The 57,671-nt window shown below is 38.1% G+C and carries 47 protein-coding genes and 1 tRNA gene (1 of these 48 running past the window's edge); 28 read left to right on the forward strand and 20 right to left on the reverse strand.

Annotated features, from left to right (window positions below):
- The 5 genes from G9H60_RS00005 to G9H60_RS00025 form a co-directional block, all read left to right on the forward strand.
- The coding region (locus G9H60_RS00005) for an integrase core domain-containing protein (protein ID WP_223142085.1) at nt 1-184 on the forward strand (184 nt) is incomplete at its 5' end.
- 136 nt (nt 185-320) lie between these two features.
- Nucleotides 321-1,208, forward strand: a complete 888-nt coding sequence (locus G9H60_RS00010) for a hypothetical protein (RefSeq protein ID WP_223142086.1) — start codon at nt 321-323, stop codon at nt 1,206-1,208.
- Nucleotides 1,209-1,229: 21 nt separating this feature from the next.
- Nucleotides 1,230-2,657 (forward strand): amidohydrolase, encoded by a 1,428-nt coding sequence (locus G9H60_RS00015; protein ID WP_223142087.1) that lies wholly within the window; start codon nt 1,230-1,232, stop codon nt 2,655-2,657.
- A gap of 13 nt (nt 2,658-2,670) precedes the next feature.
- Entirely contained in the window at nt 2,671-3,192 is a 522-nt protein-coding gene (locus G9H60_RS00020; protein ID WP_223142088.1) for a hypothetical protein, read from the forward strand.
- Nucleotides 3,193-3,394: 202 nt separating this feature from the next.
- Complete coding sequence (locus G9H60_RS00025; protein WP_223142089.1) at nt 3,395-4,066, forward strand: TetR/AcrR family transcriptional regulator; 672 nt, start codon at nt 3,395-3,397, stop codon at nt 4,064-4,066.
- A gap of 359 nt (nt 4,067-4,425) precedes the next feature.
- On the opposite strand, the gene G9H60_RS00030 is transcribed toward G9H60_RS00025, so the two are convergent.
- Complete coding sequence (locus tag G9H60_RS00030) at nt 4,426-6,810, reverse strand: zinc-dependent metalloprotease (RefSeq protein ID WP_223142090.1); 2,385 nt, start codon at nt 6,808-6,810, stop codon at nt 4,426-4,428.
- Between the two features lie 449 nt (nt 6,811-7,259).
- Complete coding sequence (locus G9H60_RS00035) at nt 7,260-7,583, reverse strand: hypothetical protein (protein WP_223142091.1); 324 nt, start codon at nt 7,581-7,583, stop codon at nt 7,260-7,262.
- 139 nt (nt 7,584-7,722) lie between these two features.
- On the opposite strand from G9H60_RS00035, the gene G9H60_RS00040 reads away from it, so the two are divergent.
- Nucleotides 7,723-8,808, forward strand: a complete 1,086-nt coding sequence (locus tag G9H60_RS00040) for a helix-turn-helix transcriptional regulator (protein ID WP_223142092.1) — start codon at nt 7,723-7,725, stop codon at nt 8,806-8,808.
- A gap of 78 nt (nt 8,809-8,886) precedes the next feature.
- The gene (arsA, locus tag G9H60_RS00045) at nt 8,887-10,656 is read left to right on the forward strand and encodes an arsenical pump-driving ATPase (protein ID WP_223142093.1); all 1,770 of its coding nucleotides are present in this window, start codon (nt 8,887-8,889) and stop codon (nt 10,654-10,656) included.
- 316 nt (nt 10,657-10,972) lie between these two features.
- Here arsA and G9H60_RS00050 read toward each other — a convergent pair.
- From G9H60_RS00050 to G9H60_RS00060, 3 genes are all read right to left on the reverse strand, one after another.
- Nucleotides 10,973-11,045 (reverse strand) — tRNA-Thr (locus G9H60_RS00050).
- Nucleotides 11,046-11,118: 73 nt separating this feature from the next.
- Nucleotides 11,119-13,035, reverse strand: coding sequence for a DUF349 domain-containing protein (locus G9H60_RS00055; RefSeq protein WP_223142094.1), 1,917 nt, complete (start codon nt 13,033-13,035; stop codon nt 11,119-11,121).
- 20 nt (nt 13,036-13,055) lie between these two features.
- Nucleotides 13,056-14,537: a glycine--tRNA ligase gene (locus G9H60_RS00060; RefSeq protein ID WP_223142095.1), complete on the reverse strand. Its 1,482-nt coding sequence runs from the start codon at nt 14,535-14,537 to the stop codon at nt 13,056-13,058.
- A 96-nt stretch (nt 14,538-14,633) separates the two neighbouring features.
- Here G9H60_RS00060 and G9H60_RS00065 point away from each other — a divergent pair, with 96 nt between their 5' ends.
- The 3 genes from G9H60_RS00065 (at nt 14,634) to G9H60_RS00075 (ending at nt 16,925) form a co-directional block, all read left to right on the forward strand.
- Nucleotides 14,634-15,599 (forward strand): glycosyltransferase family 9 protein, encoded by a 966-nt coding sequence (locus G9H60_RS00065; RefSeq protein WP_223142096.1) that lies wholly within the window; start codon nt 14,634-14,636, stop codon nt 15,597-15,599.
- Nucleotides 15,593-16,462, forward strand: a complete 870-nt coding sequence (locus tag G9H60_RS00070; protein ID WP_276343804.1) for a carbon-nitrogen hydrolase — start codon at nt 15,593-15,595, stop codon at nt 16,460-16,462. Before G9H60_RS00065 ends, G9H60_RS00070 begins: the two co-directional genes overlap by 7 nt.
- 112 nt (nt 16,463-16,574) lie before the next feature.
- Nucleotides 16,575-16,925, forward strand: a complete 351-nt coding sequence (locus G9H60_RS00075; protein ID WP_223142098.1) for a four helix bundle protein — start codon at nt 16,575-16,577, stop codon at nt 16,923-16,925.
- A 63-nt stretch (nt 16,926-16,988) separates the two neighbouring features.
- Here G9H60_RS00075 and G9H60_RS00080 read toward each other — a convergent pair whose 3' ends face one another.
- Nucleotides 16,989-17,981 (reverse strand): glycosyltransferase family 2 protein, encoded by a 993-nt coding sequence (locus G9H60_RS00080; protein ID WP_223142099.1) that lies wholly within the window; start codon nt 17,979-17,981, stop codon nt 16,989-16,991.
- 10 nt (nt 17,982-17,991) lie between these two features.
- Nucleotides 17,992-20,841 carry a DNA polymerase I gene (gene polA / locus G9H60_RS00085; RefSeq protein ID WP_223142100.1) on the reverse strand — a complete coding sequence of 950 codons (2,850 nt, stop codon included), beginning with the start codon at nt 20,839-20,841 and terminating at the stop codon, nt 17,992-17,994.
- A gap of 65 nt (nt 20,842-20,906) precedes the next feature.
- Between polA and pdxH the strand changes: the two genes are divergently transcribed.
- A complete protein-coding gene (gene pdxH / locus G9H60_RS00090; protein WP_223142101.1) occupies nt 20,907-21,539 on the forward strand; it encodes a pyridoxamine 5'-phosphate oxidase in 633 nt (210 codons plus the stop codon).
- A gap of 85 nt (nt 21,540-21,624) precedes the next feature.
- Here the strand turns inward: pdxH and bshB1 are convergent, their stop codons facing one another.
- Genes bshB1 through trxB form a run of 3 tightly spaced genes read right to left on the reverse strand, consistent with a single transcriptional unit; the run spans nt 21,625 to nt 24,392 of the window.
- Nucleotides 21,625-22,344: a bacillithiol biosynthesis deacetylase BshB1 gene (gene bshB1, locus G9H60_RS00095; RefSeq protein ID WP_223142429.1), complete on the reverse strand. Its 720-nt coding sequence runs from the start codon at nt 22,342-22,344 to the stop codon at nt 21,625-21,627.
- Nucleotides 22,345-22,346: 2 nt separating this feature from the next.
- Nucleotides 22,347-23,444 (reverse strand): peptidoglycan DD-metalloendopeptidase family protein, encoded by a 1,098-nt coding sequence (locus tag G9H60_RS00100; RefSeq protein WP_223142102.1) that lies wholly within the window; start codon nt 23,442-23,444, stop codon nt 22,347-22,349.
- Between the two features lie 9 nt (nt 23,445-23,453).
- On the reverse strand, nt 23,454-24,392 hold the full coding sequence (gene trxB / locus G9H60_RS00105; protein ID WP_223142103.1) for a thioredoxin-disulfide reductase: 939 nt from the start codon (nt 24,390-24,392) through the stop codon (nt 23,454-23,456).
- A gap of 130 nt (nt 24,393-24,522) precedes the next feature.
- Here trxB and G9H60_RS00110 point away from each other — a divergent pair, with 130 nt between their 5' ends.
- On the forward strand, nt 24,523-25,782 hold the full coding sequence (locus tag G9H60_RS00110; protein WP_223142104.1) for a cation:dicarboxylate symporter family transporter: 1,260 nt from the start codon (nt 24,523-24,525) through the stop codon (nt 25,780-25,782).
- A 22-nt stretch (nt 25,783-25,804) separates the two neighbouring features.
- Nucleotides 25,805-28,081, forward strand: coding sequence for an NADP-dependent malic enzyme (locus G9H60_RS00115; RefSeq protein ID WP_223142105.1), 2,277 nt, complete (start codon nt 25,805-25,807; stop codon nt 28,079-28,081).
- On the opposite strand, the gene G9H60_RS00120 is transcribed toward G9H60_RS00115, so the two are convergent.
- Both G9H60_RS00120 and G9H60_RS00125 read right to left on the reverse strand, forming a co-directional pair.
- Nucleotides 28,071-29,921, reverse strand: a complete 1,851-nt coding sequence (locus G9H60_RS00120) for a M61 family metallopeptidase (RefSeq protein ID WP_223142106.1) — start codon at nt 29,919-29,921, stop codon at nt 28,071-28,073. The genes G9H60_RS00115 and G9H60_RS00120 overlap by 11 nt on opposite strands.
- Nucleotides 29,922-29,923: 2 nt before the next feature.
- Nucleotides 29,924-31,132: an ABC transporter permease gene (locus tag G9H60_RS00125; protein ID WP_223142107.1), complete on the reverse strand. Its 1,209-nt coding sequence runs from the start codon at nt 31,130-31,132 to the stop codon at nt 29,924-29,926.
- Nucleotides 31,133-31,209: 77 nt separating this feature from the next.
- On the opposite strand from G9H60_RS00125, the gene G9H60_RS00130 reads away from it, so the two are divergent.
- Together G9H60_RS00130 and guaA are read left to right on the forward strand one after the other, a co-directional pair.
- Nucleotides 31,210-32,385 carry an exo-beta-N-acetylmuramidase NamZ family protein gene (locus G9H60_RS00130; protein ID WP_223142108.1) on the forward strand — a complete coding sequence of 392 codons (1,176 nt, stop codon included), beginning with the start codon at nt 31,210-31,212 and terminating at the stop codon, nt 32,383-32,385.
- A gap of 72 nt (nt 32,386-32,457) precedes the next feature.
- Entirely contained in the window at nt 32,458-33,981 is a 1,524-nt protein-coding gene (gene guaA / locus G9H60_RS00135; RefSeq protein WP_223142109.1) for a glutamine-hydrolyzing GMP synthase, read from the forward strand.
- Nucleotides 33,982-34,108: 127 nt separating this feature from the next.
- Here the strand turns inward: guaA and pepT are convergent, their stop codons facing one another.
- Entirely contained in the window at nt 34,109-35,377 is a 1,269-nt protein-coding gene (gene pepT / locus G9H60_RS00140; protein WP_223142110.1) for a peptidase T, read from the reverse strand.
- A 182-nt stretch (nt 35,378-35,559) separates the two neighbouring features.
- On the opposite strand from pepT, the gene G9H60_RS00145 reads away from it, so the two are divergent.
- Together G9H60_RS00145 and G9H60_RS00150 are read left to right on the forward strand one after the other, a co-directional pair.
- Nucleotides 35,560-36,831, forward strand: a complete 1,272-nt coding sequence (locus G9H60_RS00145; RefSeq protein WP_223142111.1) for a citrate synthase — start codon at nt 35,560-35,562, stop codon at nt 36,829-36,831.
- A gap of 104 nt (nt 36,832-36,935) precedes the next feature.
- Entirely contained in the window at nt 36,936-37,439 is a 504-nt protein-coding gene (locus tag G9H60_RS00150) for a septal ring lytic transglycosylase RlpA family protein (RefSeq protein WP_223142112.1), read from the forward strand.
- A gap of 829 nt (nt 37,440-38,268) precedes the next feature.
- Here the strand turns inward: G9H60_RS00150 and G9H60_RS00155 are convergent.
- Entirely contained in the window at nt 38,269-39,516 is a 1,248-nt protein-coding gene (locus G9H60_RS00155; protein ID WP_223142113.1) for an OmpA family protein, read from the reverse strand.
- Between the two features lie 3 nt (nt 39,517-39,519).
- Nucleotides 39,520-40,167, reverse strand: a complete 648-nt coding sequence (locus G9H60_RS00160; protein ID WP_262899900.1) for a 7-carboxy-7-deazaguanine synthase QueE — start codon at nt 40,165-40,167, stop codon at nt 39,520-39,522.
- Nucleotides 40,168-40,267: 100 nt separating this feature from the next.
- On the opposite strand from G9H60_RS00160, the gene G9H60_RS00165 reads away from it, so the two are divergent.
- From G9H60_RS00165 to G9H60_RS00200, 8 genes are all read left to right on the forward strand, one after another.
- Complete coding sequence (locus G9H60_RS00165) at nt 40,268-40,573, forward strand: hypothetical protein (protein WP_223142114.1); 306 nt, start codon at nt 40,268-40,270, stop codon at nt 40,571-40,573.
- Nucleotides 40,574-40,578: 5 nt separating this feature from the next.
- On the forward strand, nt 40,579-42,510 hold the full coding sequence (gene nadE, locus G9H60_RS00170; RefSeq protein WP_223142115.1) for an NAD(+) synthase: 1,932 nt from the start codon (nt 40,579-40,581) through the stop codon (nt 42,508-42,510).
- Between the two features lie 3 nt (nt 42,511-42,513).
- Nucleotides 42,514-43,281 carry a type III pantothenate kinase gene (locus tag G9H60_RS00175; protein ID WP_223142116.1) on the forward strand — a complete coding sequence of 256 codons (768 nt, stop codon included), beginning with the start codon at nt 42,514-42,516 and terminating at the stop codon, nt 43,279-43,281.
- 1 nt (nt 43,282) lies between these two features.
- Complete coding sequence (locus G9H60_RS00180; protein WP_223142117.1) at nt 43,283-44,332, forward strand: agmatine deiminase family protein; 1,050 nt, start codon at nt 43,283-43,285, stop codon at nt 44,330-44,332.
- 20 nt (nt 44,333-44,352) lie between these two features.
- Nucleotides 44,353-45,009, forward strand: coding sequence for a hypothetical protein (locus tag G9H60_RS00185; RefSeq protein ID WP_223142118.1), 657 nt, complete (start codon nt 44,353-44,355; stop codon nt 45,007-45,009).
- Between the two features lie 88 nt (nt 45,010-45,097).
- On the forward strand, nt 45,098-47,353 hold the full coding sequence (locus G9H60_RS00190; protein WP_223142119.1) for a peptidylprolyl isomerase: 2,256 nt from the start codon (nt 45,098-45,100) through the stop codon (nt 47,351-47,353).
- A gap of 7 nt (nt 47,354-47,360) precedes the next feature.
- Nucleotides 47,361-48,716 carry a peptidylprolyl isomerase gene (locus G9H60_RS00195; protein WP_223142120.1) on the forward strand — a complete coding sequence of 452 codons (1,356 nt, stop codon included), beginning with the start codon at nt 47,361-47,363 and terminating at the stop codon, nt 48,714-48,716.
- Nucleotides 48,717-48,718: 2 nt separating this feature from the next.
- Nucleotides 48,719-49,684, forward strand: coding sequence for an AAA family ATPase (locus G9H60_RS00200; RefSeq protein ID WP_223142121.1), 966 nt, complete (start codon nt 48,719-48,721; stop codon nt 49,682-49,684).
- A gap of 75 nt (nt 49,685-49,759) precedes the next feature.
- Here the strand turns inward: G9H60_RS00200 and G9H60_RS00205 are convergent, their stop codons facing one another.
- The 3 genes from G9H60_RS00205 to G9H60_RS00215 are packed head-to-tail and all read right to left on the reverse strand — an operon-like array spanning nt 49,760 to nt 52,337.
- A complete protein-coding gene (locus G9H60_RS00205) occupies nt 49,760-50,554 on the reverse strand; it encodes a thymidylate synthase (protein WP_109322699.1) in 795 nt (264 codons plus the stop codon).
- 3 nt (nt 50,555-50,557) lie between these two features.
- Nucleotides 50,558-50,995 (reverse strand): OsmC family protein, encoded by a 438-nt coding sequence (locus tag G9H60_RS00210; RefSeq protein ID WP_223142122.1) that lies wholly within the window; start codon nt 50,993-50,995, stop codon nt 50,558-50,560.
- A 1-nt stretch (nt 50,996) separates the two neighbouring features.
- Nucleotides 50,997-52,337: an alkaline phosphatase D family protein gene (locus G9H60_RS00215; RefSeq protein ID WP_223142123.1), complete on the reverse strand. Its 1,341-nt coding sequence runs from the start codon at nt 52,335-52,337 to the stop codon at nt 50,997-50,999.
- Nucleotides 52,338-52,381: 44 nt separating this feature from the next.
- Between G9H60_RS00215 and lysA the strand changes: the two genes are divergently transcribed.
- A complete protein-coding gene (lysA, locus tag G9H60_RS00220) occupies nt 52,382-53,617 on the forward strand; it encodes a diaminopimelate decarboxylase (protein WP_223142124.1) in 1,236 nt (411 codons plus the stop codon).
- Nucleotides 53,618-53,692: 75 nt separating this feature from the next.
- Here the strand turns inward: lysA and G9H60_RS00225 are convergent, their stop codons facing one another.
- Both G9H60_RS00225 and G9H60_RS00230 read right to left on the reverse strand, forming a co-directional pair.
- Complete coding sequence (locus G9H60_RS00225; RefSeq protein WP_223142125.1) at nt 53,693-54,379, reverse strand: DUF4386 domain-containing protein; 687 nt, start codon at nt 54,377-54,379, stop codon at nt 53,693-53,695.
- Between the two features lie 411 nt (nt 54,380-54,790).
- Entirely contained in the window at nt 54,791-56,221 is a 1,431-nt protein-coding gene (locus G9H60_RS00230; protein ID WP_223142126.1) for a circularly permuted type 2 ATP-grasp protein, read from the reverse strand.
- Between the two features lie 274 nt (nt 56,222-56,495).
- Between G9H60_RS00230 and G9H60_RS00235 the strand changes: the two genes are divergently transcribed.
- Nucleotides 56,496-56,981 (forward strand): methylated-DNA--[protein]-cysteine S-methyltransferase, encoded by a 486-nt coding sequence (locus G9H60_RS00235; protein ID WP_223142127.1) that lies wholly within the window; start codon nt 56,496-56,498, stop codon nt 56,979-56,981.
- Between the two features lie 14 nt (nt 56,982-56,995).
- On the forward strand, nt 56,996-57,671 hold the 5' end (the start) of the coding sequence (locus G9H60_RS00240) for a helix-hairpin-helix domain-containing protein (RefSeq protein ID WP_223142128.1). Its footprint extends 992 nt past the window's final position; 676 of the gene's 1,668 nt are visible here — the first part of the coding sequence; the start codon lies at nt 56,996-56,998; the stop codon falls past the right edge of the window.

Genomic DNA, 57,671 nt, shown 5'->3' on the forward strand with positions numbered 1-57,671 from the left:
TTATGATAATGCCTTAGCCGAAAGAGTGAATGGAATCTTGAAAAATGAATTCAATTTAGATGCTACGTATAAAAACCTGAAAACCGCTCAAAAAGCGGTTTCACAAGCCATTAAAACCTACAATGAAGTAAGACCGCATTTAGCTTTAAAAATGAAAATGCCAGTTGATTTATATGCAGCTTAAACTATATTTACAATGAGTTATTAATAAACCCAACTGTCAACCTATATCAGGACAAGACACTATGTACCATTCACCATTTACAATTTACCATTCACAATTCCCCATTTAACATTAAATTTACGGTAATTAAAAGCTTATGACAGTTCAAAAAGTAGACGTTGCCGTTAATGTGTATGGAAAGCCTTATCAAACGGCTGTGAGTATTTGGTCATTGATGAAAAATTCAGGGAAGCATATCCAACAAATATATGTGACGCTGGAAAAAAGCCAACCAGAGGGTTTTGATGAAGCTTTATTGCGTTCACTTTTGGAAGGTTTACCCATCATTTATTTCAAACCCAAATTTTTCTTTGGCTGGTGGGAAGGTAGGAGAAAAGGTCTTATTAATAAAATATTATTGTATTTTAAAGATTATCGCTATTCCATTAGAAGTCAGTATCCTTGGGAAAATAGCCGTGCTTCGTGGTTGTTTATGATGCATAACGACATGCTTTATACGGGTGATTTAATTGGCCATTATTTAGCTAACATTGGGGATGCTATGGGTATAGGCCAAGTGGGTCAATGCTGGAATTGTCCAGCCTTTGGCGAGCTATGTGATGGAAACCGTTATTGGGATTTTCGACCCTCTATGGATGAATTAAAAGCCTTATACCAATCAAGACCTGAGGGTAGAGCTGTTGCTCATGGATTAGTACAAGAAGGTCAATTGAGTTGGCCTTTACCCGAATGTCGTCTGAATGAACATGCAGCTTTAATTAATTTAGTCAAAGCTAGACCCCTTACAAGTCCTTTGGGCCCAGTGGCGCCTATCGGACTAAAAAATAGTCTAGATAATGGTATTCCCTGGTTTCAAGGTATGACCTTGCGGGGGCATAAAATGGTGAATGAATCCTACATGCCATTTGCAAAACACGCATGGACGAATGATACGGATTGCGGACATGCTTCCTTATTTGATAAAAATATGTACGATAGGGAAGAGGAAATGGCTAAATATGAATTGGCCAAATGGAGAAATTAACAACATCAACAAATGAAATCTATGAAAGCTATTTTAAACCTTGCCCTATATATAATTAGTTTTTCCTTACTTGCCCAAGAAGCGGATAAGAAAAAAGTGATTCAACGCCTACAGCAAAAAGAAAGTCAATATGGTCAAATGGCAAATCAAATTTGGCGATTTGCTGAGGTGGGATATAAGGAAAAACAAAGCTCATTGCTCTTACAAGAAACCTTGAGAAAAGCAGGATTTACGATTGAATCCGGTGTTGCTGAAATCCCTACAGCCTTTGTGGCTACCTTTGGACAAGGAAAACCTGTCATTGGTATCATGGGAGAATACGATGCACTACCGGGCATGTCACAGGATTCTATTCCAACCAAAAGAAGTTTAGGTCATTCAGCTGGACATGCTTGTGGGCACCATTTATTTGGAACAGGCTCCGCTGCTGCGGCCATTGCCGTGAAAGAATGGATGCAAGAAACAGGTCAAAAAGGTACGATTAAGTTTTATGGTTGTCCGGCTGAGGAAGGTGGTTCTGGTAAAGTGTATATGGTACGAGCAGGTTTATTTTCTCAAGTAGATGTGATGTTACATTGGCATCCCAACAACCAACATGTTATTTCTATGAGTAATTCATTGGCCAATAAGGCGGGGAAATTTCGTTTTTATGGATTATCCTCTCATGCGGCAGCTTCTCCAGAAAGAGGTAGATCAGCCTTGGATGCTGTAGAAGCGATGAATTATATGGCTAATATGATGCGGGAACATATTCCTTCTACTACCCGAATGCATTATGTGATTACTAATGGAGGCAAAGCCCCCAATATAGTACCTGACTTTGCTGAGGTTTATTATTATGTTCGTTCTCCTAAAAGAGATATTGTGATGGATGTTTGGGATCGATTGGAAAATGCCGCCAAAGGCGTAGCTTTGGGAACAGGTACTAAGTATGAAGCCGAGGTCATTGGTGGTGTTTATGAAATGCTTCCTAATGATCGATTAGCGAGAGTTATGCATGCCAATTTACAACAGGTGGGAGGATATATTTTAAGTCCATCCGAATTGGCATTTGCCAAACAAATTCAGCAATCTGAAGGTATGGAAATGGTGGATTTGACGAGTACCAATCAAATTAAAGGGTTGAATGACGGAGATAATTTAGCTACTGGCTCTACGGATGTGGCAGATGTAAGCTGGACAGTTCCAACCATAGGATTGGGAACAGCTGCTTGGGTTCCAGGAACTAGTGCACATAGCTGGCAAGCGGTTGCCGCGGGCGGTATGTCTATCGGTAGAAAAGGAATGATGGTAGCGGCCAAAACATTGGCCTCAACAGCCATTGATTTATTCAAACATCCAGAGTTGGTCAAAGAAGCCAAAGCAGAATTTGATCAAAGGAGAGGACCTAATTTTGTTTATAAATCTTTATTAGGGAATCGACAACCCGCATTGAATTACCGAGATTAATGCTTGTTAAACCATGAAATATGGCTTGATTCTCCTCCTATCTGTGTTTTTATGCCCATTTGTTTGGGCACAAAATGCGCCTGCTCTAGCTTGCGAATCGGATGAATATTCAACCTATGTACTTCCCAATTTAGCGAATGCACTGGTTTTATTGGATGCCAATCAAGAGCAATTTAAAGGCTTGATGAAAGAATATCAATATCAAGAATTTCATCGAGGAAACGGATTGGAATATTTAGCACCGAGTAGTCGAGTTAACCAAATGCGCTTAATTCGAAAAGAAAGGAAACAAGTTCAATTCTTACTTTCTCCTACCAAGCTAAGTATTATACAACAATTAGAAAAAGCTATTAAGGCATATAATCCTGTTATTTCAAAAGATTTTTCTGGGATGACATGGTATCAAATAGACTTTCCTACTTCCAATTCTACTCCTTTGAGCATGAAGATTGGGATTAAAATGGAGGAAGATTCGGAAGATCGAGTAGGAAGAACCTGGGCTATTTGGTCATCTACCATTATATTTTCAAGATAATGAAAGAAAACAAAAAAGCTCCTATTCAAAAAATAAGAGCTAATTGCATTCCTGTGTTCTATAATTATCTTTAATAACTGTGGTTGCAGGTATTTTGTTTGCTGTGGTAGGTATTATTTTTTCTAATAATGTATCAAAATTATACATTGATTTGGAATAAAAAAAACTATTTTTTATTTTTAAGGAAATCTATAATATAATCATGAAAATATACCAAAGAAAAGGGGAGAGGAGTCGTGAAAATATTATTTTATTAGCATCAGAAGTCTTAAATACCTACGGTTCATCTATTACCATAGACGAGATTGCTCGATATACAGAAATCAGTAAGAGCAAAATTACCAATCACTTTTCTACCAAAGAGAATCTGCATATAGCTATTACTGAATTGTATATACGAGATATGTATGACTATTTTGGTTCCATTGTTTATTCGGATCAGTTTAGTTGGAAGGATTATATTGGTATCTTATCGGATATCATGGAAATTCAATTTAAATACCGAAGTGCTATTATGTTTATTTGGACAGCTTCTTTTAAAGATGAAGCTTTCATGGAGGTAATCAACCATTCTTTCTTACTTAGAAAGAAAAGTATGATAGGTTTATTTGAAAAACTGGTCAAAGAAAATTATTTGATGGATAAAGTTTTTGAAGAGAAAAATTTTAAGATTTTTTACCATCAACATGCTATTTTAGGAGTGCACTGGTTGAATACGTATCTTTTGTTTGATTACAAAAAAAGCTTTCAAGAAGTTAAATCAACCTATTTAGCTGGAACCATAGAAATTTATAAACCCTATCTAACAGCAAAAGGACTAGCCGAATTTGAATCGCTGGATTTGGTTGAATTTTTAAAATCTAGACAGTCGTAAATTAGTCAAGATATAAAAAAAGGGGAATGAAAATCATTCCCCTTTTTTTATAATTAGAACAAAAAAAAGCTCTTATTCAAAGAATAAGAGCTAATTGCATCCCTGTGTTCTATAATTAATATTGCTATTTCGCGGCTAAGTATTCTAATTTTAATCTTTTTGGTTTTACCCTCATTGATTAATGAATCAAAATTATACAATGAAATTGAAATAAAAAAATGTTTTTTTTATTTTCACCAAAAAGTGATTAAAGTCATTAAAATAATGATATAATAGGTGCAATTTTTATAATTAAAGACTATTTACATGATTATTATCGCCTTTCTTCTCTTGTAAGATTCGATAAATTGTTGATTAATTTAATAGCAATCCATTCCAATGGGAGCTCCGTCAGGTATGCTAGGGCTAGCTAAAGCTTTCCATTCAGCAGGGTGATCCAGTGATTCTTGAATGAATTGTTGCATGTATCTAGCAAATGCACTAGTAGTTGCTTTTTTTGTATAATTCTGTTGCCATTTTTTGATGCCTTCATATAGCTCTACTTTTGCTAATGGAGCTAAATTGGGAGCATGTAAGGTATTTAAAACGGCTTCACAAACTTTGTAGTTGATGGTTTCTTGTGCGGCATTTAAATAAGTATCAGTCCAGCTTTTTTCGAGGGTTTGCTGGCTTATTATTTGTAACAATCCAGAAAGGCCTAAATTCTTATCATCAATGGCATGGTTTTGTTGAATACGCGAAACTCTGTCGGGATGAAGTAAAAAGTCCAGGGTAAATTCAGCCGCAGTTTCCACAGCTCCTAATGCATCAAATGTAAGTCCAGTTTTACTTTTAAATGATTCTCGAGTTCTTGGAAAGCCAAAGGCTCTAGGAGGAAATAGACTTAATTTTTCTTTAGGTATGGCTATTTCATCAGCTTGTAGTGTTCTCATTAATTGTTGTAATGCTTCAATCTGAAGGCTTTTAGATGCAGGTTTGAGTATAACTTCATTTCCTCCTTTGATGGCATAATTGTATTCAAAACCACCTACCATTTTGCTAACTGCTTCGGTTTGGTATCGATGCATGAAATATAAGGGCACAAACATATCTTCTAATTTAGAATAGCTCTCGCCTTTCCGCATATTGTCGACTGAAAACTGTTTGATGGCTTTTTTTCTTAAATCCAACATGCGCTGTAATTCATCTACAACCGTCTGTCCATTATCCCATAAATGAGCATATATATGTGCTCCACCTGGATTTCTTGCATCAAAATCAGTAATGAATCTAAGGCCTTTTTCATAGGCTTTATTCAAAATAAGCGGTAGTTCTTCTGTGCTATGTTGTCCATATGCATAATCTACTGATACTTTGTCCCATTCTCCAATATTGCGGTCATAGGCTTTTGAAAGATCGATTTCATTCCCAACAAAAGCTACTTGAAGATGTGGATAATCCATGACACTTGAATTCCCTCGGGCGCTAGCGGCATAATTATGGGCGAATCCTAGGGTATGTCCAATTTCATGAGCGGCTAATTGACGAATTCGGGCCAAAGCCATTTCCAGCATAGGCTGATTATTTTCATTGTTTTTGGCATAAGGTGCATTCATAAGCGACTGAGCAATCATGAAATCTTGTCGAATCCGTAAACTACCTAAGCTCACATGCCCTTTAATGATTTCGCCAGTTCTGGGGTCAGAAATACTTGCGCCATAGCTCCAACCTCTAGTAGAACGATGAACCCATTGGATCACGTGATAACGTACGTCCATTGGATCGGCATCGTCAGGTAATATTTTCACTTGAAAGGCATCTTTGTAGCCAATTGCCTCAAAAGCCTGATTCCACCACCTTCCACCTTCTAACAGCGCTGATCGGATAGGTTCCGGTGTTCCATTATCTAAATAATAAATGATGGGCTTAATGGCTTCACTGGTAGTTGCGTTAGGATTTTTCTTTTCTAATCGATGTCTGGTTATCCATTTCTTTTCTATGGATTCCGTTACTGGAGTGGCATAATCCATGAAGGAAATAGCATTAGATCCTGACCTAGGGTCATATTCTCTTGGTTGATATTGATTGTCTGGCAATTCAATAAACGAATGGTGTTCAACCACCGTCACATAATCTGGATTAGGAGTAACCGATCGAATTTCTGAACCTGTACCATTCCCAGAAAAGGTAAGTCGGGCTTCAAATTCTGTATTTTTAGGGAAAGACTTAGTTCTTTCCATGAACAAAGAACTTCTTGATTTGTCCAATTGGTAAGAACCTTGCTTGGCTCTAGTTAATGTTTTTAATACTCCATGTGCATCTTGTAATAAAAAATCTGTGGCATCTATGATGTATTTTCCATTTTCTTGTCCTTCAATTTTAAAGCCAAAAAGAATGGATTTAGCAAAAGCTTGCTGAACAGAGATCTTTTCCAAAGGATTGCTCGTATTAGCTCGATATTGGTAATTCGGTTGAATTAAGAAAAGCTTATTCCCTTGTTTTTCAAAATAGACTACTTGCTCATTTCCTAATTGGCCTCGATCCAATCCTAAATCATTATTTCCTACTCCCTGACTTAGTGAATAGACATATAGAAATTCTTGATTTAGTTTATCTACTGACAAATAGATTTTATCAGCACCTTCATCATAATAGAAAGTAAAATATCCCGAATATGCCTTCATGGATTTTAATTTATCCATAATCTGAGCAGGTGCTTGGAAACTTAGTAAGCTAATAAGAATGAGTAGTTTAAATGCTTTCATGGTATTAATGTAGAATGATGAATGTAGAATGAAGAATGTAGAATGAAGAATGCAGAAAGTAAAATGAATAATGTAGAATAAGTTATTAGGGTTTAGGTTGTTGTGTATTTTACTAATATAAGTTGACTTTGAGTTTATTAATAACTCCTTGTAAATATAAATTAAGCTGTCTATAAATCAACTGACATTTCCTTTTTAAAGCTGTATGCCGCCAAAATAATTAGTGGATTAGCAAATCGCTTTCTGCACGATTTGTATAGCTTCTAGAATAAATTCAATTGTCAAAATGAGTAGGTTCATAAACGACGTCTAATTTTGACTCTAATCAATACTAGGAATGATTATTGAAAAATTAGAATTTGATTTTGAGGACTTTATCAAAATAAGCGTTGGGCAATTGAGATACAAAAAGCCTTGTATAAGGATAAATGGAGTTTTCTCTAGTGGCACTAATAATCCTGAACAGGTATTTTTTTATCGTCCACTTGGGAGAAAAAATGCAGTCCACATCCAACTATTAAATAGCTGATATGTGCCGTTACCAGTAAGGAGTAAATTCCATCACTTGGGTTTTGACCGAATAACTGGTAAGGAGCAAACATGAGGTAGCTAGAAAAGAAGATGTTCAATACCACAATGGAAAAGATTCCCATGCGGTATTTCTTGTATTGTACTGGATGCCAAATTGCCTTGGCAATTCCTTCCGTGGCATACAACATAATCCATAATAGGACCAAACTCAACATCAGCACTTTTAAAATTTTGTTATTCATGGTATCTATTTTTTATATTTTTTCTTTTTCGATACCCAAATCTCAGTTTATAATCCGCCAAAACTTGGCGATTTACTAAATTTTATTAATTTGCGTCCCCAATAATTCTCTATTCTACATTCTCCATTCCATTTTGACCATGCTAAACCCACAAGACCGCCTCAAGGAAATCAATAATCTATTTTTGCGAAAAGCATTTCTGGTAAACTATCGAAGTGTTGAACAATATTTATTGGAGCATTTTGATATTCCTAGCTATTCAGAACGAAGTTTTAGCCGGGATGTAAATACCTTGAAAGAACTTTTAAAAGAAAGATATCCTAGTTTAGAGGAAGAACAGGGCGAGTTAATTCGCTATTCAAGGTCAAATTTGGGTTTTTACTACATTCGTCAAGACATCTCTGCTTTTCCCAGTTTTTCTGAAAAGGAATTGAATCAGATTGCATCCATCATTGATCTGAACCAACACTTATTCACGGATGGGGCAGGGCAGGGAATCGTCAATAAATTGAGGGCCATTACCTTGGAAAATAACTTATCTAAATACAATCAATTGAATTCTTGGCCCAGTATTCAGTTGATCAAAGATGGAGAGCGGGCGGGTTCAGATAATATTAAACCCATTTTAGAAGCCATAGCAGCCAAAGATTGTTTATTATTTACCTATCAAGCTTTGTCGAAAGAAGCAATTCAAAAAAAGTATAGCGGAATTCCATTGATGATTAAAGAATACAACAATGGCTGGTATACGGGTTGGTATGTCCTGATTCAAGAAGTGAAGGAACAAGATCGTATCGTTAAAACAGAAATCAATTCACTACGATTATTCGCATTAGATCGAATGCTTCAATTAAGGGTGCATAAATCAACCTGTCAACTACGTTTTGCTCCTGGTTTTTATCCTCCTGATTATTTTACCAATATGCTGGGAATACTTCGAAATAACCTAGCCAATCCTGGAATTAAGTCGGAAAAAGTGACAGTTCATTTAAGTACAGAATCTTGGATGCTAGATTATTTGACTAAATATCCCTTACATCCCTCTCAACAAATAGATAAATCAGGTCAGGGTATACAAATAACTTGGAACTTGGAGATTAATGTGGAATTGGAAAGTTTTTTCATGAGGTATGCACATGATTTAACGGTTATTTCGCCTAAATCTTTGAAGGAAAAGCTAAAACATAATTTAATAGTAGCATTGAAAAATTTAGATGAGAAATAGCTTGACCAAAATCATATCTTTCTTGGTAAATGCTCTGTAAATTGACAGGAATATAGATTTATCTAGCAACACAACATCATGGAACAGTCATATACTCAATATTTATTTTTTACAGGAAAAGGGGGAGTAGGTAAGACATCTTTAGCTTGTGCTACAGCTGTTAGACTGGCAGATCAAGGTAAAAAAGTATTGTTAATTAGTACTGATCCTGCATCTAATTTAGAAGATGTCCTTCAAACACCCGTTGGAGAACAAATTCAGGTACATCAGAAACTACCAACTTTATTTACCATCAATATCAGTCCTGATGTATCGGCTAACGAATATCGGGAAAGGGTGATTCAGCCCATGATGGGGATGGCCACTGAAAGTGAAATTAAAAAAGTCAAAGAGGGCTTGTCGGGTGCTTGTACTACTGAAATAGCTTCATTTGATGAGTTTTCAAGGTTTGTAACTGGTGAAGGGACAGAAGGTTCATATGATATGGTCATATTTGATACGGCACCAACCGGTCATACCATACGCTTATTAGAATTACCCTCTGCTTGGGATGATTTTTTAGAGAATAATCCAGGAGGTGCTTCTTGCATTGGGCCCTCCTCAGCCTTAAAAAGTAGTAAAGAGCGGTATAAAAAAGTGATTCAAAGTTTAAGAGATCCACAATTAACCACATTTTATTTGGTTAGTAGGCCTGAAAAATCTTCTTTAAAAGAAGCCGCAAAGACTAGCGTGGAATTAAGAGATTTAGGATTTGAAAATCAGAAATTATTCATCAATGGTGTTTTTAAGGCTTTAGATCAAACAGATTCTGTGGCTCATAGAATTGAATTTTTGGCAGATAAACAGTTGCATGAAATACCTTTAGCATTACAACATTTACCCTTACAAACTTATCCTTTATTGCCCTATAATGTATTGGGATTAAGGAAATTAAGGTCTATGTTGGATCAGGTTTTGCAATCTCAAATTGTCGCGGAAGAAATGGCTTCTTCGCCTCATAATCTTTACCATTTGGATAGCATTCGGGATTTGGTCGATTCATTGGAAGAACATGGTAGGACTTCGGGACTTATTATGACGATGGGGAAGGGGGGAGTTGGTAAAACCATAGCGGCTGCAACAATTGCTTGTTTATTGGCCAATAGAGGTCATCGGGTATTATTGACTACCACAGACCCTGCTGCTCATATCAATGATTTCTTGAGTCAATTAGATCGAATTCCAGATAATCTACAGGTGGAACGCATAGATCCCAAGGTGGAAACGCAATCCTATATTCAAAAGATTATGCTCCAGAAAGGGGTGAATTTAGATGAAAATGCCAAGAATTTATTGTTGGAAGATTTGCAATCCCCATGTACAGAGGAAGTGGCTGTTTTTCATGCATTTTCTAAAGCAATTCATTCCGCTTCTCGGCAATTTGTGGTAATGGATACAGCACCTACGGGTCATACTTTGCTTTTGTTAGACACCACAGGTAGTTATCATAAAGAAGTGTTAAAGCATAGTTCTTTATCGGCTACTAAAATAAGAACTCCTTATATGGCCCTTCAAGATAAAGAATTTGCTAAGATCGTTTTGGTGGCATTACCGGAGACTACGCCTATGCGTGAGGCTGCCGACTTGCAAGAGGATTTAAGAAGAGCAGGAATAGAACCTTATGCATGGTTGATTAATCAATGTTTGTCGGCCTTACCCCAATTGAAGGACCCTATATTAAAAAAGAGAGCATCCGCTGAGGGTGCTATTATTGAGCAGATTCAGACGAAATTGGCACATAGGACATTTGGTATACCCTATTTGACTGAGGAGTTGGTATTTCCTGAGTTATTGTCTATGAACTACTAAAGCTCATGGGGGCTTTAAAGTTTGAGAAAGCTTTAATTTTCGTTTTTTACTATTTCATTGTCAGGGCCAATAATGAGTCAATTAAGCTATTATTAAATTACCGTGGAGTTTTTCCTCAATCATAGTGCTATAAGAAGCACCTTTTTTATAAAATTTCTATTAACCTTCTTGTAGAATAATAACTTATTGGATGGTCTAAAACCGAAAATTACACGAGCCTCCTATCGGGATCAACGGGGACGTCCAGTTGCGGAATGCAATTCCAATGACCTATGATAACAACAAAAAAGCCCAACATTTCTGTTGAGCTTTAATGAGCCTCCTATCGGGATCGAACCAATGACCTACTGATTACAAGTCAGTTGCTCTACCAGCTGAGCTAAGGAGGCTTGAATTGGGTATGCAAAAGTAAGCATCTAGGCTTAAATTGGCAAGTGTTGCCCCAAAAAAACTTATATTTTTTTAATCTTTTTTCAGTTTTTCCAATTCCTTTTGTGCCTGTGCAATCTTCTTTTCTACTTCAGCACGCAATTTATCCGCCCCTTTCGATTTGGCAAAAAACTCTAAGTTATTGGTTAACACCGCAATATCATTTTCCAAAGCCTGAATCTTCTTACGGTTATCGCCTGAGTGAGACCTGCGCTCATCAGAACCTCCTCCTGATTCAGCAGGCAATGTTTTTAACTCAAATCCCCAAGCAGCCAATTGCTCCTTCGGTTGAGTTCTAGCTAAGTCAATCACCGCATTCCAGGTATTGCGGAATTTTTCTTGAATCTCCTTAACATTTTTACGTGGTACAAATCCAATGGCGTCCCAAGATTCTTTCTTTGCTTTCAAGTTGGCCAATAAACTAGGATCTTTCAGTGTTGCTTCTAAATCAGTTAAGATAGCTTGTTTTGCTACTAAATTAGCTTCAAACTCCTCATCCTGTGCACCTTTACCTTTACTACGTTTCAAATTGAAATAAGCATCACATGCCGCTTTGAATTTGGTATAAACCTGATCTTTTTGTTTTTCAGGTACATGACCAATCTCTTTCCACTTCTTTTGTAGTTCAATTACTTGTTGTGTGATTTCTTGCGTTTCAGTGCCAACTGCGACTATTCCTTCCACTTGCTCAATCAACAATAATTTAGCGGCTAAATTGGCTTTTCTCTCAGCATCTATTTTGGCGAAAAACTCGCTTTTGTGTTTGAAGAAAAGTTTCAAGTCGGACCAAAATTGGTGACTCACTTCCTTACCGCCTTCTCTAGGCAAACCGCCTTTCAATTTACCCCATTGCTCTTGCAATGCAAGTACAGCCTTGGAGGACTGATTCCATTCCGCAATACTTCCTGATTGGAAAGTAGCATGGTGGTGCATCAAATCGGCTAATTCTTTTTTAATCTTTAAATTTTCTTCATAAACAGCTTTCTGAGCTTCATTGACTTGTCTTTTTTGTTCAAATAAAACATCCAATGATTTTTTTACTCGTTGCCATAATGCCTCATTTTCATCCCGATGAGCAGGTCCAATATGTTTGTATTCTTCAAACAATTCTTCTGCATCCTTCATCAGTTTTTGTAAAGGGGCATTTTGCTTGACCATGTCTGCTAAGCTTTCCAACTTCACCGCAATGGTTTCTTTCGCTTGTAAATTCTTTTTGCGGTCCAATTCCAACAATTCAAAGAAAATACTACGATTGCTATAGAAACGATCGACTAAGGCATGGTAACTTTGCCATAATGTTTGGTTCATAGGACCCTGAACGGAACCTAGGGTTTTCCACTCATCTTGTATTTTTTTGAATGCTTTAAAGCTAGCATTTACATGCGCTGGATCAGAATTATCATCCGCATCCACCAAGGTGCGCAATTCATTGATCAAACGTGTTTTGCCCTCTAATGCCTTCTCACGTACTTTTTCTAATTGTTGAAAAAAGTCTTGCTTGGTCTTTTTGATGGTATGAATGGCGGTATCAATCTCTTGAGCTAAACTATCACCTTTATAAGTAAATCCTTCTTCAGATCCTTCATTTGCAGCTTTGAAACTATCCAATGCGGCTTGTCGCTCTGCTTGCTTGATGTTATCCCACGATTCTTTCGCTTCTTTGATTAACTCATCTACTTTTTTGTACACGGCAGGACCTGCATGATGTTGAACCAAATCTTTTAGTTTCCCAAAAAAGCGATGCAAATGCTCTTTTGAATGTCCATCTTCCAAAATTGGATACTCCACCGTTTTATCATCTGTGTGAAAAATGGCTTCTGTAGGACTGCTTAATTCAATCTCTGCACTACTTTCTATCACTTTTTCTGTTTCCTCGATTGGGGCTACAGGTGTGGGAGTGATTGATTCTGCAGAAATTTCTTCAGCTTTTGGGGTCTCTTCGGTCATCATACTCATCGTTGTTTGCGTGTTTAAACAAGTAATTTTTCAAAAATACGCTCCATCGATACAGCATAACCTAATTTTTCTTTTAGGTCAGCTATAGAAATGCGCTCCTGACTCATTGTGTTGCGATCACGTACAGTAACTGTATCGTCTTCCATTGTTTGGTAATCAATCACTACACAATAAGGGGTTCCTATTAAATCCTGACGAGTATACCGCTTTCCAATCGCGCCACCCTCATCGTAGGTAGTATTAAAGGCAAATTTCAGTGAACGGTTGATTTCCTGAGCTTTTTCAGCGAGACCATCTTTTTTCACTAATGGCAATACCGCTACTTTGATTGGGGCTATTGCTGGATGTAAATTAAGGTAAATTCTTTGTTTTTGTTGATCTCCTTCACCAACTATTTCTTCTGTATAGGCATTACACAGGATAGCCAAGAACAAACGATCCGCTCCAACTGAAGTTTCTACTACGTAAGGAATGTAGTTTTCATTGATTTCTGGATCAAAATATTGTTGTTTTTTTCTTGATAAATCTTGATGTGCTTTTAAATCAAAATCTGTTCTGGAGTGAATACCTTCCATTTCTTTGAATCCAAAAGGGAATTCATATTCAATATCCACGGCAGCATTGGCGTAATGCGCCAATTTCTCATGATCGTGGAATTTTAATTTAGAAGCAGGTAAACCAATGGCTTGGTGGAATTTCATACGAACCTCTTTCCAAGCTGCATACCATTCCATTTCAGTACCAGGTCGAACAAAGAATTGCATTTCCATTTGTTCAAACTCCCTCATTCTGAAAATGAAATTTCTAGCAACAATCTCGTTACGGAAAGCTTTCCCTATTTGGGCAATACCAAATGGTACTTTCATTCGGCCTGTTTTTTGGACATTCAAGAAATTAACAAAAATTCCTTGAGCAGTCTCTGGACGTAAATAGATTAAACTTGCATCTTCCGATACAGCTCCTACTTGAGTCGAAAACATCAAATTAAATTGACGAACCTCCGTCCAATTCGCTGTATTAGAAATAGGGCAGGTGATATTTTCATCAATAATGATTTGTCTCACGGCTTCCAAATCCCCAGCATCTAAGGCTTTGGCCATCTTTTGCAAAAGGGCTTTGCCCACGTCAGCTTTTCCTTCAGCCTCGTATTGTGCCGCACGATCTTCTAATAGAGTATCCGCCCGATAACGCTTCTTCGAATCTTTATTATCAATCATCGGGTCATTGAATGAATCCACGTGACCAGAAGCTTTCCAAGTGAGAGGGTGCATGAAAATGGATGCATCGATACCCACTACATTATCGTTCAACATGGTCATGGCTTTCCACCAAACCATTTTTAAATTATTCTTTAGCTCAACACCATTTTGGCCGTAATCATAAACAGCCTGCAAACCATCGTAAATTTCAGAGGAAGGAAATACGAAGCCGTATTCTTTAGCATGTGAAATAATGTCTTTTAAAGCTGAGGCGGTGTCTTGTTTTTTATTTTCCATTAAAGCAATCAAATTAGTGCGCAATTTACCGAAAAGAATGAAAGTATGAGGCTTGGCTATTGAATTTTCTTAATTTTACAGGGCTATTTGCGACCAATGAACAAAATTCTCTGCATTCGTTTTTCTTCACTAGGGGATATTATCCTCACTACACCCATTATTCGGGCTCTGAAAAGTCGGTATCCAGCAGCAGAAATTCATGTAGTAACCAAACAGCAATATGCCAATTTGTGGGAGGGAAATCCATACGTACATCAGGTGCATACCTACCAAGGAAACCTTTGGAAATTAGCCTCAGAGCTTAGAAAAGAGGATTTCGATGCTGTAGTAGATTTACATAAGAATGTTCGATCACATGCGCTTTCTCTTTTATTAGGAAAAATCCCCTATCAAATAGATAAGTTTACTCGTGAGAGAAAGCTATTGGTTAAGAAGAAAATCAATTTATTACCCAAAAAACATTTAGTCGATCGATATTTTGATGCCTTACATACATTGGATATACAATCCGATGGGAAAGGATTGGATTATTTTATTCCGGAAGGTCAGGCTGTAAACCCAAAAGAGTTTGGAATTCAGGGGAAATACATGGTCTATGCCATAGGTGCTCAATACATAACTAAGGTACTGTCATATCCTAAAATGATTGAATTGTGTGAACGAATTGAGGGGCAATTGGTCTTGATAGGTGATGCTTGGGATGAACATTATGGCTATCGATTGAATATCTTGTTTCCGGACAAGGTAATCAATTTATGTAATCGTACTTCTGTGGCTGCTTCAGCTTCTTTGATGCAGCAGGCAGAGTTTGTGATTGCCCATGATTCCAGTATGATGCACATTGCCGCTGCTCTGAAAAAGAAATTATTCGTCTTATGGGGTGCAACACATTCCGATTTTGGCTTTTACCCTTATCAAACTGAATTTACATCCATTGAAAATAAAGAAATATCTTGTCGGCCATGTTCTACTCAAGGTGGCAATTATTGTCCTTTAGGTCATTTTGATTGTTTAAACAAGATTTCTTTAGATCCCATTATTAGCGCTTCTCAAACATTATGAAAAACGTATCTTTTGCCTTAATTCAATTGTCGGTATCGGAAAATTTAACTGAAAACTGGACAAAAACCATTCAATCCATCCGCGATGCAGCCGGTAAGGGTGCTCAAGTGATTTGTTTACAGGAATTATTTAAATCCGTTTACTTCTGTTATGAAGAAAATCCTCGATTTTTTGAATTAGCAGAGGCCATTCCTGGTCCGAGTACTGATGAATTGGGAGAATTGGCCAAGGAGTTGAATGTCGTAATTGTCGCATCTTTGTTTGAGAAAAGAGCAGCTGGCTTATACCATAATACCACGGCCGTGATTGATGCAGATGGTTCATACCTGGGTAAATACCGTAAAATGCATATTCCAGATGATCCTGGCTATTATGAAAAGTATTACTTTACGCCAGGTGATTTAGGATATCAGGTATATCAAACGAAATTTGCCAAAATTGGGGTGTTGATTTGTTGGGATCAATGGTACCCAGAAGCTGCCCGATTGACAGCTTTGAAAGGGGCAGAGGTTTTGGTCTATCCAACAGCGATTGGTTGGGATTTGGAAGAGAAAAGTGGAGATATCAATCGAGAACAATATCAAGCTTGGCAAACGATTCAACGTAGTCATGCTATTGCCAATGGAATTCCAGTAGTTTCTGTCAATAGAGTCGGTGTTGAAAATGGCCAACAGTTTTGGGGAGGAAGTTTTGTATCGAATGCTTTTGGACGAGTTATGTACCAAGCCCCGCATGATCAAGAAGAGATTGCAGTTTTATCTGTTGATGTTGAATCCAGCGAATACTACCGTAAAACATGGCCTTTTTTCCGCGACAGAAGGATTGATTCCTATGGGAATGTAGTGAAGCGGTTTATTGATTAGTTGTTAGCTATTAGTGTTTAGTTATTAGGGTTTTATCGATTACTTGGTAATTCAATGTTGCCTTTAATTATTTCAAAATAATTTCATGAGATTTGATATTTGGTTATCAAGCATGAAACAAAGTAATATCCGTAATAAAACATTTCAGTTTGCTCTTAATTCAGTAAGTCTTTATCAATATTTAATTTCTGAAAAAAAGGAGCAGATTCTTTCTAAACAATTATTGCGTTGTTCTACAAGTGTAGGTGCAATGATTCGAGAGGCTGAATATGCAGAATCAAAGGCGGATTTTATTCACAAAATGTCTGTTGCTCAAAAAGAAATCAATGAAAGTTTATACTGGCTCGAATTACTATATAAAACTAAGTATTTAGTAGTTTTTGAATTTCAAAATCATTTTAATGATGCTACTGAGATATTGAAAATAATAACAAGTATTCTGAAAAAAATGAAAGGAATCTAAAATCACCCTAATAACTAAACACTAATTACTAATCCCTAATAACTAAACCCTAATAATTATTGCTTACTCCAAAAGGTCTCCCAAAAACATCAAATACGGCGCAAGGGCCTCTGAATCCATGTCTTTGAAACGGTGGTAATGACCACCAAGTAGGTTGTGAAGGGTAGGTTTAAGACGTTTCCAGCGTGTTTCAGGAAGGTGTGCACGTCTTTCCAAATATTCAATTTTGGTATCTAATGCCTCTACAATTAGATTTGGATTGGTGGCCAACATGGCATCACGCACTTGACAAAGAAATGACCAATTTTTTAAATATGGCGCGACTTTTTCAGCATGTGGCCGGCTCATACGATCAACCATGGTCGGAGGTTTTCCTTCACTTCCTTTAACGCCAACCTGCTGTTCAGAATGCAAACGGTAGTGTACATAGGTAGCCGGAATAAAGTCGATTTTATTTTCCGCTGCTGCCATAATTCCTAACCATGCATCATGTAAGAAAGAGGAGGGAAGTGAATTTGGAAAGGGACTGACACGTTCAAAATAGGACTTTCTTATTCCCATGGTACAACCCGTCACACGATTGCCATCCAACAAGATTTCCAAAGATTTGCCATTTTTCCATTCCTGCTGCTGTTTTTTCCTGAAGCGGAAAGATTGCCAAAGTTGTTTGCCAGAGGTTTGTCCAAATTCATCCACCAATAGTGCGTCTGTGAAGATAGCATCAATGTCTGGATGTAAATTAAAGTAGGTGTAAACCCGCTCCAGCTTTTGTGGAACCCAAAAATCATCTTGGTCGGCAGGGAAAATAATATCACCCTGACAAAGAGACATGGCCTTCTCGAAATTGCGATAGGTACCTAATCGTTCAGGGTTTTTATAAATTTTAAGGGGTAATCTATCTGAAAATTGCTCAAGTATAGCTAAAGTTTGATCTGTGGATCCTTCATCGCAAACAATGATTTCATCGGCTTGCAAGGTTTGATCAACAAAGCTACTTAGTTGTGTTCGTAAAAATTTTTCCCCGTTACGGGTACATAATGCGATGGAAATATTCACAATTTAATCATTAATGGGCCTCCAACCAATTTGCACCAACACCAATACCCGTTTCAATTACAACGCCTAAATCTAGGGCAGAACACATGATTTTATCAATCCTTTCGCGAAGGTAGCCAATTTCATCCACATGAGCATCAAATACAAGTTCGTCATGTACAGTTAGGATCATTTTCGACTTCAAATTTTCTTTCCAAAGGAAATCTTGGATTTGAATCATGGCCACTTTAATCATGTCAGCAGCTGATCCCTGAATAGGCGCATTGATGGCATTTCGTTCAGCAAAGCCTCTCTCATTCATATTGGGAGAAAGTATATCTTTTAAATACCTTCTTCTTCCAAGTACGGTTTCAACGTAGCCAAAATCCCTTGCCTTGGCTATACTTTGGTCCATATACGACTTCACCTTAGGGAATTCAATGAAATATTGATCAATGATTTCTTTGGCTTCCGTTCTCGAAATGCCTATCTGAGCAGCTAAGCCAAAGGCAGATACTCCATAAATAATACCAAAGTTGACTGTTTTTGCCTTTCTTCTCATGTCAGAACTAACCTCTTCTAATGGTACTTGAAACACCTTGGCAGCTGTTGCTTTGTGAACATCCAAACCTTTATTAAAGGCCTCGCACATCGAATCATCCTGTGAAAAGGCCGCCATGATGCGCAATTCAATTTGAGAATAATCCGCTGAAAGAATTTGATATTCCTCATTTCTAGGTATAAATGCCTTTCTGATTTCTCTACCTCGAACTGTACGGATTGGAATATTTTGTAAGTTAGGATCTTTAGAAGACAATCGGCCGGTAGCCGTTACTGCCTGCATGAAAGAGGTATGAATGCGTCCTGTTTTCGGCGAAATCAATTGAGGAAGTGCATCCACGTAGGTGGATTTGAGCTTTTGTAATTCCCTGAAATCTAAAATCAATGAAGCAATTTTATGCTCACCTTCTAATTTGGAAAGGATTTCTTCCCCCGTCATATATTGACCAGTTTTGGTCTTTTTGGCTTTAGGATCTAAGCGTAATTTTTCGAATAAAACTTCTCCTAACTGCTTAGGAGAGGCAATGTTAAAGGATTCACCTGCTAATTCAAAAATCTGCTTTTGAACCTCTTGTGAGTCTTTTTCTAAGGTATTTGACATATCCTTCAAGAAAGGAATATCCAATAAAACACCTTCTCTTTCTACAGTAGATAAAACGCGCGCCAAAGGCATTTCAACTTCTTTGAAAAGTTGAATTGTTTTTTCATTTGTACCCATTAATTGGTCCAAATGTGGTTTTATTTGCCAAGTAATGTCGGCATCTTCCGCGGCATATTCTTTGACTAAAGCTACATCCACATCTCGCATATTACTTTGTTTAGCTCCTTTTTTGCCAATTAATTTCTCAATAGACATAGGCTCATAATGCAAGTAGCTCATGGACATGGCATCCATATTATGGCGTTTTTCTGGCTCAATTAAATAATGTGCCAACATGGTATCATAGGTTTCTCCATTGATTTCTATACCATAATTGGCCAAGACGCTCATGTCATATTTGATATTTTGAGCGATTTTCTGAATTTGATCATTAGCAAAAAGCTCCTTGAACAAATCGATTTGTTGTTGACATGCCTCCTTATCCTCAGGAAAAGGAATGTAAAATGCCTCTCCTTTTCTATAGGCAAATGACATTCCCACTAATTCAGCATCAATAGCATTGATGTTGGTTGTTTCTGTATCAAAACAAAACGAGCTTTGTCGGGCTAAATACGTAATCAATCCTTTGATTGCTCCTTCGCCTTGAACTAAATGGTATTGGTGTGGTGTATTTTCTAGTGTATTGAAAGATTGGTAATTAGTAGCCTCCTCTTCATCTGTGTTTATTTCTTCTGAAGGACTTGGATTGGGGGCTGTAGGTGCGGGGCTACCAAACATATCCATTTGATTGGCTGCCACTTTAGGACTAGCTTTGGCTTTAGGGGCGGCGGGCTCTACGCTTGCGTCCTCACCTAATATTCTTTTTCTTAACGTGCGGAATTCCAACTCGTCCAAAAGTGGCTCTAACAAGGCCTTATTGGGTGGAGTATACAGTAATTTTTCTTCTTCGTATTCCAAAGGAACTTCACAGAGTATACGTGCCAAATGCTTGGATAAAATACCTTGCTCTTTAAAATTAACTAGGTTTTCCTGTAGCTTTCCTTTGAGCTGATCCGTGTTTTCCAATAGGTTTTCTAAAGACCCAAACTGTTCAATCAACTTTTGAGCCGTCTTTTCTCCAACTCCAGGAATTCCAGGGATATTGTCGACCGCATCTCCCATCAATCCTAACATGTCAATTACTTGATCTACATGTTGGATATTCCATCGAGCACAAACCTCTTCAGGACCTAATATTTCTACGCCTTTACCCATAAAGGCAGGCTTGTACATTTTTATTCTTTCTTCTACTAATTGTCCATAATCCTTATCTGGGGTCATCATGTAAACCACGATATCGGGATTTGCTTTAACAGCTTTTTTAGCAATGGTTCCTATGATATCATCAGCCTCATAACCATCCATGATGAGTAAGGGAATATCCATGGCTTCTACTAAGCGTTTGACGTAGGGAATGGCAATGGTGATGTCTTCCGGCTGGACTTGTCGCTGTGCCTTGTAGGGCGTGTATTCGATGTGACGAAAAGTAGGAGCAGAGGTGTCAAAGGCAACACCCAAATAATCAGGTTTTTCCTTTTGGATAACCTCTAGAATGGTATTGGTAAAACCGAATACGGCACTGGTATTTATTCCTTTTGATGAGATTCTGGGTGTTTTAGCAAATGCAAAATGGGCACGATAAATCAAGGCCATTGCATCAAAAAGGAATAATTTTTTCATATATTTAATCTTTATTAGATGGGCTTTTGGAGCCTAAACAAAGATAAGGAATAAATACTCGAATTATGAATTTAGCAGCCCTAAGAGAAAATTATCAGAAAGGAGAATTGTTGGAAAGTAAGGTGCATCCTGATCCATTAGAGCAGTTTAAGATTTGGTTTAAAGAAGCACAAAATGCGGAATTACCTGAGCCTAATGCCATGTTTTTAAGTACTTTGGGGAAAGACATGCGTCCATCAGGGAGAATTGTTTTATTGAAATATGTGGACCGAGGATTTTCCTTTTTTACGAATTATTTTTCAAGGAAAGGGCATGATATCGCACATCACGACAAAGCATCAATTACTTTTTTCTGGGGTGAATTAGAGCGACAAGTTCGTATTGAAGGACATATTGAAAAGGTGGATGAAAAGTTGTCTACTGAGTATTTTCAATCCAGACCGAGAGCCTCACAAATTGGTGCTTGGGTATCTGAGCAAAGCGCTAAAATACCTCATCGGGAATTTTTGGAGGAGCGTTTCAAGGAATTGGAGAAACAATACGAAGGAAAAGACATTCCCAAACCAGAACATTGGGGAGGCTATGAGTTAATTCCTGATTATATGGAGTTTTGGCAAGGAAGACCTTCTAGGCTTCACGACCGTGTGGTATATGAATGGGTTAATGGAAGTTGGGAAAGATTTCGAATTGCACCTTAAATTAATTGTAAATGGTAAATGGTAAGTTGAATTCTTAACTCATTTATAATTCACCATTCACCAATTACAATTCATAATTTATAATTTATAATATTGTTTCAAATCCTCTTAAGCCCATCGTTCTTTGGCTTTGATATCCTTCACCATATTTGACGCCAATTTTGTGACCCATTTCCATGGAACGGGCACGAATGAATTCTAGGAAGTCAGGAGAAGAAATGTAGGAGTCAGGTTCATTGGAGTTCGGATCAAAGAATTGACTTTTGAATGCACGAATAGATTGCTCTTTGATATCCCAATGGGCACTAATGTCAATTACAAAATCAGGTGTTAAATACCGATCTTGAATGTAATGAAATACATGCTTAGGTCGCCAAGCAGCTTGGGCATTACCTTGCTCATCATGAGTTTCTATTTTTCGTAAACCGGATAAAAAACAGGCATCTATTGCCAATTGGGCACCTTTCCCATGGTCAGGATGTCGATCTTCCAAAGCATTTGCCAAAACGATTTCAGGTTGATATTTGCGAATGACCTGAATTAATTTCAATTGGCTTTCTTCATCATTTCGGAAGAATCCATCGCGGATGCCTAAGTTCTCTCTGGCATGTAAACCTAAAATAGCCGTAGAAGCAGCAGACTCAGCAATACGAATTTCAGGAGTTCCTCGTGTACCTAACTCACCACGGGTGAAATCGACAATGCCTACTTTTTTACCTTGTTGAATTTGAGATACTATGGTACCCGAACAAGCTAGCTCTGCATCATCGGGATGCGCGGCCATGACTAAAATATCAAGTTTCATCATTAGTGAATGCGTAAACGTCTACCTGCTCGAATAGTGGAGCTGAGTTTTAATCCATTTAATCTTGCCAATTTGGTTACTGATATTCCTGCTCGCTGAGCAATGGAATACAAGGAATCACCTGAACGAACTCTTGTCCAAGCTGTACGTCGCGATCGAATCTTTTCACCCGCACTACCATATTCATTTCGAAGGGAAAGTGAGCGTCTATCAAATGTTCTAGCTGTAATTAATAAGTGATCTGAAAGCGGTTCTCCCGTGCTTAAATTGTACACATTGTTTGGATTAAAGGGATTGCCTTCATACCTAGTTTCAAAGTGCAAATGGGACCCTGTACTTCTTCCTGTATTCCCACCTAAACCAATTTCATCACCAGCTTTCACAAAAGTTCCAGCTTCAAAATTTCGTTTAGAAAGGTGACCATAAAGTGTTTCAAGGCCATTGTAATGTCTGACTACCACATAGTTACCATAACCCGAATAATCAAAACCTGAAATACGTACTATGCCATCAAAGGCCGACATCACGGGGTATCCTGTTTCTAAATCTAAATCTACACCAGCATGTAAGCGGCCCCAACGTGGACCAAATGGACTGGTTTGTTTGACTACATTTAAAGGGGGCGACCAATTTCTTCCGCTTCCTACATTGTATAATTCAATATCCACGGGTTCATCAAAATCTTTGATATCTATGTCGTAAGGGTCTATACTTTTCGTATCCCAAATGGCAAAATAGGAGGCCACGGTGACAAAATCTTCACTTCCTACAGGAGCATTTTCTTCTTCAATTTCCACAACTAATGCTTCTCCTTCATCAATGGAAGTGGTATCGAAATTACTGATGGTTGGGTTTAAAACTTTGATGGGTTCGTATTTACGTTCCTGCATCTCAGAACCTGCCACCATGCCGGAAGTTTCTGTTTCATTTCGAAATTGTAAGGGAGGAAGATCATCGATTTCCTCTTTCTTTTCTTTGGTATTGGGGCTTGATTTGGTCTCTATCTTGGTGCTTTTTTTGAACAAATTACGTTCTTGAGCCTTTGCAGTAAAGGCAAAAAAAGTGACCGACAGGAAGAAAATCAGGTTTTTTACTGACATAAATGAATATTAATGTAAATGATTGGCAGCCAACCATCTTTCTGCGTCTAAAGCAGCCATACAACCGCTACCTGCCGCTGTTACGGCCTGACGATAAATGGAATCCTGCACATCTCCGCAAGCAAAAACGCCAGGGATATTGGTACGAGAACTTCCTTTCTCTGTGATCAAATATTCTTGAGCATCCATGTCCAATTGATCTTTGAAAATGGATGTATTGGGTTGATGACCAATGGCCACGAAAAATCCAGTTAAGGCAATTTCCTCCGTAGCTCCGTTTTCACGGTTTTTGATGCGAATACCTGTAACTCCGTTGGCATCTCCTAGAATTTCTTCTGTTTCAGAATTCCAATGGATATGTATTTTGGGGTTGTTTTTAACTCGTTCCTGCATGATTAAAGACGCGCGCATTTCGTTTCTGCGTACTATCATGTGTACCTCAGTACATAAATTGGCTAAATAACTTGCTTCTTCAGCAGCTGTATCACCTGCACCTACTACGGCCACAACTTGGTTACGGTAAAAGAAACCATCACAAACTGCACAGGCAGAAACGCCTAGACCATTGAAAGTAGTTTCTCCTTCCAATCCTAACCATTTGGCAGAAGCACCGGTAGCAATTATCACTGCATCCGCTTCTAATTCAATTTGGTCATCAATCCATACTTTTTTAGGTTGACTACTAAAGTCTACTTTAGTGGCTAAACCAAAGCGTACATCAGTACCAAATCGTTTCGCTTGATTTTCTAAATCCTGCATCATAGTAGGTCCATCTACACCTTTCGGGTAGCCTGGAAAATTGTCAACTTCCGTGGTAGTCGTTAACTGACCACCTGGTTGTCCACCTTGATACATAATTGGTTGTAAACCTGCTCTAGATGCGTAAATAGCTGCGGTATAACCTGCCGGCCCTGAGCCGATAATCAAACATTTTATTTTTTCTGCCATAAATTTAATAACACCTTGAAGATCTCAAATGGTTCATGAAGGTGCAAAATTCGGTAAATAAGCGCAGAATCCCAAACGAGGATATTTTGCTATTAATCCTTACATTTGTTCATCATCTGCATACAAACGAATGAGTAAAAAGAAAATTACACAGAACCTGACATTTTGGGTTTTAATCTCCATTTTTCTAGGTGTACTTTTAGGACATTTTGCTCCAGATTGGGCCTTGTATTCCTTGATGGAAAAGAAATTTACTTATTCATTTTTGGGGGCAGACATCAGTATGGGCCCGAGTGTCAGTGAACTGCTGAGTGGATTTTTTATCAGTTTAGTGAAGTTATTTATTCATCCCATCATTTTCCTGACCATCAGTTTGGGTATAGTCAATATGGGTAACCTAAAAAAAGTGGGTCGGGTAGGAGGAAAGGCCTTATTGTATTTTGAGGTGATAACTACTGTGGCATTAGTCATTGGACTTTTGGTTTCAACCATTTTAGTACCTGGTGAAGGAGTTATTCGTTCTGATGTGGCGGGAGGAGATATTAGTAAATACACTTCAAAAGCGGCTTCATTCTCTTGGTTATTATTTTTAAAGGAAAATTTCACGGTTCAAGTTTTATTTTTCTCCATCTTTTTTGGCGTTTTTTTAAACTCTGTCCGTGGAAAAGCACGCATGATTTCTGGCATGGAGCAAGCTTCCCACTGGGTATTTAAAGCTCTTCATTGGGTTATGTACCTGGCACCATTAGGAGCCATGGGAGGTATGGCCTATACCATTGGTAAATTCGGCATACATTCTTTATTGCCTTTAGCCAAATTAATGGCCTCGGTTTACATTACGATGGGCTTATTTATATTTGTCATTTTGGCTTTGGTCATGCGCTCCTGTGGAGAAAGAATCACTTCTTTTTTGAGTTATATCAAAGCAGAATTATTGATTGTTTTAGGCACTTCTTCCTCCGAAGCAGCTTTGCCTTCTTTGATGCAAAAATTAGAAAAAATGGGTTGCTCTAAGTCTGTTGTCGGTTTAGTGGTTCCAGCAGGTTATTCATTTAATTTAGATGGTACTAGTATTTATCTATCTATGGCGACCTTATTTCTAGCTCAGGTATATGGTATTCAACTGAATTGGGGGCAATTATTGACCATCATTGGCGTTTTAATGGTTACTTCCAAAGGCGCAGCAGGTGTTACAGGAAGTGGATTTGTGGTGCTAGCGTCCACATTGACAGCTTTACAAGTAATTCCTCTTGAGGGCTTAGCCCTACTTTTAGGCGTAGATCGTTTCATGTCAGAAGCCAGAGCGATCACGAACTTCATTGGTAATGGAGTAGCTACCATTTGGTTAGCGAAGCATGAAGGTGAATTTCACGCCCCAGAATCCGAATAATTTTCATCAACATATATAATTTATGTCCATTTCATCTATTTTAAAACAAGATGCCTTAGCTTACCATTCCGAAGGTAAACCAGGGAAGATTGAAGTCAAACCCACCAAATCAACCGCCACTCAGCGAGATTTATCGCTAGCCTATTCCCCAGGTGTGGCTGAACCTTGTTTAGAGATTGCCGCATTTCCTGAGAAAGTGTATCAATATACCGCCAAGGGAAATTTAGTGGGGGTGATTTCCAATGGTACAGCTGTCTTAGGATTAGGGAATATTGGTCCAGAAGCGAGTAAACCTGTGATGGAAGGAAAGGGTGTTTTATTTAAGATTTTTGCCGATATCGATGTGTTTGACTTGGAGTTGAATTGCATGGAGCCCAATGATTTTGTGGAAACGGTGGTACGTTTAGAACCTACTTTTGGGGGTATCAATTTAGAAGATATTAAGTCGCCTGAATGCTTTGAAATAGAAGAAAAACTAAAGAAACGTTTGAAGATTCCCATCATGCACGACGATCAGCATGGGACTGCCATTATTTCTTCCGCCGCTTTAATTAATGCCTTAGAAATTGTTGGCAAACAGATAGATCAAGCACGTTTTGTGGTTTCAGGAGCAGGTGCTGCGGCTATTTCATGTGTTAAATTATACTTACAATTAGGTGCTAAGATTGAAAACTTTTTGATTTTTGACAAAGATGGACTAGTCTCAAAAGCTAGAACGGATTTGAATCCTTATGTGAGCCCACTTGCTTGTGATGCCCAAGAAAAAAGGACATTAGCGGAAGCCATGAAAGGCGCAGATGTATTTTTAGGCTTATCTGTTGGGAATATTCTTTCACCAGACATGGTGGCTACCATGGCTAAAGACCCGATTGTGTTTGCTATGGCCAATCCAACACCCGAAATTGGTTATGAAGAAGCCAAAGCTGTTCGAGAGGATTTGATCATGGCAACGGGCCGTTCGGATTATCCTAACCAAGTCAATAATGTCTTGGGTTTTCCCTTTATTTTTAGAGGAGCCTTGGATGTTAGAGCCTCTGAGATTAACGATGAAATGAAGCTTGCTGCGGCCAAAGCCTTAGCTTGTTTAGCCAAAAAACCCGTACCAGACATAGTAAATTTGGCCTATAATGAAAAGAGCATCAGTTTTGGTCCAGAATACATTATTCCCAAGCCTGTAGATCCACGATTGATTACGACGGTTTCCATGGCTGTTGCTAAAGCTGCGATGGACTCAGGAGTGGCTACGGTTCAAATTAAAAATTGGGATGAATACGAACATCAATTAGCTAAACGCTTAGGTTTGGATAATCAGGTGATGAAATTCATCCTGAAACGAGCCAAGAGTAATCCTAAGCGCATTGTATTTGCCGATGCTCAAAATTTAAAAGTATTAAAGGCTGTCAGAGAGGTTTTGGATGAGGGAATAGCAAAGCCGATTTTATTAGGGAATCAAGCCAAAATTCAAGCTATTTGTGAGGAACACCACATTGATTTGCAAGGCACAGAAATCTTGGATTTCAAACATCCGGATAGCGAACCTTTGTTAAAGGAGTTCGCCGATTTGTTCTATGAAAAACGAAAAAGACGTGGTTATACGCGTTGGGAAGCAGAAAAGCAGGTAAGAAAGAGTAATTATTTTGCCGCCATGATGTTGGAAACCCAGCGTGCCGATGGTGTTATTTCCGGTTTGACAAAGAATTATCCCGAAGCCATTCGTCCAGCTTTACAAATTATTGGTAAAAAGCCTGGTGTCAAAAAAGTGGCAGGTATGTATTTGCTTTTGAGTAAGAAAGGGCCTTTGTTTTTCTCAGATACCACCATTAATTTCCAACCAGATGTGGAAGATATTGTGGAGATTACACGTTTGACAGGAGAGGCAGTGGAGCGATTTAATTTACAACCTCGCATTGCCTTGTTGAGTTATTCTAACTTTGGGTCAGCTGATGGGGATGATGCCATCAAAATGAGAGAGGCTACTCATATTTTACAGAAAAAATATCCGAAATGGTTGATAGAAGGAGAAATGCAAGCGCATTTAGCTTTTGATAAAGAGCTACGTCAACAAAATTATCCTTTTGCCACTTTGGGAAATGAAACAGCTAACACGCTTATTTTTCCTAATTTATCAGCAGCTAATATTGCATATAATTTATTGAAAGAGGCGGCTGAAATCGAATACATTGGACCCATTCTACTAGGTTTACGTAAACCTGTTCACGTCTTACAATTAGGAGCAAGTGTTCGTGAAATTGTCAATATGGTAGCTATAGCTGTGGTGGAAGCACAAACTACGGAATAGAATTCATCCATTGTTGACGTAATTCCAATTGGGCATCGCTCGGATTCTTTTGGGGAACAAAGGAAGTCGGAGCGCTGCCCATACTGGTTTGAAACGGGGCTTTCATACGTACCGTTTCATATGTTCCATTTCCTTTAGGTCGAGCTACTTCAATTTCTAAAATGTCACCTAATTGTATGTCTTTGAGCACCTTAGCAGCATTTATGCTGAAGCTATCCAAGCTAAAAGAAAGTTGATTGATGAAGACTATTTCATCTTTAGCTTGAAGGCCAAGAATTCTGCCAAATTCATTGATTCCGTCTTCTGAATTGATGACGGCTCTATGTGTTTCAGCATTAACATTCAGAGACTGAAAATCAAAGCCTAAAGACTTTATTGGACTCGCATTGTATTCTTGTATTTCGTATCCAATACTATGTAGCCAATCAGCTACAGGAATTTCATCTTTCCCTGCTACATACTTTTCAAAAAAAGTTTTCAATTCCGTTTTTTGGGTGATTTGAATCAATTGCTCAAATAATTCATCGTCTTTAAACGACTGATTGGGGCCATAAAATTTAGCTAAATCACGCATCATTTCTTGTGTACCATACTTCCCTTGGCTGAGTTTTCTCAGGGTTAAATCCAATCCAAATCCTAACCAAGCTCCCTTTTGATAAACATTTCCATATTCATCTTTGTACTTATCCAAAACCTTTTCACTCATAAGGGTAAAGGGTAACTTTCGATCGAATTGCACATTCATGACTTCCCACTTATTTTCAAAGGTTGACATGAATTTTTTCAAGTCGGTAATTTGGTATTTTAATTGAACATGATGGGCCGCATATTCCGTTAATCCTTCATACAACCAAAGATGCTTGGACATTTTAGGTTGAAGGAAATTGAAGTTTCCAATTTCCTCAGAATGAATGTTCAAAGGAGTTACAATGTGGAAAAATTCATGAGCACAAACCTCACGGATGGTTTCAGCCAGGGTCTGGATATTTCCTTCTGGTAAATAATAAAATGAGGATTGAGCGTGTTCTAATGCGCCATAACTGCCATTTTTGATATTGTCAGATAAAACAATGATGAAAGCATAGTTGGAAACTGGAAGCTGACCTCCTAAGTATTTTTTTTGAGCCTCTAGGAGCGGTTTTATTTGTTCAGCCACTTGTGCAGCCGAGCACATTTTATTAGGGGAATAAACAGAAATTAAAATTTTGGCATTGGCCAATGGAAAACTAATCGTGTCGGGTGCTGCATACATCAATGGCGCATCAATCAAATCTTGATAATGATTGGCTTCAAAAAGATCGCTTGGGGCTTTACTTTTATTTTGTAATGAACTGGCTCCAAAAAATTGAGCAGGTTTATCAATGGAGAGTTGAACTTGTGCCTTTTCATGGCCTATGAAATAACCCAACATGGCATGCGTGTTCAAGGCATATAAACTATCTTTTTGAAATGAGGTACCTGCAGGTTCAAAGACATAATCACCAGCAATTTCGGGACTATCCCAAGTATCATCCACGAAATAACGAATTTCAGATAGTTGAGAAGCATTGGATATTTGATACGTATTTGGACCTGTTTTTTTTATTCGAAGGCTTTTACCTTGTGCATCTAAGGCTTTAAATTCTTGGACAAATCGACCGAAATCATAATTGGCATATGTTCCAGGAACTATTTTGGGCAGGGCATAGACAACTTCCTTTTGTTTGAATTTAGGTGTTTTGACAACAACTTCTAAACGATCATTGGCAAGTTTATTCAAGTCGATTTTATACTGCACCTTATCTTGCCCCAGCGCAAGAGTCGACATGAAAAGCAGTAAGTAAATTAGTATTCTTTTCATAATTATTGCTTGTATTGTAGTGCTTCTTGAGCTTGAATTTTTTTGATAAATATGGTAGGCAAGGTAATGATGAGAGCCACCAATAAGCTTGTTCCGATATTGACCCAAACCCAAGTAGACATGGACCAAACGATTGGAACAGAACTCATATAATAGCTTTCAGGATCTAGAGGAATTAAGTGATAGCTGGATTGCAGGTAACAAAAAATGACAGCTAATAAATTACCTATGGCTAAACCTCGAAGTAAAATGAAGAAACCATTCCACCAGAAAATGGTCCTGATTTGTCGGTGACTAGCCCCCATGGCTTTTAATAAACCTACCATGGGAATACGTTCCATGATTAATACCCAAAGGGTGGCAATGAGATTGAAACAAGCAACGACCAACAATAAGGAGATAAAAATGACAATATTTCTATCGAGCATCATCATCCAGTCGAAGAGCGCAGGGTATAGTTCCGTTATGGTTTCTAAGCGCCATTCTGTAGGCATTTTGGATTCTATCTCTTCAGCTGTTTGATATAAATCAGCGGATTTTTTTAAAAATACTTCATAGGTTCCAATTGAATCGGCTGACCAGCCATTCATTTTTTGCACCCAACTACGGTCTGCCAAAATGAACATTTTATCTAATTCTTCTAATCCAGTTTCATAAATCCCGGTGATTTTTACTTTTCTTGGGCGCTCTGGATTGCTTAAAAAATAGAGAATTAAACTGCTGTGTAGCCTGACTTTCAATTGCTTAGCTAAGGTGTTGCTCAATATAATGTCCTGAGGATGTTGGATTTGAGCTTGTCCTTGAAGCATGTTTTTCGATAACTGGTTTTTCGGCACATCGTTACCAATTCCTTTGATGACGATACCTGCCAGTCCTGCGTCTCCTACTAGGATTCCAGGCTTTTGTAAATGAGCTTGAATATGATCAATGGCTGGATTTTGCCGAATGGTTTTTTCCCAGGCTACATTTCTACGCATGGGGCTATCGGAGAGGGAGTGGTTGCCTGTGATTTGGCTCACATGAATATCTCCTGCAAAACTGGTTAATTTGTCTTGTATGGCCTCTTTAAAGCCGAATAATATGGCAAAAGCAATGAGTATGATGCTGACTCCCATGGCCACAGTACCTATACCCACATAGGTTACTGTTTTAGAAAAGGAGGTTTCATGGGTATTACGAATCCGACGTGCAACAAAAAGTGGAAAATTCATTCAGTCGATTTACGTTAATAATTTTAAAATTTATCTGATATTTGATAAGTAAATGTTAAACCGCAAAGAAAATAGGAATGCATCGAATCTACAAGCTATTGATTTTATTGTTGTTCTTTTCCAATGGGCTATTAGCTTCTAAGAGTATGGCTCAAGTGACAAAAGCTATCCCAGGAGATCAACAAATTTCAACCTATTTACCTATGATTTTTGACAAGCGCGTTGGCTTGGTAGTGAATCATACATCGGTTTTGGGTAAAACTCATTTGGCTGATACCTTATTGTCTTTGAAAGTTCCCATCAAGAAAATCTTTGCTCCAGAGCATGGTTTTAGAGGTACGGCTGATGCAGGAGCTCACATAGATAATGGCAAAGATGAAAAAACGGGATTGCCCATCATTTCTTTGTATGGTTCACATAAAAAACCTACCAAAGCTGATTTAGAAGGCCTTGATGTATTGATTTTTGATATCCAAGATGTGGGCACTCGTTTTTATACCTATAGTTCTACCTTGCATTATGTGATGGAAGCTTGTGCGGAAAACAGTGTGAAATTGATTATTCTAGATCGTCCTAATCCCAATGGGCATTATGTAGATGGACCTGTTTTGGAAAAGGAATTTGCTTCTTTTGTTGGCTTAAATCCCATTCCTGTAGTGCATGGATGTAGCTTAGGAGAGTTAGCTAAAATGATTAATGGGGAAGCTTGGTTAGACCGAGGCATTCAATGTGATTTGACTGTAATTCCTGTGAAAAAATACAAACATTCAGATCAGGTACACATTATTGTGGCACCATCTCCCAATTTACCCAATGATCAAGCGATTGGATTATATCCTTCTTTGTGCCTTTTTGAAGGAACAAATGTAAGTATTGGAAGAGGGACCACAACGCAATTTCAAGTGGCAGGAACCAATGTGGAGGGTTTAGGTGATTATACCTTTACACCGATGCCTTTACCTGGAGCCATGGATCCACCATTGAAAGGTAAGTTATGTTATGGTTTTAATTTAAGCCAAGTAGATACCCGTGATTTAGGCTTTAGTTTGAAGTATTTATTTTATTTCTTTGAAAAAACGGGTAAAAAAGAATCCTTTTTTACGAGTCCGGCTTTCTTTGATAAATTGGCAGGAACCAATGAATTAAGAAAAATGATGTTGGAAGGGAAGTCAGAAAAGGAGATCAGGGCAAGTTGGCAAGAAGGCTTGAAAGAGTATAAAAAGATTCGAGAGAAGTACTTGATTTATCGATAGAAATACCAAATAAATACTCGATTTTTCGTTTAAAATTGCGACCTTTGCCGTTTATTTTTATTCAAAGCAGCTATGGCGGAAAAAATTATTATTCTTGACTTCGGTTCTCAAGTGACCCAATTGATTGCTCGCAGAGTACGTGAACTTCAAGTTTATTGTGAAATACATCCTTATAATCATATACCTACCATTGATTCCTCAGTAAAGGGAATTATTTTATCTGGTAGCCCATGTTCAGTTCGTGATGAAGATTCTCCTCGAGTAGATTTAAGCCTTTTTGGGGATTTGCCTATCTTGGGAATTTGTTATGGTGCTCAATTGTTAGCTCATCAGGGCGGTGGTTCTGTTCAGGCATCTCAGCAAAGAGAATACGGTCGTGCCCATTTAACAGGTACTCAAGATTCTATTTTGTGGGATGAAATTTCCAGCCAAAGTCAAGTTTGGATGTCGCATGGTGATACCATCATGGAATTACCTGCACCTTATGAAATTATTGGTTCTACAGAATCAGTTAAAGTAGCTGCCTTTGCGCATGCATCCAAGCCAATTTTTGGAATACAGTTCCACCCTGAGGTTACACACAGTACGGAGGGAAGTATCATATTGCGCAATTTTGTGGTAAAGGTTTGTGACTGTACGCAAGATTGGACTTCGGATTCATTTGTAGAAACAACTGTAGCTAATTTGAAAGAGAAATTAGGTCAAGATAAGGTTGTCTTGGGATTGTCAGGAGGAGTAGATAGTTCGGTGGCAGCAGTATTATTACACCGTGCTATTGGAAAGAATTTATATTGCATTTTTGTTGATAATGGATTGTTGCGCAAGGATGAATTTGAACAAGTTCTGGATTCGTATCATTCTTTAGGTTTAAATGTCAAAGGCGTAGATTCTAAGCAACGTTTTTATGATGCTTTAGCGGGTTTAAGTGATCCAGAATTGAAGAGAAAGGCAATTGGTAAAACCTTCATTGATGTATTTGATCATGAGGCACATGCGATTGAAGGTGTAGCTTGGTTAGGCCAAGGGACCATTTACCCCGATGTCATTGAATCGGTATCGGTGAAAGGACCATCGGCAACGATTAAATCACACCACAATGTAGGTGGCTTACCTGATTTTATGAAGTTGAAAGTGGTGGAGCCATTGAATACCTTATTTAAAGATGAGGTTAGAAAAGTAGGGAAAACCTTAGGCATTCCACAAGATATCTTAGGACGTCATCCTTTTCCTGGTCCAGGTTTAGCTATTCGTATTTTGGGAGATATTACCCCGGAAAAAGTAGATATTCTTCAAAAAGTAGATGCGATTTTTATCAATGGATTAAAGTCGGAAGGACTTTACGACCAAGTATGGCAAGCTGGAGCAATTTTATTACCGATTCATTCAGTAGGAGTGATGGGAGACGAAAGAACCTATGAGCAGGTTGTAGCTTTGAGAGCTGTGAGTAGTTTGGATGGAATGACAGCGGATTGGTGTCATTTGCCTTATGAATTCTTAGGTAAAATTTCCAATGAAATTATTAATAAGGTAAAGGGTGTCAATCGTGTGGTGTATGATATTTCTTCCAAACCACCAGCAACGATTGAGTGGGAATAATCAAGAAATTGGACAACAAATAAATTTTCAAAACGTTTCCGCTCCGTAACGCTGTCAGCGTTCTAAACGCTGCCAGCGTTGGAAAAAACGGAGCGAATTGATGCTAAAAGAGTAAAGAAAAGGGGACTTAAGTCCCCTTTTCTGCGTATATGGCTGCCAAATGAACGATGGTTTCAGTAGCTTTTTGCATATCTTGAATACTGACCCATTCTTGCTTGCTATGAAAAGCATGTTCTCCTGCAAATATATTGGGACAAGGCAAACCCATGAAGGTCAATCGTGAACCATCTGTTCCACCCCTAATGCTTTGCATCTCAGGTTGTAAACCAGCTCTTCTCATGGCTTCCATGGCATTTTCCAGACAAGCAGGATGCTTGACTAGTATTTCATTCATATTTCGGTATTGTTCCGTTTGAATGAATTGAACCTTGGAATGAGGGTAATTTTTCAGGACTTGATGGGTGATGTTTTTCAAGAGCATCCCGTATTCTTCCAGTTTTTCGGTCTTGAAATCGCGTAGGATAAAATCTATTGTCGCTGTTTCTACACTACCTGAAATATCTACAGGATGGATAAATCCTTCCATATTCTCGGTGCTTTCGGGGCTTAAGTGATCTTTGGGAAGTAAACCAACTATTTCAGAAGCTATTTTGATAGCACTTTCCATGCGCCCTTTGGCAAATCCAGGATGCTGAGAAATACCTTCGATCTTAATGGTAAATCCATCAGCTGAGAAAGTTTCATTTTCCAAATGGCCTCTTTTTTCACCATCAATGGTGTAGCCATATGTTGCATTTACTTTTTCTAGGTTGACATGGTCGGTTCCTCGGCCAACTTCTTCATCTGGAGTAAATAAGATGGAAATAGGGCCGTGAGGAACATCAGGATGTTGTACCCAAAATTGAACAGCATCCATGATTTCAGCCACCCCTGCTTTATTATCAGCTCCCAATAATGTGGTTCCACTAGCTGTGATTATATCATGTCCGATTTGTTCAGCTAAATCAGGATGATCCTGTAATCGAATGACAACAGATGAATCATCAGGTAAAATTAAGTCTTGCCCTTGATAATTGGAGTGGACGATGGGTTTTACATGCTTACCTGAGCAATCAGGAGAAGTATCCATGTGAGCACAAAAGCAGATGCCTGGAACGGGCTCTTGGATGTTGGAAGCTAATTGGGCATACACATATCCATACTCATCCATATGAGCAGAGTCTAATCCTAGTTGTTTTAATTCCTGAACTAAAACTTTTCCCAAATCTTTTTGTTTCTCAGTTGTCGGGCTGCTAGAAGAGTTGGGGTCTGATTGAGTGTCAATTTGTACATAAGTAAGAAATCGCTGGGAGGAACTATAGAGGTACTTATTGAATTTTTGGGAGATATTGGTCATAAAAACCGATTATTTTTGAAATATAGAAAGAAAAAATTGTGTTAAATAAATTTATTTTTTTTGGATTCATAAAGGTAATTAACCTTTCAAAATTACGTATTATCTTAGAGGCTTGAATTTTGCTTCAAGCATCTAGCTTCTTCAAAATTTGAAATCATACCATGTTAAGCTTATAAAAAATTATGTCTCAACCGGCTACTATTAACCTCGAAGGGAAATCCTTTGATTTGCCTACTCTGGAGGGTACAGAGAACGAAAAGGCCATCGATATCGCAAAATTACGTGATTTGACTGGTTACATTACGTTTGATCCAGGCTTCAAAAATACTGGAGTTACAAAAAGTTCAATTACTTATTTGGATGGTGAAGATGGTATTTTACGTTACCGAGGTTACAGCATTGAAGAATTAGCAGATAAAGCTTCGTTTTTAGAAGTTGCTTATTTGCTTATTCATGAAGAATTACCCACTCAGGATCAGTTGGATGCATTTTCAGCAGATATCCAATCTTATACTCAAGTAAATCAAGATTTACTTAAGATTTCAGATGGGTTTCCAGTAAGTTCTCACCCTATGTGCACGATTGCTGCCTTAGTAGGAGCTATGTCTGCTTTTTATTCTACAGATGAAGCGGGTGATGATGAGAAAAGTGTGTTGAGATTATTAGCTCAGTTGCCAGTTATGGCTACTTGGTCATACAAAAAGTCCATTGGTGAAGGAATTGTTCAGCCAGATACTACGGTAGATTATTGTTCTACTTTCTTGCAAATGATGTTTGCTAAACCAGGTGAAATATATACAGCTGATGCTGTTGTTTCCAAGGCATTGAATAAATTATTGATTTTGCATGCTGATCATGAACAAAACTGTTCTACATCTACTGTACGATTGGTAGGTTCTTCTCATGCTAATTTATTTGCCTCTATTTCGGCAGGTATCAATGCGCTTTGGGGGCCATTGCATGGTGGTGCTAACCAAGAGGTGATCGAGATGTTAGAAGCTATTAAAGCTGATGGAGGTGATACGGATAAGTACATTGCCATGGCAAAAGATAAAAATTCTGGTTTCCGCTTGATGGGATTTGGCCACCGTGTCTACAAAAACTTTGATCCACGTGCTAAGATTATCAAAAAGGCTGCTGATGATGTATTAAAAGCTTTGGGTGTCAATGATCCAGTGTTGGCTATTGCTGCACGTTTGGAAGCTGCTGCTTTGAGTGATGAGTATTTCGTGGCTAGAAAGCTATATCCGAATGTTGATTTTTACTCAGGAATTATTTACCGTGCATTAGGTATCCCAACCAATATGTTTACGGTGATGTTCGCTATTGGCCGCCTTCCAGGTTGGATTGCTCAATGGAAAGAAATGCGTACAAATAAGGAGCCAATCGGTCGTCCTAGACAAATTTATACTGGAGCTACAAGCCGTGCATTTGTTGAGATAGCTCAACGATAGGCCTAATTTCCTAACGATTTTTAACAAGTATAAAGCCCTTCTCCTGAAGGGCTTTTTTGGTTTAATGAGGGAATAGGGCTAATTTGCAAGCTTAAATGGAATGCATGACATTACTCTTCAAGCGATTTTTCCTTTTTGTACTCCTTTTTGTGGGAGTGTTTGTAGAAGGAATTTTAGCTCAAAATCAACAAGGAAAAGCTTCTTATTATCACAAGAATTTAAGTGGTAAAAAGACCTATAGCGGGGAACGCTATAATTCCTATTTATTTACAGCAGCTCACCGAAAATACCCCATGGGCACTTGGTTAGAAATAACCAACATCCAATCTGGGATTAAATCTTATGTCCGCGTGAATGATCGTGGTCCGCATCAAAAACGCTTATTGATTGATGTATCATTCAGTGCAGCAAAAGAATTAGGTATAGTAGGTGCTGGTATTGCCCCAGTTCACATTCGACCACTTGATGACGCTGATTTACGTGATACACTTTTAAGCTTCTTGCAAAAAAGAGATAGCCTTATTTTAAAAGAGCATCCATATACGGTCTATGTCAAAAAGGCGAAGAAGAAGAAAAAATCCAAGAAAAAGAAAAAGAAGATGCGATAGGGATTAGTGATAAGGGTTTAGTGTCTTGTTCTGATATAGGTTGACATTTTTTAGTACGACTCAGCTGGTCGTTATCGAACATTAATATTTTGGATTTTCTGATATGTAATTATTGAAGCTACACATGTTCTTTTGTATGGCACACTATTTTAATGCCATTACTTAGGCATTTCTTTTTTTTGAAAAAAAAGAAACAAAAAAAACAGATGTTGTACGGTTAATCCAAAGACGAATTCCGCTTCGCGGAACCGATGTTCACTCCGCATACGGCTTTAATCTTTGACTCTAGCGCACATTGCCTATGCGCAGGGTCAAACATCCGCCTTTCGCTTCGCTCATGCTACGTTCCCATCTTTCGTTGGGATTAACCTCATTAGTTGGTAGTTATTTAGAGTTTAGTTTCAGAATGAAATTTGTGATTTTTTGATATAAAATACCGTCGGTCAGCACGAGCGAAAGATGATGAACGCAGCGGTAGACGAGGTTTTGACCTTAGCAAAGGCGATGTGTGTTGGTGTCAAAAATATAGGCGATAGCGTAGTGAATCACGGTTTCGCGAAGCGAAATTCGCCTTTGCTGGCCGACAAGAAAAGATGTTTTTTTGTTTCTTTTTTTGAAAAAAAAGAAATACTGTAAAACTGGAAATAAAGTGATGTTATTTATGGTCTGATTCAAAAGTACAATAATCACACCATTTACCATGGCCTTTAATTTTTATAAAATGAAAGACTTTTTTTTTGGGGGGGGGAACTGCTAAATTTTTATTTACCATGAATAATTATTGAACCCAAAGTCAACCTATTTCAGGAAAAGACATTCTACATTCCCTCTAATCACTCAAAAGAACAATCTCAATCCTTCGATTCAACTTCCTAGCTTCTGCTTGAATGGGAGCTACTTTGGGTTTGAGAAAACTCAGTCCTTTGGTTTGAATGCGTGAAGCTTCAATTCCTTGATTGACTAAGTATTGTTTGATAGCATTAGCCCTTTTCTCTGAAAGAATTTGATTTGCTTTAGCCTGACCCACTTCATCAGTATGGCCTCTGATTTCTATTTTTTGTTGTGAATTTTCATTCAAAAATTTCACAAGCTTTCCTAAACTAGATGGTATCGGATATGGAATAGACCATTGATTTGAAGCAAATTGTATATCATCAAAGCTGACATCTTGAAATTTGATTTTAGGAACTTTAGTAATTACAGCTTCTACCTGAATTGGTGCCACTTTTTTTGCCAACCATATTGAATTGGGAATGTTGATCCGATGAAGCTCTTCTTCAGTAGCCTGTCCAGCCTTATTTCTAGAAATAAAATATTCATTTTCTTGTATACCTAGACAAATCCCTGCTTCATTTCCCGAAGAATTTAATTCGAGTATATTCATAGGAATTGTCCATTGTCCATTTTCTAGTTGACTTTGGTAAAAATCCAAACCTCCCAATCCGCCTTTTCTATCACTGGAAAAAAGTAAAACCTCTCTTTTTTCCAAATAATAGGGTCCTTGTTCATCCGCTGAACTATTGATTTGAGGACCTAGATTAATGGCCATTTTCCACCTTCCTTGGGCATCTTTTTCACTCATCCAAAGATCACGTTTGCCTTGTCCTCCCGGTCTGTCCGAAGAAAAATAAAGTTGTTTGCCATCTTGGCTCAAGTAGGGTTGTCCCTCCCAATCATGAGAATTAATCAGTATTCCTAGATTTCGAGGTTTGGTCCAACTGTTATTAAGCCAATAACTTTCATACAAATCACAACCACCAAAGCTATTTCGGTATTCACAACCAGAAAAAATCAAGGTATTTCCATCTTGGGATATAGTGCTTGTACCCTCATTGGTATCTTGGTTGATGCTCGTGAGTGCTTGAGGATTAATGAATTTGGCTCCATCCCAAGTGGCTACTTGTAATTCTTCATCAGCCCGGTCAGCTCGAGTCGTAAAATAGATTTCTTTCCTGGCATTTGAATAGTGCGGAAAATACTGTGCTTTTTGAAGATTAAGCTCGGTGATGGGTGTTGATTTTAGGCTATCAACGGATAATCCCCATAAACTGAAAGAAAATATCCAAGCCGCAAGCATGTGTTAGGGGATTTGTAAGAACTTATGTGTCTGAACAGAAATCTGCCAACGAGGGTTTTCTTTGACAAATTGAACGATCAAAGGATTCATGTCAGCTTGTTTCGACCATTCTGGCTGCATCAACCAAAGGCTTTCAGCTGGTAATTTAGTCGTCCATGTTTCTGACCATACTATATCGGATGGATGAAAAATGACTACTTTCAATTCATTCACAAGTGGGAAAATGGCTGGATTCGGTTCTTTGAATTTCTTTGGAGAAAAACATACCCAATCCCAAATTCCTGTAATTTGTTTACCCACTCCTGAAGTCTCAATATGGGTTCTAAAACCTGCTTCTTGTAATGCTTCAGTCAAAGGATTTAGATCATGCATCAATGGCTCTCCTCCAGTGATCACAACAATGCGACCCGGATGAGCGGAAGCTTCTTTGACTAATTCGGCTACTGTTTTGATGGGATGGGTATCCACTGGCCATGATTCTTTTACATCACACCAATGACATCCTACATCGCAGCCCCCCAAACGAATGAAATAGGCCGCATGTCCTTGAAATTTCCCTTCACCTTGTATCGTGTAAAAAGATTCCATCACTGGATACTCAAAAGCATCTCTTTTTACAACTGATTTTATATCTTTGGTGTTTGATTGCATGCAAGGCTAAAATTCTGAGTAAAATTAAGCTTTGATTTGTAATTTAACTAATAAGAAATCGTTCTATTGAATAGGATCGATTTTTTATTTTTCTCTTAAAATGATCAAGAATCAAACATTCCGTTTTTTTTGGATGTTTTTTATCGGAACCTTCTTAATCGTTGGGATGAGTTCTTGTTGGTCAGCACGCTGTCCTAGAGAGACATGTCGCGTACGGGTTGAACACCGTCATGGAGAGAGTTATTATCGGCCTAGAGAAGCATTTTCTTGGATGTGGACTCCACGCTACAAGCATGTGAGAACTTCCAACTACGCGACCATAGGACCTAATAAGCCTACAAAGAAAAGAGCTTGGTATCAATTTTATAAACCAGCTGATCGTGTTAGTTCCAAGAAACCCCGTTAATTACTATGCCTAATATTGCACTAGCAGCCGGGGTTCTTAACCAAATTCCCTTAGATTGGAAGGGAAATCAAGCCCGAATCATTTCAATTATTCAAGAAGCTCAACAAAACCAGGTTGCTATACTTTGTTTGCCTGAGCTTTGTCTGACAGGATATGGCTGTGAAGATCAGTTTTTAGCTGCCTATACATCCGAGAAAGCCTGGGAGTCTTTGATTAAATTGTTGCCATATACTCAGCATATCTTAGTTTGGGTAGGATTACCGGTATTTTTTGAGGGTAAATTGTATAATGTAGCTGCTTGTTTGGCCAATGGAAAATTGATTGCCCTGATTCCCAAGCAACATTTAGCCAATGACGGAGTCCATTATGAAACCCGTTGGTTTAATCCTTGGCCTGCGCATCAAAGAAGTGTTTTGTCTACGAGTTTGGGTGAAATCCCAATGGGTGATTACCGCATTCTGGCGGATGGAATTAGTATTGGTATTGAAATATGTCAAGATGCATGGGAGGGAGAAAATAGACCAGCTCATTCATTAGCTCAGCGAGGGGTATCAGTGATATGTAGTCCAACAGCCTCTCATTTTGCATTTGCTAAGTCAAAAACGCGTCAACGATTAGCAATAAAAGGATCCCAAATCATACAAGGAAGCTATGTATTTGCCAATGTATTAGGAAATGAATCAGGAAGAACCATTTTTGATGGGGATGCCTACGTAGTTCATCAAGGTCAAATAAGAGCACAAAGCCAGCGATTTAGTTTTAAAGATAGTCAATTGATTGTGGCTTCCGTGGAAATTAATTGCCAAACACAAGTAGCTGATGACCTGATAGTAGCCAATGTACAATGGCCTTTATCCAATCAAACATATCCGCACTTTGAGGCAGCTCCGTGGGAAGGTACAGTAAACATCAAGGAAGAAGAATTTGCCAGGGCAGTTAGTTTAGGTCTTTGGGATTATGTAAGAAAATCATATTCTTATGGTTGGGTGATATCGCTATCCGGTGGAGCAGATTCATCAGCCATAGCTACATTATGTTATTTGGCAATTCGTTTGGCTTACAAAGAGCTAGGCTGGGAGGGGATTCAATCTAAGATGGCCTATATTCCTTGGATTATGGATGTTTCTACAGAAAAGGATTTTATTGCTCGTATGTTAACTACGGCATATCAAGGAACAGAAAATTCATCAGATCAAACCCGTACTTCAGCTAAAGCATTGGCAGAATGTATTGGTACAACCCATTATGATTGGAATATTGATGTTTTGGTTAAAGAGTATCGTGAAATCATTGAAAAGGCCATAGGCAGATCATTAACCTGGGAACAGGACGATATTACCTTGCAAAATGTTCAAGCTAGATTACGTAGTCCTAGTGTTTGGATGTTGGCCAATATCAACAATGCTTTATTATTAGCTACTTCCAACCGCTCGGAAGCATCCGTAGGTTACGCCACCATGGACGGAGATACTTCAGGTTCTATATCACCCATAGCAGGAATAGATAAGACTTTCATTCGTCAATGGCTTATTTGGATGGAAAAAATAGGGTTGGATGGGAAATTAAGTATGCCAGGTTTATCACATGTCAATTCTTTAGAACCAAGTGCCGAATTAAGACCATTAACTTCCAAACAAGTGGATGAAGAAGATTTAATGCCTTATCCAATTTTGAATGCCATTGAACGCTGGGCTTTTTACGATAAACTTTCGCCAGAAAATTGTTTAAAAAACTTGATTCAGGAATATGGCGCAAACTTTTCAGAAGATCAACTAACTGCATTTTGTTCTCGTTTCTTCCGATTGTGGGCTAGAAACCAATGGAAAAGAGAGCGTTATGCACCGGGTTTCCATGTGGATGAGTATAGTTTGGATCCTAAATCATGGTTGCGATTCCCCATTTTATCCGCTGGATTAGAAAAAGATATTAAACCTTAACACATGCTCTTAGTAGTCGATATTGGAAATACAGACATAGTCTTTGGATTTTATACCGAAGGTGAATGGAAATTGATATTAAGAACACCTACGCATCAACCATGGACAACTTTGCGCATGGAGAATTGGATTCGTCAGGAGTGGTTAGAGAATAATATTGGTTCCTTGAAACCACAAAAATTAATTATTTCTTCCGTAGTTCCTTCTGTTTCTTATCACGTTCAAAAAGGACTAGAAAATTGGTTAGCAGTCTCGGCTGATATCATGTCGCCAAAATTGTATAAGAAATTCCCCATCGACATTATTTCTCCTGATGAAATTGGTTCTGATTTAGTTGCCAATGCCGTATATGCTCATCATGCTTACCAAGCTGATGTATTGATTGTAGATTTTGGAACTGCTCTAACCTTTACTTTAGTGAATGCACAAGGTAAGATGGAAGGGGTTTCTATTGCCCCTGGGCTAAAAACCGCCGTAAAGTCTTTGTTTTCTCAAACCGCTCAATTACCTGAAGTGCCCCTAGAAATGCCCCATTCTGCCTTGGGATTTGATACGGTAAGTGCCATTCAATCAGGTATATTGTGGGGATATGTAGGTATGGTGAAGGAAATGATTTATCGAGTCAAAAATGAGAAAGGGCAGCATGTTAAGGTATTAGCCACTGGTGGATTATCTTCAATTTTAACTCCATTGGAATCCTATTTTGACGAGGTGAATAAATTAATCACCTTGGATGGATTACGTTTGATTTCTGAAAATTACTTAGATTAATATGCTATCTACCCCCAAAGAAAGAGGCTTTTTTTTTCCTGCGGAATGGCATCCACATGAAGCTACTTGGATTACTTTTCCTCATAATGACCATTCTTGGCAAGGAGAAAAGTTATCTTATATGTATCCTGAATACTTTGCTCTGATCAAAGCTATTTCACAAGGTGAAAAGGTGAAAATTAATGTCAATCATGAAGAGCTTAAGAATTTTATTTTAGGTGAATTGCCAAAATACAACATTGATCCTCAGCAGATTGAATTGTTTGTTCGCGAAACCAATGATGCTTGGTGCCGCGACCATGGTCCTGCATTCTTAATAAAAAATGATAATTCAGAACGATTAATAGTCGACTGGGGATATAATGCTTGGGGAGGGAAATATCCTCCATTTGATGCAGATGATCGGATTCCTAAAGCTATAGCCAAGGATTTAGGGTTGGAATTCCTAAGTCCAGGTATCATCATGGAAGGTGGCTCTGTTGAATTTAACGGGAAGGGTACTGTTCTGACGAGTAGATCTTGTCTTTTAAATCCCAATCGTAATCCTCATTTAAGTCAAGATCAAATTGAAAATTACTTGAAAGCTTATTACGGAGTTGATCAAGTATTATGGGTAAGTGATGGAATCGTAGGAGATGATACCGATGGGCATATTGATGATACAGTTCGCTTTGTGAATGAAAATACCGTTATCACCATGGTTGAGCCCAATGTAGAGGATGATAACCATGGGGTTTTGGCTCAAAATTTGAAGGAATTAAAAGAAATGAAGCTTCTAGACGGTAGCCCATTAAACATCATTGAAATACCTATGCCAGAAGCGGTAGTGATTGATGAATTTAGGGCCCCAGGATCCTATGCCAATTTTTACATCTGCAATGCGGCGATTCTTGTTCCCATTTTTGATTGTCCACAAGATGCTCAAGCATTGGATATTTTATCTCAATTATTTACTGATAGACCGGTCATTGGTCTTTCTGCTCGTGAGATTATTTGGGGACAAGGAAGTTTCCATTGTTTGACCCAACAAGAGCCTAAGGCAGCTTTATGAGGTATGTAATCCTGTTTTTAATGGGTATTTCTTTTTTCTCTTGTAGAAAAGCTATTGTTCCTGTCAAAACAGAAGTGCCTGCTCAAAAAGCTATAGTTTTAGATAAGCAGGTGCAGTTTCAATGGACTCAGTTATTCGCTAAAAATATTCAAGAAAATATCACACAAACCGATGAGCTTTTGATGGTTTATTCTGTGGTAGCTATTGAAAATCAACAAGTTGTTCAGATTCAACAATCTTCACAATACCTTGGGAAGGTTAAGCAAAGTATACTTTTAGATTTAAAGAAAATCCCTGCATTAAGTATCAAGTTGAAACCTGGGCAAAGTTTAGGTGTGCAAGTGACATTATGGGAAATCGATGATTACCAGAAGATACAACAGGTCATAAAGCACATCAATCAATGGGGAGGCGTTTTACAAGTTCCTGTTTCCTTATTGGAACTATCCTCTCTAACAAATCCATTGGGATGGTTTATGTGGGGAATGCGTGCGAGTGGTTTGGGAATGGATTTATTAAGTAAATGGGATGGAAATGATCGATTAGGGATATCTGAAATGCAAATATCATGGGATAAGGTAAGCAGTTTTAAGAAAAAAGGTACTTGGAAAAGTGGACCTAAGATGCTCAATGACTACCACTATGATTTCTCTTATGAAATAAGCGTAAGGGATTGATGAATTAAAGGGTTTATTTAGGGATTATTCGTAATTTTATAAGCTTGTTGTCGTTTATAACCCATTGGACAAGCAAAATTGGCAAACTATGCGCTTTCGTTTTTACTTATTAGTATTTATATATATTCTTTTTACCCTTCCAAGCCTTTTGGCTCAAGAGGGATTTCCTATTCAGATTGGCCCTAAAAAAATCAGTTCGGCTCAGTTTTCTACGATTTATCGTCGTTTGATTGAAAGCGATAGTATAAAGCCAGATAATAAGAATAAGTTTTTATCGGACTATTTAGACCTGTCATTGAAGTTAGTGGCAGCCGAAGATGAAAAATTAGCTGAAACGCCGGGATTTCAAGAAGAGTATGCAAGCTTTCGTAAGGAATTGGCAAGTCCCTATTTAGTGGATAATGAAAAAGTAAATGCCTTGGTTAAGGAAGCCTATCAGCGCTTGAAAGACGAGAAGCAAGTAGCTCATATTCTAGTAAAATTACCAGCCAATCCTAGTCCTGGTGATACCTTAATAGCATATCAAAAAATTGATAATTTATATAAGAAATTAAAAGCAGGTGAGGATTTTGCCTCTTTGGCGCAGCGCTTTTCTGATGATGAGTTAACGGCCAAAAAGGGTGGTAATTTGGGCTTTATTACTAGTTTACAAACCCAATATGCCTTTGAAAACAAAGTCTATGAATTGGCTTTAGGGGAGTATTCTAGTCCTGTTAGAACTTCTAGTGGTTATCATTTAATCAAGATTTTGAAGCAAAGACCAAACCAAGGAAAGATTCGTTTGGCTCATATTTTGATTTCAGTCCCTGTAGATGCTGCAACACCTTTTCAGGTGGAAGCAAAAAAGAAAATTGAGCAAGTAGAAGCCTATCTGAAAAAAGGTGAAAGCTATGAAGATGTTTGTCGAAATTATTCGGAAGACCCATATTCCAAAGGACGTGGTGGGGAATTACGTCGCTGGTATTATTCTTCTGATTTAAGTGAAGAATTACAAGATAAATTATTTGGTTTACAGCGTTTGGGTGACATTTCTGAGCCAATTCGAACCAATTTAGGCTGGCAAATTTTTAAATTATTGGATAAAAAACCGCTTCTTTCTTATGAGGAGATGGCTGAATATTTACGCCAAAAAGTCAATACCGATCCTGAGCGAAGTGCTTTAATCCGTCAATCCTTCATGAAACGGGTGCGTGTAGAAAATAGGGTAGCTATTTTAGAAGAATCCAAGAAAATGGCTTTGGAACGTTTTGCACGTGATCGAGTAGGGGATGAGCCTTGGCTTCAATTCCCTTTGTTTAAAGTCTTGGATAAATCGTTTAGCATCAACGAGTTTTATCAGTTTATTGTAGCTCAACAGCGTAGAAAAGTCAAGGAATTAGGTTATTTACCTGCAATTTCCGAAGCTTCATGGTTGGATGAATTCATCGATTCTCAGACTTTACAGGCGGAAGAGCAACATTTGGAAACCAAATACCCTGCCTTTAAAGAACAAATGGCAGAGTTTCTGGAAGGCAGTCTTTTAAGTAAGATTACCGACCGTGAGATTTTTGAAAAATCCTTGGATTCCTTACGTCAACATGCTTATTATCAGCAAAATATGGCTTTATTTACTATGCCCGTAAGAGCAGAAGTGAAGTTAATTTCATCTGATAATGCCAAAACTTTAGCAGATGCTATGGAATTGCTTAAATCGGCGCCATACCCAATGAATAAACGTTACCCTGATATTTTATTCAAATTAGGGCAATCTGAATTGACTGCCAATGCGAAAAAAGTATTACAAGAATTAGGTTTGTTGATGAGCAAGAATCGTGATTATGTAGTGGAGGTAACGGGGCATATAGATGGTTCAGAACAAGATACTTTGTCGGAAGGTCGTGTTAATCAAGTCGTTAAGTTTTTAGTCACCAAAGGAATTAATCAAGTTCGATTCATCGAAAAAGATGAGGGGAAATTGGTTTCAGCGTCCAAAACAGATAAATCAAAGAATGCTCGTGTGAGTTTTCGCTTATTTTCACAGTCTATGGACGATGTGGTTAAACGGTTTAATGCCATCAAACCTAAAAGCTTAGAAGCTTCTGAGGGTTATTTCAAAAAAGGAGAAATACCAGTTTTAGATGCGCAAAGCTGGCAGGTAGGCAAAAAGAATTTGGAATATGAAGGCCGTTATGTTTATCTTGAGATTAAAAAAGTAGAAGAGCAACGCGTAAAGACTTTTGATGAATGTAGAAGTAGTATCATTCGTGATTTGCAAACACAGTTAGATAAGGAGTGGCTTCAGAAATTGAAGAATAAGTATCCGATTGTTATACAACAAGAGGAATTACAAAAATTAATGCAATAAAAAATTTATGAAATTGAATCGTTGGATTTTTGGAGGAGTGATGTTGATGCTGTCTTGGGCAACATTTGCACAAGAAGCAAGTAAAGGAACTTTGTTAGATAAGATCATTGTCAAAGTCGACAACCACTATATTTTGAAATCAGAGGTTGAACAGCAATACCAACAGTATTTGTCGAGTGGACAAGCCAATACACCTACTCGCTGTCAGTTGTTGGAAGGACTTGTTATCAATAAGTTGATGTTAGCCAAAGCAGAAATTGACTCGGTGATTGTGGAAGATAAGCGCGTAGAAATGGAATTAAATTCCCGTATGGATCAAATGGAAACACAATACGGGTCTTCTAAAAACATTGTTGAAGCTTTTGGTAAATCCATTGTTAATTTAAAAGAAGATTTACGTACATCTTTGAAAGAACAGTTGACAGGCCGTAAAATGCAAGATAAGATCACTGGTGATGTGAAAATTACACCGAAAGAGGTGGCGGCCTTTTTTGCGGCTATCCCTACGGATTCCTTGCCTTATTTGCCTTCAGAGGTGGAAGTGGGTCATATTGTTCGTTTAGCTCAACCTAATAAAAACCAAAAGGAGGAGTTAATTGCTAAATTATTGGATTACCGTAAGCGTGTAGAAAAAGGAGAGAGTTTTGAGGAATTAGCCAAATTATATTCAGAAGATTTGGGTAGTGGAAAAAGAGGAGGAGATTTAGGTTTCTCCAAGCGTGGACAAATGGTTGCTCCTTTTGAGGCAGCAGCTTTAAAGTTGAAACCGGGTGTCATGTCGGATGTTGTGGAGTCGGAATTTGGATTTCACTTAATTCAGTTATTAGAGGTTCGTGGACAAGAATACCATGCACGACATATTTTATTACGTCCTGATTATCAAAAACTTGATTTGACAGAACCAACTAAGTTTTTGGATAGTATCCGTGTCTTGATTCAACGTGATTCCATCAAGTTTGACCGTGCTGCTAGAGACTTTTCAGAAGATAAACCTACACAAGATGCAGGTGGTATGTTGATCGATCCAGGCACCCGTACTACTCGTATGCCATTTGATAGTGGCATGGAGCCAGGTTTGTATTTCTCCTTGGATTCGATGAAAGTGGGAACTATTTCAACCCCCATCCCTTACCGTACAGAAGATGGAAGAAGTGCTGTTCGTGTTTTATATTTCAAAGCGAAGCATCCTCCACACTTTGCCAATTTGAAAGATGATTATCAAAAGATTGCAGCCATTGCTTTGACCCGTAAAAAGAACCAAGCTGTAGAAAAATGGTTTATGAAAGCGAAAGATGATGTCTTTATTTTCATTGATGACGAGTATAAAGACTGTAATTTATTAGCGGGAAGTGTAACGGAATAATAATGAACGACGTACAATTAGCCGAATCATTTGTTAAGGATTTCCAACGTATCAAAACAGCCGTTGCAGAACGTATTGTAGGTCAAGATGAAATTATTGATTTACTTCTCATTTCCTTGTTTTGCGAGGGACACTGTTTATTAGTAGGTGTACCAGGATTAGCCAAAACTCGTTTGGTACATACGGTGGCTGCATTGACGGATTTGGAGTTTCGCAGGATACAATTTACTCCAGATTTAATGCCCTCTGATATCATTGGGGCGGAAGTAATGGATGGACAAAGGAATTTTGTGTTTAATCGTGGACCAATTTTTTCCAATATCGTATTAGCGGATGAAATCAACCGTACACCTCCTAAGACGCAATCTGCCTTATTAGAAGCTATGCAAGAAGAAACCGTGTCGGTAGCAGGTGAGAGTTATCCTTTACCTAAACCATTCTTTGTCTTAGCTACGCAGAATCCCATTGAACAGGAAGGAACCTATCCGCTTCCAGAGGCGCAGTTAGACCGCTTTTTGTTCATGTTGGTCTTGGATTATCCATCCTACGAAGAAGAAGTTGCCGTGGTACGTATGTCAGAGAAATCAAATGCGGAGACCCTGCCAGCATCTATTTTAAATGCACATACTTTATTGGAATACCAACAATTGGTTAAGCGAGTACCTGTACCAGATCATGTAGTTGAAACAGCTGTAAAATGGGTACATCAAACAAGACCTAATTCCGCTTTGTCTACCGAAGTGACCAATTCCTATATTTCTTGGGGGGCTGGTCCTAGAGCATCTCAAAATTTGATTTTAGCTGCGAAATGCCGCGCCTTATTGCAAGGTAGATTTTCACCCAATGTGGAAGACGTACGTGCTGTTGCTGTGCCCGTTCTTCAACATCGTATTATTTTGAACTACAAAGCAGAATCACAGGGATTGAATGCCGCAGAGGTGGTGAGGAGAATTGTTGGAAGTGATTAGTTAATAGGGTTTAGTGATTAGTTATTAGGGTTTAGTTATTTTTCTAATACCTAAACCCTAATAACTAATCACTGTTTACACGGCCACCGGAGCCTTAATACCTGGATGAGGGTCATAGTTTTCAAGAGTGAAATCCTCGTAAGTAAATTCAAAGATATCTTTCACGGCAGGATTAATTTTCATTTGTGGCAAAGCTCTCGGTTCACGAGATAATTGTTTCTCCACTTGTTCCATATGATTGGAATATAGGTGAGTATCTCCACCAGTCCATACAAAATCTCCTAGGCCTAAATCACATACCTGAGCTATCATCATGGTTAATAGGGCATAGCTAGCAATGTTAAATGGAACCCCCAAGAATACATCAGCCGAACGTTGGTATAACTGACATGATAATTTTCCGTCAGCTACATAAAACTGGAATAGGGCATGGCAAGGCATTAAGGCCATTTTAGGTAAATCAGCAACATTCCAAGCAGAAACAATGATTCTACGAGAATCTGGGTTGGTTTTTAGCGTATGAATAACTTCTTTGATTTGGTCAATAACTTGACCATTGGGACCTTCCCAAGAACGCCATTGTTTACCATAAACAGGCCCTAAATCTCCGTTTTCATTGGCCCACTCATCCCAAATAGAAACTTCATGTTCTTTTAAGTACTGAATATTAGTTTCGCCCTTCAAGAACCACAATAACTCGTAAATGATGGATTTGGTATGTACTTTTTTAGTAGTCAACATGGGGAAACCCTCCTCTAAGTTGAAACGCATTTGGTAGCCAAATACACTTAAAGTTCCTGTACCTGTACGGTCCGATTTAAAGGTTCCGTTTTCTTTAATATGGCGTAATAGGTCTAAATATACTTTCATGGATTAAATTTCAAAGGCTTCACCGTTCAACAATAGAGTATGGGTAATCACAGAACTTGGTTCTAATTGGGCAGTAGCTGAGCAATATTTATCCATGGACATTTGTATAGCTTTCAATGCTTTTGTGCCGTCAATATTACCTTGTAATTCAAACTGAATGTTGATCGTTCTAAACGGCGTTTTTTCTGTTCCTTCAATTTTTTCTCGCATACCTGAAACGCGGATTTGAAAATCATCTACGACTTGTCTTTGTTTCTTTAAAATTAAGATGACATCAATAGCTGTACAACCTCCTAAACCCATCAAAAGTAATTCCATGGGTCTAGCGCCTGCATTATGCCCACCGATTCCTTCAGCGGCATCGATATGAACTGGTATGGCAGAATTGCCTCTGGCTTCGAAATGAAAATCTTGATCTACTCGGTTTAATACAACTTCCATATTATTTCAATTGACTTGATGTGATACGTTGTTTCCACAATTCCTTCCCTTCTGAATTCACTAAATTAATCTCTAATATACGATCTTTTAGTGGACCACTAACAGAAATATGGGCAAAAGCACGTTGATCGCTCACTGTTCCTGGCACTAAGGTTTTATTTAAATCCTCTGGAGTAGGTTTGGCAGTTCCTGCTGTTAATGGGGAAACTGTTAAATCAAACAAAGGATAGGTACCTGGGCGTTCCATTTTCCAAAAACTTGACCAATGACGGTCACCTGAAATGAACAATACACCAGGGATATTTCTATTTTTAATCTCTTTCAATAATTGGTTGTGCTCTTGTTCATAGTTGGCCATGTTTTCAAATACTTTGGCAGGATTAATCACTTGTCCACCATTCACAATGATTTTAAAACTTGCTCTACTGGTCGTTAAAGCATCTAATAACCATTGCAATTGCTTTTGTCCAAAGTAATCCTTGGCTGGATTCTTCTCATCATTGGGGGCTTTAAACCAACGGTCATCCATCATGAAAAACTCGACATCGGCCCATTGGAACATACCGGTAACAGCTTCATTGGGATAAACAAAATTGGGGTTACCCCAATACAATTTAAACAATTCTAGCGAGGTATTTTTTAATGCAAATGAACGATCAGCGTCATTAGGGCCATAATCATGGTCATCCCAAATGGCATAATGGTGCGTACTTGCCAATAAAGGCTGAACAGATTTTTGTCCACGGGTATGGTCATTGCGATGAATCATGCCCGTTCTTGTATTCCAATCTGCTTCACGGTAATAAAAGTTGTCGCCACCCCAAATCATGAAATCAGGCTTTTTGTCGTAAATCGCCTTGTAGATTTCATCCGCTCCGCCATAGGGTCTTCCGGGTCTGTCGGTAGCCTCTTCATTGATGTAATTACAAGAACCTACTACAAATTGGAAGTTAGGAGGATCAGTTCGGTATTGCCAAAGAGCCTGCGTTTGAAATTCCAAAGGGTAGTCAAAATTGACCTTTTTGTTATCTACCCACACTTCATAGGTGTATTTTTTACCCATGCTAACTTCGTCGGCAATGATTCGAGCGATATTGGCTTGAGATTTTTGTGTGCTTATGGAGGAAGAATGATGAATCGATTTATTAGCATCACTACCTTTTTCCCAATATTTGATTTTCACCTGAGCAGGCTTTTGAGTTTGTACCCAGATTAAGACTTCTTTCATTTCAGAATAGCCCAACATGGGACCACTTTTTACCTGTGCCCAAGCAGAAAAAATGGCTGAAATTCCGAAGAATAAGCTGAGTAGGATTAGTCTTATTTTGTTTGTTGACTGCATAGATAAGAAGATTAGCACTATCTTTGTGCCTTAATTTATTTACAATGGCCTATTATTCCATTCAAGGTATTCCTTTGACAACCCTTGCCAAACAATTTGGTACACCTCTTTACGTATATAATGCCGACAAAATTAGAGAAAAAATCTCGGTTCTTCGATCGGCTTTTGATGATATATCCTTGTCGATCAAGTACGCTTGTAAGGCAAATACGAATATCTCGGTATTAAAGTTGATGTTGGCAGAAGGAGTGGACTTGGATGTGGTTTCGCCACAGGAATTGGAATTAGGTTTATTGGCAGGATATCGAGGCGACCAAATAACCTTCACACCCAGTGGAGTGGAATTTGCGGAAATCGAATTTGCCGTTTCTAAAGGAGCGATTGTGAATTTGGATAATTTGTCGGTCTTAGAAAAATTTGGCCAACAATATGGATCATCTGTACCTTGTTTATTGCGTATTAAGCCTCACGTTTATGGAGGAGGAAATGCCAAAATCATGACAGCTCATCCAGAATCTAAATTTGGTATATCGATTCATCAAAAAGCGGAGATTTTGAATTTAGTGAATCAATATCAAATCAAAGTCATTGGTTTACATCAACATACGGGTTCTGATATTAAAGATGGAAAGACTTTTGAGCAAGCAGCTTCTGCTTTGTTTGAATTTGCGAAGGACTTTCCAGATTTAGAATTGATGGATTTGGGAGGAGGATTTAAAGTACCTTATTCTCCTGAAGATCCAGGGGTAAACATGCAGGAGATTGGTCAAATCATGGGCAATGCCTTCTTGAAATTTTGTGCCCATTATGGCAAAGAATTGAAGCTTTGGGTGGAACCAGGTAAGTTTTTAGTGTCAGAAGCTGGAACTTTATTGACTACCGCAACGGTGGTTAAGCGTGATCCTATTAAAACATTTGTGGGCATTAATTCAGGATTGAACCATTTGATTCGTCCTATGATGTACGGTTCTTATCATTATATTTTCAATGCTTCCAATGAGGAAGATGCTCAGCAAGACGCTTACCGTGTGGTAGGAAATATATGTGAAACAGATACTTTCTCTTTTGATTTTGATGGAAATCAAAACGAACGTATACTAAATGAAGTGAACGAAGGGGATGTAATAGCCTTCGCGAATGCAGGTGCCTATGGTTTTACGATGGCCTCACATTATAATTCTCGCTTTCTTCCTGCCGAAGTATTAGTGGACCATGCAGAAGCTAAACTAGTTCGCAAAAGAGATACTTTGGAGGATTTGGTGAGAAACCAGATATACTAGTTATTCTTGTTTAGGGTTTAGTGTTTGAGATTTGTCAAATTTTCAAAATTTGACAAATCTAAGCTTAGGCAAATCTTAGCACTTTGATGTGTCAATTCCTTTGATGAGTAACCACAAACAAAGAGACAATTCACCTACAAAAATCGGAATGGCAAGGAACATGAACATAGGATTGGCAAATCCTTTGGAGAGAAACATGGTAAAACTATTGATCAAATAGCAGAGTCCAGCTATGGCATATAATAAGCCAATAATTTTTGGTATTGCATTGGTTTTGAAAATGATATATCCAATTATCATACAATAAAATCCAAAGAATACTAAACCAATTCCATAACCTTGTGCTTGAATATTCAAGGACAAAAGAGAGAGTGTTGCGAGTTGGCTTGGTTGAAAAGGTGTTAAGTAAGCGTCATTACTTAAAAGTAACAAGGGGGTAATTTGATTTAATAGATTGACTGCAATAATGGCCGTTTGAATAATAACCATGGCTAAAGCAATTTGCAGGATGAGCTTATTCGATTTTTTGAAAAAGTGATACATGATCAATATGGTGGGTATTCCTATAACAAAATTGATCAGGTCAGCAGCAAAACCCCAACGATACAGCATTTCATTCGTTTGAATATTGTGGGCAGTTGCCAATGCATTATTGGGCACTCGTAATGCTTGCCTGACAAAAACTTCTGAAAACAATCCGGTAGCAATTACCATTAAATAGCAAAGCACTGCAATTCGGGCAAAATTTTTATCTGAAATCATGTTTTGTCGGAAGTATCATTGAATGTAAATTATTTCCATGTAAAGTAAAATTACAAACAATAGCCACAATAATCATAGTGGCTTATTTTTCTGGTGGAGAGCCAATCAAAGATGCTATACCCAAAATAGGCATGACACGAATTTACCCTAATTGATTTATTCAAGTCCTTGTAAGTAGCGTGTAAAACTTGCCATTCATTCAGTTTTCACTAGTGTTCAAGTGATGTAAACGTTGGTGAAATTCTTGATTTCTTCGAGTTTGATTTTTTGTGGTCATCATGCCACATTCTTTTACATGAGTCCTTAACAGTTCAAGTAGTAAAGAATGTGACATAAATCCATGAACTAAAAATCTTCGTTCTCTATTCTACCATCTACATTTTCTAATAACTAAACCCTAATCCCTAACAACTAATAAAGCACCCACGTGTCCTTCGAGCCGCCGCCTTGTGAGGAATTGACTACTAAGGAGCCTTTTCTAAGTGCTACACGGGTTAAACCTCCTGGGATTACCTTGACTTCATTTCCGTATAAAATATAAGGTCTTAAGTCCACATGGCGCCCTTCTGGATGGTCTTCTATCAAACAAGGTACTCGCGACAAGGATATAGTCGGTTGAGCAATGTAGTTTCTAGGATTTTCTAAAATGTATTTCTTGAATTTTTCTTGTTCCTCTTTAGTTGATTTGGGGCCAATCAACATCCCATATCCTCCTGCTTCATTGGCTTCTTTCACCACCAGTTTTTCAATGTTTTCTAAGACATATTTTCTGTCGGCTTCTTCGCCACAGATGTAGGTTTCCACATTAGGTAAGATGGCATCTTCGCCTAAATAGTATTTGATGATTTTAGGGACATAAGCATAGATTACCTTATCATCGGCCACTCCTGTGCCAGGTGCATTGGCTAAGGCGACTCTACCTTTTTTATACACTTCAAATATACCCGGAATACCAATCATGGAATCAGGATTGAAAGTTTGCGGGTCTAAGAAGGTATCATCAATACGACGGTAAATCACATCTACGATTTTGAAACCTTTGGTTGTACGCATTTTGACATAGCCCTCATGAACGACCAAATCCCTAGCATCCACTAATTCTACACCCATTTGTTGAGCTAAATAGGAATGTTCAAAATAGGCCGAATTGTAAATACCTGGAGTTAAAACCACCACAGTAGGCTCGGGGCGATCGCTGATGAAACGTAACATTTCCAACAGTTTATGTGGGTAATCAGAAATGGTTCTAATCTGAGTTTTGGCCACTACCTCAGGAAATGTTTGTTTGAATAATTCCCTGTTTTCCAACATATAGGATACACCGGATGGACAGCGTAAATTGTCTTCCAATACCATGAATTCTCCATTGTCACCACGTATCAAATCCGTGCCTGTAATATGAATCCAAATGTTTTTAGGTGGCTTAATCCCCATGCAAGGAGCTAAAAAGTTTTTGGAAGAATAAATAACTTCTTTGGGAATGATTCCGTCTTTGATGATTTTTTGATCGGAATAAATATCGGATAAAAATAAATTTAATGCTGTGATTCGCTGTACTAGCCCCTTCTCCACATTATTCCAATCAGAACCATTCACTATTCTAGGGATGATATCTACGGGCATAATACGCTCTGTACCTTCATTTTCAGAATAGACATTGAACGTAATCCCCATGGCCATTAAGGCTCTTTCGGCAGATTGATGTCGACGTAAAAACTCTTCTTTACTTAATTGTTCTACGCGTTCTTTAAATGGTTCATATCCTTCACGAACTAGTCCTTCCGGACTAAACATTTCGTCGTAAAATCCTTCTGTTTGGTAATCTTTAAATGAGAAATTCATAGGCCTTATTATTTATGCAATGCTTGATTAGGTAATAATTTAGGATTTTATTTCTGGAAAAAAAAGAACTTTTGAATGGTAAATGGTTAATGGTAAGTGGTAAATTGGATTGTATATCTTCTATATCGTTGATGATTACTTAATACTTTGGTAAACTTTTATTCGTATTTAATATAATAATAATTTCTCTTGGGTACATTTAATAATCAAATTACCTGATCAAATTTGTTATAAAATCATTCACCATTCACCATTTACCATTTACAATTAAATTATGTTTTTCTACCATTCACCCATCGGGTTTTTACAAATTGGACTTTCAGATAAAGGCTTGACTTCATTACAATTTGTAGAACAAGGGGGTAATGATGTCATACCCGATAAGTTAAAAAGGATGCAAGAAGAAGTTGTTAGGAACTTGGATGCATATTTTGAGAAACCTAATTGGAAGTGGACTTGTCCTGTTGATTTTTCATCAGCGACTACTTTTCAAAAGAAAGTTTGGTCAGCTTTGTTAGAAATTCCAGTAGGAGAGGTAATGTCCTACCAACAAATAGCCGAGTTAATCGAACAACCTAAAGCGGCTCAGGCAGTTGGAAATGCCAATGCCCAAAATCCGGTTCTCTTGTTAGTGCCATGTCATCGAGTAATCGGATCTGATGGCTCCTTAGTGGGTTATCGAGGAGAATTGTGGAGAAAAGAATGGTTGTTAAAACATGAAGGATATCCTGGCCTCATTCAGCAATTGAATCTTTTTTAGGCTTATCTTTGGGCATGGGAAATGATGAAATTGTCGACGCACTAGAATTGTTGGTGAAACTATGGGATGTCCATGGGATAAACGAGTTTAAAAGCAAGAATCTAGCTTTTGCTGCCCGTGGATTGGATAAGTATCCCGGTAAAATTTCCTCTCTTTCAGAATCTGAATTATTACAAATACCCGGTGTAGGTAAATCCATTGTTAAAATCATTTTAGATTTAATTCAAGTTGGGAGTAGTTCCGACTTAGATGGAATATTGGAACAAACTCCTCCAGGGATACTGAATTTGTTGAAAATCAAAGGTCTAGGACCCAAGAAAGTTGGACTTATTTGGAAGGAAATGGGTATTACTGATTTAGATGATTTATTAACTGCTTGTGAGGAAAATCGCTTGGAGCAATTGAAAGGCTTTGGAAAAGCCGTTCAAGAAAATGTGCAGTTATACATTCAGTTTCTCAAACAAAACTCCAAAAAGCTTCGATTGGATAAAGCTACCCATCTGTCCCAAATCATTTTGGAGCAGTTGAAATCGAAATTCAGTCAAGTAGCCGAAGCAGGGGACTTGTCTAGGAATTGTGAAGTCATTTCTGAACTTGTTTTCTTGGTAGAATCAACCGATATTTTTGGCTCAGGCTCGCTCATCAATTCCATTGAAGGAATGGAAGAGGATATCAAAGAATCATCTCCAT

The organism is Aquirufa aurantiipilula (genome assembly GCF_019923745.1).
In the GTDB taxonomy this organism is placed as follows: Bacteria; Bacteroidota; Bacteroidia; order Cytophagales; family Spirosomataceae; genus Aquirufa; species Aquirufa aurantiipilula.

Bases quoted from the DNA above. Each gene is read 5' to 3' on its own strand.
- trxB (WP_223142103.1), bottom strand. From the start codon at position 24,392: ATGGCAGAAAAAATAAAATGTTTGATTATCGGCTCAGGGCCGGCAGGT.
- G9H60_RS00065 (WP_223142096.1), top strand. From the start codon at position 14,634: ATGAACAAAATTCTCTGCATTCGTTTTTCTTCACTAGGGGATATTATC.
- G9H60_RS00100 (WP_223142102.1), bottom strand. From the start codon at position 23,444: ATGTCAGTAAAAAACCTGATTTTCTTCCTGTCGGTCACTTTTTTTGCC.
- arsA (WP_223142093.1), top strand. From the start codon at position 8,887: ATGGAACAGTCATATACTCAATATTTATTTTTTACAGGAAAAGGGGGA.
- G9H60_RS00205 (WP_109322699.1), bottom strand. From the start codon at position 50,554: ATGAAAGTATATTTAGACCTATTACGCCATATTAAAGAAAACGGAACC.
- G9H60_RS00160 (WP_262899900.1), bottom strand. From the start codon at position 40,167: ATGCAATCAAACACCAAAGATATAAAATCAGTTGTAAAAAGAGATGCT.
- G9H60_RS00035 (WP_223142091.1), bottom strand. From the start codon at position 7,583: ATGAATAACAAAATTTTAAAAGTGCTGATGTTGAGTTTGGTCCTATTA.
- lysA (WP_223142124.1), top strand. From the start codon at position 52,382: ATGGCCTATTATTCCATTCAAGGTATTCCTTTGACAACCCTTGCCAAA.
- G9H60_RS00155 (WP_223142113.1), bottom strand. From the start codon at position 39,516: ATGCTTGCGGCTTGGATATTTTCTTTCAGTTTATGGGGATTATCCGTT.
- G9H60_RS00210 (WP_223142122.1), bottom strand. From the start codon at position 50,995: ATGGAAGTTGTATTAAACCGAGTAGATCAAGATTTTCATTTCGAAGCC.
- G9H60_RS00230 (WP_223142126.1), bottom strand. From the start codon at position 56,221: ATGAATTTCTCATTTAAAGATTACCAAACAGAAGGATTTTACGACGAA.
- pdxH (WP_223142101.1), top strand. From the start codon at position 20,907: ATGAATTTAGCAGCCCTAAGAGAAAATTATCAGAAAGGAGAATTGTTG.
- G9H60_RS00180 (WP_223142117.1), top strand. From the start codon at position 43,283: ATGCTATCTACCCCCAAAGAAAGAGGCTTTTTTTTTCCTGCGGAATGG.
- G9H60_RS00235 (WP_223142127.1), top strand. From the start codon at position 56,496: ATGTTTTTCTACCATTCACCCATCGGGTTTTTACAAATTGGACTTTCA.
- G9H60_RS00010 (WP_223142086.1), top strand. From the start codon at position 321: ATGACAGTTCAAAAAGTAGACGTTGCCGTTAATGTGTATGGAAAGCCT.
- nadE (WP_223142115.1), top strand. From the start codon at position 40,579: ATGCCTAATATTGCACTAGCAGCCGGGGTTCTTAACCAAATTCCCTTA.
- G9H60_RS00150 (WP_223142112.1), top strand. From the start codon at position 36,936: ATGACATTACTCTTCAAGCGATTTTTCCTTTTTGTACTCCTTTTTGTG.
- G9H60_RS00130 (WP_223142108.1), top strand. From the start codon at position 31,210: ATGCATCGAATCTACAAGCTATTGATTTTATTGTTGTTCTTTTCCAAT.
- G9H60_RS00120 (WP_223142106.1), bottom strand. From the start codon at position 29,921: ATGAAAAGAATACTAATTTACTTACTGCTTTTCATGTCGACTCTTGCG.
- G9H60_RS00110 (WP_223142104.1), top strand. From the start codon at position 24,523: ATGAGTAAAAAGAAAATTACACAGAACCTGACATTTTGGGTTTTAATC.
- G9H60_RS00190 (WP_223142119.1), top strand. From the start codon at position 45,098: ATGCGCTTTCGTTTTTACTTATTAGTATTTATATATATTCTTTTTACC.
- G9H60_RS00055 (WP_223142094.1), bottom strand. From the start codon at position 13,035: ATGATGACCGAAGAGACCCCAAAAGCTGAAGAAATTTCTGCAGAATCA.
- G9H60_RS00165 (WP_223142114.1), top strand. From the start codon at position 40,268: ATGATCAAGAATCAAACATTCCGTTTTTTTTGGATGTTTTTTATCGGA.
- G9H60_RS00185 (WP_223142118.1), top strand. From the start codon at position 44,353: ATGGGTATTTCTTTTTTCTCTTGTAGAAAAGCTATTGTTCCTGTCAAA.
- G9H60_RS00145 (WP_223142111.1), top strand. From the start codon at position 35,560: ATGTCTCAACCGGCTACTATTAACCTCGAAGGGAAATCCTTTGATTTG.
- G9H60_RS00125 (WP_223142107.1), bottom strand. From the start codon at position 31,132: ATGAATTTTCCACTTTTTGTTGCACGTCGGATTCGTAATACCCATGAA.
- polA (WP_223142100.1), bottom strand. From the start codon at position 20,841: ATGAAAAAATTATTCCTTTTTGATGCAATGGCCTTGATTTATCGTGCC.
- G9H60_RS00115 (WP_223142105.1), top strand. From the start codon at position 25,805: ATGTCCATTTCATCTATTTTAAAACAAGATGCCTTAGCTTACCATTCC.
- G9H60_RS00015 (WP_223142087.1), top strand. From the start codon at position 1,230: ATGAAAGCTATTTTAAACCTTGCCCTATATATAATTAGTTTTTCCTTA.
- G9H60_RS00200 (WP_223142121.1), top strand. From the start codon at position 48,719: ATGAACGACGTACAATTAGCCGAATCATTTGTTAAGGATTTCCAACGT.
- G9H60_RS00040 (WP_223142092.1), top strand. From the start codon at position 7,723: ATGCTAAACCCACAAGACCGCCTCAAGGAAATCAATAATCTATTTTTG.
- G9H60_RS00195 (WP_223142120.1), top strand. From the start codon at position 47,361: ATGAAATTGAATCGTTGGATTTTTGGAGGAGTGATGTTGATGCTGTCT.
- guaA (WP_223142109.1), top strand. From the start codon at position 32,458: ATGGCGGAAAAAATTATTATTCTTGACTTCGGTTCTCAAGTGACCCAA.
- G9H60_RS00030 (WP_223142090.1), bottom strand. From the start codon at position 6,810: ATGAAAGCATTTAAACTACTCATTCTTATTAGCTTACTAAGTTTCCAA.
- G9H60_RS00025 (WP_223142089.1), top strand. From the start codon at position 3,395: ATGAAAATATACCAAAGAAAAGGGGAGAGGAGTCGTGAAAATATTATT.
- pepT (WP_223142110.1), bottom strand. From the start codon at position 35,377: ATGACCAATATCTCCCAAAAATTCAATAAGTACCTCTATAGTTCCTCC.
- G9H60_RS00215 (WP_223142123.1), bottom strand. From the start codon at position 52,337: ATGCAGTCAACAAACAAAATAAGACTAATCCTACTCAGCTTATTCTTC.
- bshB1 (WP_223142429.1), bottom strand. From the start codon at position 22,344: ATGAAACTTGATATTTTAGTCATGGCCGCGCATCCCGATGATGCAGAG.
- G9H60_RS00060 (WP_223142095.1), bottom strand. From the start codon at position 14,537: ATGGAAAATAAAAAACAAGACACCGCCTCAGCTTTAAAAGACATTATT.
- G9H60_RS00225 (WP_223142125.1), bottom strand. From the start codon at position 54,379: ATGATTTCAGATAAAAATTTTGCCCGAATTGCAGTGCTTTGCTATTTA.
- G9H60_RS00075 (WP_223142098.1), top strand. From the start codon at position 16,575: ATGAAACAAAGTAATATCCGTAATAAAACATTTCAGTTTGCTCTTAAT.
- G9H60_RS00020 (WP_223142088.1), top strand. From the start codon at position 2,671: ATGAAATATGGCTTGATTCTCCTCCTATCTGTGTTTTTATGCCCATTT.
- G9H60_RS00175 (WP_223142116.1), top strand. From the start codon at position 42,514: ATGCTCTTAGTAGTCGATATTGGAAATACAGACATAGTCTTTGGATTT.